This window comes from Agrobacterium sp. CFBP 3001 (assembly GCF_027871605.1).
GTDB classification, from domain to species: domain Bacteria; phylum Pseudomonadota; class Alphaproteobacteria; order Rhizobiales; family Rhizobiaceae; genus Agrobacterium; species Agrobacterium leguminum.
The window spans coordinates 1-44201 of record NZ_JAQAHD010000030.1; the positions used below are offsets into that span (position 1 = coordinate 1).

General features: G+C 60.7%; 36 protein-coding genes and 1 pseudogene. 17 read left to right on the top strand and 20 right to left on the bottom strand.

Annotated features, from left to right (window positions below; genetic code table 11):
• Positions 1-126 precede the first annotated feature (126 nt).
• A pseudogene (locus tag PH605_RS23265) lies at positions 127-1142 on the top strand (IS3 family transposase); the annotation flags it as partial.
• Between the two features lie 23 nt (positions 1143-1165).
• Here PH605_RS23265 and PH605_RS23270 read toward each other — a convergent pair.
• Entirely contained in the window at positions 1166-3229 is a 2064-nt protein-coding gene (locus PH605_RS23270; protein ID WP_142846446.1) for a recombinase family protein, read from the bottom strand.
• Complete coding sequence (locus tag PH605_RS23275) at positions 3219-3416, bottom strand: hypothetical protein (RefSeq protein ID WP_034498060.1); 198 nt, start codon at positions 3414-3416, stop codon at positions 3219-3221. The genes PH605_RS23270 and PH605_RS23275 overlap by 11 nt, the downstream gene beginning before the upstream one ends.
• A 530-nt stretch (positions 3417-3946) precedes the next feature.
• Between PH605_RS23275 and PH605_RS23280 the strand changes: the two genes are divergently transcribed.
• Positions 3947-4393, top strand: a complete 447-nt coding sequence (locus PH605_RS23280; protein ID WP_237680966.1) for a TonB-dependent receptor domain-containing protein — start codon at positions 3947-3949, stop codon at positions 4391-4393.
• A gap of 60 nt (positions 4394-4453) precedes the next feature.
• Here the strand turns inward: PH605_RS23280 and PH605_RS23285 are convergent, their stop codons facing one another.
• The 5 genes from PH605_RS23285 to PH605_RS23305 all read right to left on the bottom strand — a co-directional run bounded on the left by PH605_RS23285 (position 4454) and on the right by PH605_RS23305 (position 10336).
• Positions 4454-6520, bottom strand: a complete 2067-nt coding sequence (locus PH605_RS23285; protein ID WP_142846444.1) for an ATP-dependent helicase — start codon at positions 6518-6520, stop codon at positions 4454-4456.
• A gap of 325 nt (positions 6521-6845) precedes the next feature.
• Positions 6846-7583 carry an ABC transporter ATP-binding protein gene (locus tag PH605_RS23290; RefSeq protein WP_020809290.1) on the bottom strand — a complete coding sequence of 246 codons (738 nt, stop codon included), beginning with the start codon at positions 7581-7583 and terminating at the stop codon, positions 6846-6848.
• Positions 7580-8425 carry an ABC transporter ATP-binding protein gene (locus tag PH605_RS23295; protein WP_003505590.1) on the bottom strand — a complete coding sequence of 282 codons (846 nt, stop codon included), beginning with the start codon at positions 8423-8425 and terminating at the stop codon, positions 7580-7582. Before PH605_RS23295 ends, PH605_RS23290 begins: the two co-directional genes overlap by 4 nt.
• On the bottom strand, positions 8412-9311 hold the full coding sequence (locus PH605_RS23300) for an ABC transporter permease (RefSeq protein WP_080818987.1): 900 nt from the start codon (positions 9309-9311) through the stop codon (positions 8412-8414). The genes PH605_RS23295 and PH605_RS23300 overlap by 14 nt, the downstream gene beginning before the upstream one ends.
• Positions 9308-10336 carry an ABC transporter permease gene (locus PH605_RS23305; RefSeq protein ID WP_003521789.1) on the bottom strand — a complete coding sequence of 343 codons (1029 nt, stop codon included), beginning with the start codon at positions 10334-10336 and terminating at the stop codon, positions 9308-9310. The genes PH605_RS23300 and PH605_RS23305 overlap by 4 nt, the downstream gene beginning before the upstream one ends.
• Positions 10337-10542: 206 nt before the next feature.
• Here PH605_RS23305 and PH605_RS23310 point away from each other — a divergent pair, with 206 nt between their 5' ends.
• The 9 genes from PH605_RS23310 (at position 10543) to ligD (ending at position 22616) form a co-directional block, all read left to right on the top strand.
• Entirely contained in the window at positions 10543-11256 is a 714-nt protein-coding gene (locus PH605_RS23310) for a FadR/GntR family transcriptional regulator (protein ID WP_080858006.1), read from the top strand.
• A gap of 67 nt (positions 11257-11323) precedes the next feature.
• Entirely contained in the window at positions 11324-12304 is a 981-nt protein-coding gene (locus PH605_RS23315) for a mannonate dehydratase (protein ID WP_080858007.1), read from the top strand.
• A gap of 126 nt (positions 12305-12430) precedes the next feature.
• Positions 12431-13969: an ABC transporter substrate-binding protein gene (locus PH605_RS23320; RefSeq protein WP_237680967.1), complete on the top strand. Its 1539-nt coding sequence runs from the start codon at positions 12431-12433 to the stop codon at positions 13967-13969.
• Positions 13970-14248: 279 nt separating this feature from the next.
• Positions 14249-15352, top strand: a complete 1104-nt coding sequence (locus tag PH605_RS23325; protein WP_142846448.1) for a hypothetical protein — start codon at positions 14249-14251, stop codon at positions 15350-15352.
• Positions 15353-15541: 189 nt separating this feature from the next.
• Entirely contained in the window at positions 15542-17881 is a 2340-nt protein-coding gene (locus tag PH605_RS23330; RefSeq protein ID WP_142846440.1) for a bifunctional diguanylate cyclase/phosphodiesterase, read from the top strand.
• A 184-nt stretch (positions 17882-18065) separates the two neighbouring features.
• The gene (locus PH605_RS23335; protein WP_142846438.1) at positions 18066-18959 is read left to right on the top strand and encodes an SDR family oxidoreductase; all 894 of its coding nucleotides are present in this window, start codon (positions 18066-18068) and stop codon (positions 18957-18959) included.
• Positions 18960-19002: 43 nt separating this feature from the next.
• Complete coding sequence (locus tag PH605_RS23340) at positions 19003-19290, top strand: hypothetical protein (protein ID WP_065657763.1); 288 nt, start codon at positions 19003-19005, stop codon at positions 19288-19290.
• Complete coding sequence (gene ku / locus PH605_RS23345; protein ID WP_142846436.1) at positions 19287-20120, top strand: non-homologous end joining protein Ku; 834 nt, start codon at positions 19287-19289, stop codon at positions 20118-20120. The genes PH605_RS23340 and ku (PH605_RS23345) overlap by 4 nt, the downstream gene beginning before the upstream one ends.
• Before the next feature lie 3 nt (positions 20121-20123).
• The gene (ligD, locus tag PH605_RS23350; protein ID WP_142846434.1) at positions 20124-22616 is read left to right on the top strand and encodes a DNA ligase D; all 2493 of its coding nucleotides are present in this window, start codon (positions 20124-20126) and stop codon (positions 22614-22616) included.
• A gap of 12 nt (positions 22617-22628) precedes the next feature.
• On the opposite strand, the gene ku (PH605_RS23355) is transcribed toward ligD, so the two are convergent.
• The 3 genes from ku (PH605_RS23355) to PH605_RS23365 all read right to left on the bottom strand — a co-directional run bounded on the left by ku (PH605_RS23355) (position 22629) and on the right by PH605_RS23365 (position 25159).
• Complete coding sequence (gene ku, locus PH605_RS23355) at positions 22629-23420, bottom strand: non-homologous end joining protein Ku (RefSeq protein WP_162856879.1); 792 nt, start codon at positions 23418-23420, stop codon at positions 22629-22631.
• A 90-nt stretch (positions 23421-23510) separates the two neighbouring features.
• Complete coding sequence (locus PH605_RS23360; protein ID WP_003521775.1) at positions 23511-24515, bottom strand: inorganic phosphate transporter; 1005 nt, start codon at positions 24513-24515, stop codon at positions 23511-23513.
• Entirely contained in the window at positions 24515-25159 is a 645-nt protein-coding gene (locus PH605_RS23365; protein ID WP_080858014.1) for a DUF47 domain-containing protein, read from the bottom strand. The genes PH605_RS23360 and PH605_RS23365 overlap by 1 nt, the downstream gene beginning before the upstream one ends.
• A 113-nt stretch (positions 25160-25272) precedes the next feature.
• Here PH605_RS23365 and PH605_RS23370 point away from each other — a divergent pair, with 113 nt between their 5' ends.
• Positions 25273-25815 (top strand): NUDIX hydrolase, encoded by a 543-nt coding sequence (locus PH605_RS23370; protein WP_059758602.1) that lies wholly within the window; start codon positions 25273-25275, stop codon positions 25813-25815.
• A 237-nt stretch (positions 25816-26052) separates the two neighbouring features.
• Here PH605_RS23370 and PH605_RS23375 read toward each other — a convergent pair whose 3' ends face one another.
• Entirely contained in the window at positions 26053-29205 is a 3153-nt protein-coding gene (locus PH605_RS23375; RefSeq protein ID WP_142846430.1) for an efflux RND transporter permease subunit, read from the bottom strand.
• 1 nt (position 29206) lies between these two features.
• A complete protein-coding gene (locus PH605_RS23380; RefSeq protein WP_142846428.1) occupies positions 29207-30367 on the bottom strand; it encodes an efflux RND transporter periplasmic adaptor subunit in 1161 nt (386 codons plus the stop codon).
• Positions 30368-30643: 276 nt separating this feature from the next.
• Between PH605_RS23380 and PH605_RS23385 the strand changes: the two genes are divergently transcribed.
• The 3 genes from PH605_RS23385 (at position 30644) to PH605_RS23395 (ending at position 33636) form a co-directional block, all read left to right on the top strand.
• On the top strand, positions 30644-31318 hold the full coding sequence (locus PH605_RS23385; protein WP_125146890.1) for a response regulator transcription factor: 675 nt from the start codon (positions 30644-30646) through the stop codon (positions 31316-31318).
• On the top strand, positions 31315-32649 hold the full coding sequence (locus PH605_RS23390) for a sensor histidine kinase (RefSeq protein ID WP_020809307.1): 1335 nt from the start codon (positions 31315-31317) through the stop codon (positions 32647-32649). Before PH605_RS23385 ends, PH605_RS23390 begins: the two co-directional genes overlap by 4 nt.
• A gap of 108 nt (positions 32650-32757) precedes the next feature.
• The gene (locus PH605_RS23395) at positions 32758-33636 is read left to right on the top strand and encodes a DUF3313 domain-containing protein (RefSeq protein ID WP_020809308.1); all 879 of its coding nucleotides are present in this window, start codon (positions 32758-32760) and stop codon (positions 33634-33636) included.
• Between the two features lie 2 nt (positions 33637-33638).
• On the opposite strand, the gene PH605_RS23400 is transcribed toward PH605_RS23395, so the two are convergent.
• The 7 genes from PH605_RS23400 to PH605_RS23430 form a co-directional block, all read right to left on the bottom strand.
• Positions 33639-34511 carry a sugar phosphate isomerase/epimerase family protein gene (locus tag PH605_RS23400; RefSeq protein ID WP_142846426.1) on the bottom strand — a complete coding sequence of 291 codons (873 nt, stop codon included), beginning with the start codon at positions 34509-34511 and terminating at the stop codon, positions 33639-33641.
• Complete coding sequence (locus PH605_RS23405; protein WP_142846424.1) at positions 34511-35716, bottom strand: NAD(P)/FAD-dependent oxidoreductase; 1206 nt, start codon at positions 35714-35716, stop codon at positions 34511-34513. The genes PH605_RS23400 and PH605_RS23405 overlap by 1 nt, the downstream gene beginning before the upstream one ends.
• A gap of 57 nt (positions 35717-35773) precedes the next feature.
• On the bottom strand, positions 35774-36718 hold the full coding sequence (locus PH605_RS23410; RefSeq protein WP_142846422.1) for a substrate-binding domain-containing protein: 945 nt from the start codon (positions 36716-36718) through the stop codon (positions 35774-35776).
• Between the two features lie 75 nt (positions 36719-36793).
• On the bottom strand, positions 36794-37105 hold the full coding sequence (locus PH605_RS23415) for a MocE family 2Fe-2S type ferredoxin (protein WP_020809312.1): 312 nt from the start codon (positions 37103-37105) through the stop codon (positions 36794-36796).
• On the bottom strand, positions 37102-38136 hold the full coding sequence (locus tag PH605_RS23420) for a sterol desaturase family protein (protein WP_142846420.1): 1035 nt from the start codon (positions 38134-38136) through the stop codon (positions 37102-37104). Before PH605_RS23420 ends, PH605_RS23415 begins: the two co-directional genes overlap by 4 nt.
• Positions 38137-38307: 171 nt before the next feature.
• A complete protein-coding gene (locus PH605_RS23425) occupies positions 38308-39309 on the bottom strand; it encodes a LacI family DNA-binding transcriptional regulator (protein ID WP_142846418.1) in 1002 nt (333 codons plus the stop codon).
• 34 nt (positions 39310-39343) lie between these two features.
• Complete coding sequence (locus tag PH605_RS23430) at positions 39344-40249, bottom strand: hydrogen peroxide-inducible genes activator (protein WP_142846416.1); 906 nt, start codon at positions 40247-40249, stop codon at positions 39344-39346.
• Between the two features lie 210 nt (positions 40250-40459).
• On the opposite strand from PH605_RS23430, the gene katG reads away from it, so the two are divergent.
• Complete coding sequence (katG, locus tag PH605_RS23435) at positions 40460-42631, top strand: catalase/peroxidase HPI (RefSeq protein WP_142846414.1); 2172 nt, start codon at positions 40460-40462, stop codon at positions 42629-42631.
• A gap of 103 nt (positions 42632-42734) precedes the next feature.
• Here katG and PH605_RS23440 read toward each other — a convergent pair whose 3' ends face one another.
• A complete protein-coding gene (locus tag PH605_RS23440) occupies positions 42735-42911 on the bottom strand; it encodes a hypothetical protein (protein ID WP_162856876.1) in 177 nt (58 codons plus the stop codon).
• A 219-nt stretch (positions 42912-43130) separates the two neighbouring features.
• Between PH605_RS23440 and PH605_RS23445 the strand changes: the two genes are divergently transcribed.
• Entirely contained in the window at positions 43131-44024 is an 894-nt protein-coding gene (locus PH605_RS23445; RefSeq protein WP_020809316.1) for a helix-turn-helix domain-containing protein, read from the top strand.
• The last annotated feature ends 177 nt before the right edge of the window (positions 44025-44201 follow it).

Sequence of the window (44201 nt, forward strand, 5' to 3'; positions counted from 1 at the left end):
TGTGCGTCCGAAAACTGTGATGCTTTCATCGTCTTCCGTTCCTTTCCCAGCCAGGAAAATGCACCGGAAAACTCTAACCAAAAACGGTCCAGTTTGAAGGGTTCAGATCAATCAGGAGACGGACAAATGAAGCGTTCACGGTTCACAGAAGAACAGATCATCGGGATATTGAAGGAGCAGGAGGCGGGCGCGAAGACGGCGGACGTCTGCCGCAAGCACGGCATCTCGGATGCAACCTTCTACAAATACAAGACGAAGTATGGCGGCATGGATGTGTCCGACGCTCGCAAGCTGAAGGCGTTGGAGGACGAGAACGCCAAGCTGAAGAAGCTCTTGGCCGAGGCCATGCTGGACAATGCGATTCTGAAGGATGTCGCTTCAAAAAAATGGTGACGCCCGATGTGAAGCGGAATGCGGTGGCTCATGTCCGTGCGCAGCACGGGGTGAGCCAGCGTCGGGCGTGCGAGGTTCTGTCGGTGGATAGGTCGAGCATACGATATTGCAGTGTCCGGCCGGACGATGCGTCCATTCGGAAGGCGATGAAGAAGGTGGCATCCGAACGTCGCCGCTTCGGCTATCGGCGCATCCACGTGATGCTCGACCGACAGGGGATCGTCATGAACCTGAAGAAGCTTCGGCGTCTCTACCGCGAGGAGAAGCTGACGGTGCGCAAGCGTGGCGGCCGAAAGCGGGCCTTGGGCACGAGACGTCCTCTGGCTCTGCAGTCGCGTCCGGGCGAGCGCTGGAGCCTGGACTTCGTCAGCGATGCCTTCACCGACGGCCGTCGGTTCCGTATTCTGGCGGTGGTCGACGACTTCACCCGTGAATGCCTGTGCCTGGTCGCAGACACATCCCTGTCGGGCGTTCGGCTTGTCCGGGAACTGGACAGCCTCATCGCCAGACGCGGCAAACCGAGAACGATCGTCTCGGACAACGGGACGGAGATGACCAGCATGGCCATCCTCAAATGGTGCCAGGAGAGCAAGGTCGACTGGCATTACATCGCCCCTGGCAAGCCAATGCAAAACGGCTTCGTCGAAAGCTTCAACGGCAGCTTCCGCGACGAGTGCCTCAACGAGACTCTGTTTTCGTCGCTCGCTCAAGCCCGCGCCGCAATCACGGAATGGAAGGAGGATTACAATCCTGCTTCATAACGCCCATCTTTCTATGTTGTTGAAGGGAATAAGCTTTCCTGATCTGGATGCGATCCTGTGGGGTGCCGGGGGTCCTGCCGGACGCGATCGAGGATCTGACGTGCTTGTGAGGTCGCGAGCTTTGAACGGCTGAAGATCCATGGGCCATCGGGTAGCGGATGAGTCCCCTCAATCTCACCGGCCTCGGCCGCCAGACGCAGTGTCTTCGGCGTTATCCCGAGCAACTTCGCCGCACCGCCCAGATTAAGCCACGGCTCGACCCCGTCGATCTGGGGGCGGAAGACCGGAATCTTACGATATGACCTGAGCGCAGTGACCCGCTCCCGTGTCCAGCGATTGCCATTGCCGGTCGTCAGTCCGTTGCGATTGAGGACACCGGCAATCACATCGTCATTGGCAATAAGGACGAGCTGTCGCACAGCGTCGACAATGTCGTCAGGCGTCGCGTTTCTTTGTCCTCGGCGCCGCTTGGGCAGGCGCAGTTCGGTGTGGACGCCACCAACCCAATGAATGACGAGTACGATCTCAGAGGCTCCATCATCGAGATCGGCGACCACTTCATTGATGAGCGTGCGCACGATGCGCTTCTTTAGCCTTGTATCTGTTGTCGGGGCTGTCCAGACGGTGCGAAGGTTCCCCGCAAGGGCAGTTACCTGTGAGGCGGACATGGGGAATGGCTGCGGCGTAACCGTCCGATGTTTGGCAATCCTGGCCTCGATCTCCCCGACGCGAGTGAGCGCCTTGTTCCAGCGTGCTTCGAGCTCCGAGGTCACCAGCCTGTTCTCCGGATCGGCCGCGTCATATTGCCGGAATGCCCTATCGGCGGCGTAGCGCGCCGCCTCGAGGTCACGCAGAAAGGCATCCTGAACCTGATCGCGTTGGCTGGCCATGGTACGTTCCGCCTCGACGGCGGCGGCAATAGCTCCTGGTTCCACCACGCCGAGCAGTGCCTCTTCGATCGCATCATCGACCCGCAGACCGCCGAAAGCAATGCAGCGAGGCTCACCATTATCGAGCAGACCACGCCAGCAGGAATAGCGCGGAATGTTATGCTTGTTTCCGGTGTACCGGACGGTCAGCTTTCGACCACACCTCTTGCAACGGAAAAGGCCGGCAAGCAGAGCGTCGCCGTGCTTCGGCGCCCCGTGGTGGCGGCTGGCTGGCACATTGTCGCTCAACATCTTGCGGATCTCCTCCGCCCGTTCCCAACTGACGTAACCTTCATGTGCATCCGGGATCAGCGCCAACCATTCATCACGCGCCTTGTGACGAATTCCAGATCGGCCATCGTATCGGGGCACGGAGCGACTCTTACCATAAGCGTACGCTCCGCCGTAGATCGGGTTCGCAATCATCCGGTGGATGGTGGCATAATTTGGCCTGCGCCAGATGACCTCACCATTGGTGTACCTGACCGGCAGGTCCAGCCCCTGCTCGAGGAACCATAGCAGAGCCTGCCGCGCACTGCCGAGTTCGGCAACCTTGTCGAAGACAAGTGCGATGGCTTCCTGGATGCGTCGGTCGGGATCCTTCTCGATCCTGTCACCCGCCTTCACGAAGCCGGCCGGAACAGTGACGACGAGTTCGCCGCGGCGAGCCTTCTCATAGCGGGCGGAAAGGGAACGCTGACGCAAGAGATCGAGCTCATACTCGTTGAGGCTGCCCTTCAAACCCAAAAGCAGACGGTCGTTGCTCTGGCGGGGCGCATAAACCGCTTCCTGATCGACCAGGACGGTATCGACGACACGGCACATCTCGATGAGTTGCTGCCAGTCGCGGCTGTTGCGGGCGAAGCGCGATACCTCACGCGCAGCCACGGCGCCCACCTTGCCAAGGCAGACTTCCGCCACCATCCGGTCAAATCCAGTGCGGGTCACGCCGCCGGCGGCCGAACGACCAAGGTCATCATCCACCGTCTCTATTTGTGACCAACCTAGTGCTGCCAGTCGGTCCCGCATGGCATACTGGAGGGCGCTGCTTTCTCGATTGTGCAGAACCTGATGAGCTGATGACTGCCGAACATACAGGATGGCCTTCCGCTCCAGATGATGCGGCCCGATCTTCTCATGCATCATGGCCGGTCTCCTTCTGTTGGGAGACCGGCTCGCACCTTGCATGATCGACGAACAGTCGCACGATGAGAACCGTCAGTGCCTGGCGGGTTTCCTCCGGCAACTCCGGCCATTGCGGCATCCCTGCCGTCTTTCCCCGCTGCGGGGCCGAGAACAGATCGAACTGGTATGTCATGGGCTGGTGGGGCATGGACATCTCTCCGACTCGTTTCGTGAGAGACCAATGCTGCGCCCATTACCGAAGATTGCGATGAGGCATCAGCGTCCTTCAACAATCTTGCCAAAATATGCAGGCTTGCGAGATCGACGTGCGGAACCGACAGGCTGCGCCAGGTTCCACTCACAGATCGGTCGAACATCCAAGACGGGACTTCAAGAAGTCGATCAGAGGAAGCACCAGAAAGACTGCAGCGGAAAATATGCGTCCCTTTGGATAGCGCCTCATGGACGTGAACGAGCCGCCCGGACCAGGGATGCCACGGATACAAAAGCTCGCGAACCTCGGTCCCGTGGGTGTTCTGTCGTCGTGTTGTACAACAAGAACAGGCCTCACTCGTCGCTGGGCAACATCACACCTAGCGCACTCGCAATGAAAATGGCTATGGAAAAATGGGCCGCATGAGGCCAGATTGAAAACCCAGGACTCTCCCGAAAACTGGAGGGAGATTGGGTCTCAGGTCAGGCGCTTGTGAGTGATCGCGATCTGGATATGTTCAGCGGATGAGAATCGCTTCGTGCCGGGTCTACCTATTTAGAAGCTCAGGTTTCGTCGCGTCCGGCGATACCGTGGATCCACTCGCGCTCGAAGATCCCACCTATGCCGGCAAGCGCCTGCCGAATGTGGCGCGCCACACCGGCTCGCTCTTCCTTGCCTATGATGTCGGCGAGGTCGGTCCGAACGGTAATACGCTGCGCATCGGAGGCGGTGTGCGGGCGGTCGGCCAGCGCGCCGGCATCAACGACAATTCCTATAATCTGCCGGGCTATGCGGTCTTCGACGCCTTCGCCACCTACACGCTTCAGTTCGAAAAGCCGGTGACGCTGCAGCTCAATCTGAAGAACATCTTCGACAAGACCTATTACACCTCGTCCATCGGCTCCACCAGCTATGCCAATGCGGTGGGCGAGCCCTTCAATGTCAGCCTGACGGCCAGCGTGAAGTTCTGACAACGGCGTCGAGCGGAAAACAATCGCCAGTCATGAGAGCGGGGTGAACGCCCCGCTTTTTTATTTCCACATGGCGCGCATCCGCGCACCCACATCGATGCGGATCTGCTGCGCGCTGCGTTCGGAAGCCGCGGCCGACACCAGTGGCCAGGTTGCCGTTTCGAAGAATTGCAGCAATGTCGCCGGGATGAAGCGGGTTCTTGCAGCGTAGACATGCCGGTCGCCCTGCTGGTTCTGCCCGCCGGTGAAGAAACGTTGCGGCGTGATAAGTGACAGGCTGTCCTTGGCGCGCGTCATGGCGACATAGAGCAGCCGGCGTTCTTCCTCCAGCTCCTGGGTGGTGCCGACCCCAAGATCGGAGGGAATGCAGCCATCGACCACATTCAGGATAAAGACGGAACGCCACTCCTGGCCTTTTGCCGAATGGATGGTGGAGAGGCTGAGATAATCCTCGTCGAGCAGCGGCACGCCGGCCTGATCGCTGGTGGCGTCCGGCGGATCGAGCGTCAGCTCGGTCAGAAAGCGCTCGCGTGAGGGGTAGCCGCCGGCGATCTGCTCGAGCTGCAGCAAATCGGCCTTGCGGGTGTCCGCATCCTCATGGATGCGTTCCAGATGCGGTTCGTACCACAGTCGCGCCTGCCCGATCTGGCCCGGCCAGTCATTCGGCGCCTGTCGCAGGCCCACCAGCATTTGCGTGAAGGCTGTCCAGTCGTCGCCGGTCTTCGGTGGCGGCGGAATTTCGGCAAGGGCAAGCAGCGGCTCGGGGTCTGTCGCAATCGCATCGAGAATATTGCCGGCCTTCTTCGGTCCGATGCCGGGCAGCATTTGCAGCAACCGAAAACCGGCGACGCGGTCGCGCGGGTTCTGCGCGAAGCGCAACACGGCCAGCATGTCCTTCACATGGGCACTGTCGAGGAATTTCAGGCCGCCGAATTTGACGAAGGGGATGTTGCGGCGGGTCAGTTCCACCTCGAGCGTGCCGCTATGGCTGGAGGTGCGGAACAGCACGGCCTGCTGTTTCAGCGTCATGCCGGTTTCGCGGTTGGCGAGAATCTGGTCGATGATGAAATTCGCCTGTTCGGTCTCGTCCTTCACCGTCACGAGTTTCGGGCGCTCCAGCGACTGCCGCTCGGTCCAGAGGTTCTTGGTGAACCGCTCGCGCGCCAGATCGATGACGCCGTTGGCAGCCGCAAGGATCGGCTGCGTCGAGCGATAGTTGCGGTCAAGCGTGATGATGTCGGCAGCAGGGCTGAAGGAAGCCGGAAAATCGAGGATGTTTCGCACCGTCGCCGCCCGAAAGGAATAGATCGATTGCGCATCGTCACCCACCACGGTCAACCCGCGGCCACCGGGCTTGAGCGCCATCAGCACCGAAGCCTGAAGCCGGTTGGTATCCTGATATTCGTCGACCATCACATGGTCGAAGCGGTTGCCGATATCGTCTGCAAGAACGGGGTCGCTGACCATCTGGGCCCAGTAGAGCAGAAGATCGTCGTAATCGAGCACGTTCTGGACCTGCTTGGCCTCGACATAGGCTGCAAACAGCTCTTTCAGTTCACTCTCCCAGTTGGCGACCCAGGGATAATGCTGGCGCAATATCTCCTTGAGCGGCGTCTGGGAATTCACCACGCGCGAATAGATCGCAAGACACGTACCCTTCGTTGGAAAGCGGCTTTCGGTTTTGGAAAAGCCCAGCTCATGCCGTGCGAGGTTCATCAGGTCGGCGCTATCCTCGCGGTCGTGGATGGTGAAATCGATGTTAAGCCCGATCTGCTCGGCATAGATGCGCAACAGGCGCGCGCCGATGCCGTGAAACGTACCGGACCAGGCCAGCGCGTCTGTCATGATTGCCGAATTCGCCCCGATAACGTGTTTGCAGATACGCTCGACCCGTCGCGACATTTCCGTGGCGGCACGTCTGGAAAACGTCATCAGCAGGATGCGGCGGGGATCGGCGCCATTCACAATCAGATGCGCAACACGGTGGGCGAGCGTATTGGTCTTGCCCGAACCGGCCCCGGCGATGATCAGCAGCGGCCCAGCCGTGTGCCCGTCTGCCAGCCCAACGCCATGCTCCACCGCCCTGCGCTGCTGTTCGTTGAGCTTTTCCAGATAGGCAACCGCCATGCCAGCAATCCTTAGATAACCTGCCTGTCCTCACCGGTGAGAACCTTCTTGTTCAGAGATGGCAGTCGTCGGAATGTCCGGCCATTGTCTGCCCTGTCGTCGCAATGATTAGCAAAGACTCAAACAGCAATCCAGAACAAATGCTGAACGCATTGTTCCGGTGGTTTGCGCGCAGTCGGTGGTGAGATTTGTCGGCCCAAAAGGTCGCCCGTCCCCTGCCTGCGATTGGCCGCTGCCGGGCAGGCGAAATCCCCGAAATTGCGCCACGGGAGAAGGCGGGGCGGCCGTGGATGGGCCGCCCGGTGTTGCCGTCGGGCGGTGATCGTTACAGGAAACTGCTTTCGAACAGCTCGCCTGAATAGGCCGAATGGGTAACGCCTGCTTCAAGATCGGCCTTGGTCAGCTCATCGACAAAATCGCCGTTCTGCATGACCAGCACCCGGTCGCACATATGGGCGATGACCGCGAGGTCGTGGCTGACGAGAACGAAGGTGAGGTCGCGTTCTTCGCGCTGGTCGGCAAGCAGGTTCAGGATTTCCGCCTGGATGGAGACGTCGAGCGCGGATGTCGGCTCGTCGAGCAGCAGGATCGGCGGTTCGAGGATCAGCGCACGGGCGATTGCCACGCGCTGGCGCTGGCCGCCGGAAAGTTCATGCGGGAAGCGCTCGGCGAAATGTGCGGGCAAGCCCACCTGTTGCAGGGCGGCAGGCACTTTCGACCAGCCATCGCCAAGTCCCATGGCGCGGATCGGTTCGGCGAGAGCCCGGCCGATGCGGTGGCGCGGGTGCAGCGAACCGTAGGGGTCCTGAAACACCATCTGCGCCAGTTTCAGTTCGTCGCGACTGCGGGTCTTGCCGACCGGTTTACCGTTAAAGCTGATGGAGCCGGTCCAGCCGGCCTCCAGCCCCGCCAGCGACCGCAACAAGGTCGACTTGCCGCAGCCGCTTTCGCCGACGATGCCGAGCGTTTCACCCCTGTTGACCGTGAGGCTGACGCCGCGCACGACGTGATTGCGGTTTTCCTTCGCGCCATAGACGACGTCGAGCTTGTCTACCGTGATCATCGCATCACCTCCGCATCGATGGCCTGACGGTCCAGCACCTTGAGACGCCGCACCGGATTGCGGGGATCGGGCATCGCCGCGATCAGGCCCCGCGTATAGGGATGTTGCGCATCCTCCAGCTTCGTCAGCGTTTCCACGACGCGCCCGCCATACATGACCAGCACGCGTTCGCAGAAGGCCGCGACCATGCGGATGTCATGGCTGATGAGGATCAGGCCGGAATTATTCTCCCGCACCATCTCGTCCAGAAGCAAAAGCACATCCTTGCGAACGCTGACATCGAGGGCCGAGGTCGGTTCGTCGGCAATGACCAGCTTGGGCTTTGCGAGCAGCATCATGGCGATCATCACGCGCTGGCCCATGCCGCCCGATATCTGGTGCGGATAAAGCGCCATCACGCGGTCGGGATCGTTGATGCGCACACGCAGCAACATGTCGCGCGCTGCACCTCTCGCCGCCTTTCCGGTCAGCGCCAGATGCAGTTCGGCGGCCTCCGCCACCTGCTTTCCGATGGGCAGCACCGGGTTCAGCGAATAACGCGGGTCCTGCATGATCAGCGCCATCTCGCTGCCGCGGATCGCGCCCATCTGCCGCTCGGATTTTTCGAGCAACGGCTCGGACAGGAAATCCATCCGCTCCGCTGTCACCGTGGCGCTTTTCGGCAGGAGCCGCATGGCAGCCCGGCCGGTGGTGGATTTTCCCGAGCCGGACTCACCGACGATGCCGACCCTTTCGCGCCCGACATCGAAATTGACGTTGGACACGGCTGGAATGGTGTTGCGGCCGAAACGGACATTGAGGTCGCGGACCGAAAGGATGGGGGAGCTATCAGGAACGGGCATGACGCGGATCCAGAAGGTCGCGCAGCGTATCGCCGGCGATGTTGAAGGCAAGGCTCGTCAGCAGGATGGCGATACCGGGCATGACGGCGACCCACCAGTAGTCGAGCATGAACTTGCGGCCGCTGGAGATCATCGCGCCCCATTCCGGCAGCGGCGGCTGGGCTCCGAGACCAAGGAAGCCGAGTGAAGCGGCCGTCAGGATGATGCCGGCCATGTTCAGCGTCAGGCGAACGATGACCGAGGGAATGCACATCGGCGCAATGTACAGAAACAGGATGCGCAGCGGCGAGGCGCCATAGAGACGGGCGGCGGCGACGTAGTCGGTATTGCGCACGACAAGGGCTTCCGCACGGGCAAGACGCGCAATCGGCGGCCATGCCGTCAGCGAGATCGCGATGATCGCCGTGCCGAGGCCGGCGCCCATGGCGGCCGCAAAGGCAAGCGCCAGCACGAGCGAGGGGAAGGAAAGGACGATATCGGTCGCGCGCATCAGGATCGCGTCGGTTCGCCCGCCGAAGAAACCGGCCATCACGCCAATGGCAAGGCCGATAGGACCGACGATGACCGAGACCGACAGTACCGTCTGGATGGTGATGCGGGTGCCGTATACGAGCCGGCTGAAAATATCGCGGCCGAATTCGTCGGTTCCGGCCAGATGCGCCCAGCTGGGAGGCTGAAGCGCGTTTTCCAGAGCCTGGCGCGCAGGATCGTAAGGCGCAATGAGCGGTGCGAAAATGGCGACCAGAACCAGAATGGCCAGAATGGCGAAGCCGAACATTCCAAGCGGTTCGTCCGCGAGCTTTCGAAGTGTCCGCGCGGTGGTGGTCGAGATGCGCGACAGGGCGCTGGGACGATCAACGGTATTGTTGTGCGCGATATCGGTCATCGTGCGGCCTCCCGTGTACGGGGATCGAGCGTGGTGTAGGCCAGATCGGCGAGGAAGTTGAGCAACATGAAAATGAAGCCGATGACGATTGTGGCGGCCAGAATCGCATTCATGTCGCCGATGAGCAGTGCATTCGTCATGTATTGGCCGATGCCGGGCCAGGAGAAGACGATCTCCGTGACCACGGCGCCTTCCAGCAGGTTGCCATAGGAGATCGCCAGAACGGTGATGAGCTGCACGGCGATGTTGGGCAGCACATGGCGGGTTATGGTGCGTGCGGGGCTGACACCCTTGGCCCGTGCCGCGATGACATAATCCTGGCTGAGCTGTTCGAGGGTAAAGGCTCTCGTCATGCGGGTAATATAGGCCATGGCCATATAGGCGAGGATGATCGCCGGCAGGATGATGTGTCCAAGCGCGTTCCAGAAGATTTCCGTCTCGCCCGCAAGGAGGGTGTCGACGAGCATCAATCCCGTCTTCGGCTCAACGAGGCCTTCGTAAAAGACATCGACCCGGCCGGGGCCGGCGACAAGGTTGAGATTCGCGTAGAAAATCACCAGCCCGACGATGCCGAACCAGAAGACCGGTATCGAATGTCCCACCAGCGCAAACACGCGCGCGAACTTGTCGATGAAGGTGTCGCGGAAGAGGGCGGCGGCGAGACCTAGTGGGACGCCGACGACCGTCGAGATGATGATCGCCAGCGTGGCGAGTTCGAAAGTGGCGGGGAAAGCCTGCGCCAGATCGCGGGTCACGGGGTTGCCGGTCAGGATTGCAATGCCGAAATCGCCATGCAGCAGCCCGCGCAGATAGATGAAGAATTGTTGGTATAGCGGCAGGTCGAGCCCCAGCCGCGCTCGCATGGCCTCATAGGCCTTGGGGTCGGCAAGTTCGCCGACGATTGCCCCGACCGGATCGCTCGGCATGACCCGGCCGATGATGAAGGTGATGCAGAGCAGGATGAAGAGGCTGACGATCAGTTGCAGAAAACGATGTCCAAGCCCGCGCAGTGAGATTTCCGTCATTGCTGGCCGCACTTCCATGTGAGAACGCTGTCGGCAGTGGAGCCTTTGCACGCTGCTCGCCGCAGACGCGCAATTCTCCTTTGCAAAAACTCTTGATGGTACTTCATCCCAACTCCTCCCTGAGCTAACATGAAAACATATGACGTGCGGCTATGTCATAATATGAGTAGCGAAGGGATTCGTATTCTGCAAGAGGGAAGAGTGGCATGATGGGCGACAAAACGAGGCCGCGGGAGAGGCGGGCACAACAGATCATCGATAATCTCAGCGCAGAAATTCGCAGTGGAAAACTGAAAAACGGTGATCAACTTCCCACCGAACCGGAGCTTGAGCGCAGTTACGGCGTGAGCCGCACCGTGGTTCGCGAGGCGATCGCGGATTTGCGTTCCGCCGGCTATGTCGTTCCCATCCAGGGCAAGGGGGTTTTCGTCAGCAATGCCAGTGAATGGGCCGGCGTGAAACTGACGCAATCCGAAGTCGGAACCATTGCGGAAACGCTGGAAATGCTGGAGTTCCGGCTTGCGACGGAAGGGGAGGCAGCGGCAATCGCCGCCTATCGCCGCACCGCCCAGCAGGAAGCCGCAATCTCTGCGGCGCACCGGAAAATGGCCCGCGCCATCGATGCGCGTGAAACCACCGTCGATGCCGATTACGAGTTTCACACGGCTATCGCGATCGCCACGAACAACCGCTTTTATCTGGAGGCTCTGCGTCAGTTCGGTTCGCGCTCCATACCGCGCGGGCAGTTCCCGACACTGCCGGAAACCGGTGATGCGAATTATCTTCGCAAAGTGCAGGCCGAGCACGAGGCAATCCTGCGCGCCATCGTCGAACAGGATCCCGAAGCAGCACGAAAAGCCATGCGCGAACATATGCTTGCGAGCCAGCGCCGATACAGGTTGCTGTCAGAAGCGCAATAGCATCTCGACACTCATCTTATTTCATGCGATGTCATATGATGACTTGCATGGAGAGAGGAGAGAATCGATGTATGTCGGCACCCAGGTTGCTGCGCGCGATGACGAGGATTTTAAGGTTTGGGCGCAGCTTGGCGTCAAAAATATCAACGCGGATCCACCCGGAAAGCCCGCGAGCTGGACTTTCGAGGACTTTGAGCGCCACCGTGACAAGGTCGAAAGCTTTGGCCTCGTTCTCGACATGGTGCAATTGCCGCTGCCGTCGCGGCCCATCGAACAGGCTTCGTATCCCGATATCCTGCTTGCCGGCCCTGATCGCGACCGACAGATCGATGCCGTCTGCACGATGATAGAGAATATCGCGAGGGCCGGAATCCCTGCTGCGAAATACAATCTCAACCTCATCGGCATTCCGCGCACCGAAATGGAGCGCGGCCGTGGCGGCTCGCTCAATGAGGCCTGGCGCTGGGACAAGGCGGACCATGATGCGGCACCGGGTCTCGCGGGCGTTCTTTCCGAAGACGAGAACTGGGAACGCATCGACTATTTCCTCGAGCGTGTAGTGCCGGTTGCCGAAAGCAACCGCGTGCGCCTGGCATGCCATCCGCATGATCCCTATACGCCGCCGGGCTACCGGGGCGTTACCCGTGTTCTCGGCACGGTCGACGGGCTGAAGAAATTCGTGCAGATGCGCGAGAGCCCCTATCATGGCCTGAATTTCTGCCAGGGGTCGATCGGCGAGATGCTCGACAATCCGCGCGAGGAAATCGACGACATCATCAGGTGGTTCGGCAGCCGCGACAAGATCTTCAATGTCCACTTCCGCAATATCAGCGGCGGCAAACTCTCCTTCATGGAGACGTTCCCCGATGAGGGCGACATGGACATGGTGCGTTCGCTGAAACTCTATCACGAACTCGGCTATCGCTACATGATCATGCCAGACCATGTGCCGACGATTGCCGGGCGCGATGCCGTCGGTGTCGCTTTCGCCTTCTGCTACGGCTACATCGCCGCGCTGATAGAAGCGCTTGATAACAAACATCTTTGACCGTTCTGGCCCGCGACGCCCCGCTGCGTCGCGGGCTTTTTCACAAACATGAATTACCGATCTGTAGGAGGAGCAGGTATGAGAAAATCATTGATCCGTCTCGCATTCACCACGGCCCTTGGCGCCATGCTGGTGCAGGCAGCGCCGGCCGTGGCCAAAACACCGAATGACCAGCTTGTCATCGGAACCTCACTGGCTCAGGTGCTGTCGCTTGATCCGCATCAGGCCACCGAAGGAAAAGCCAACGAAATCATGTCCAACCTCTATGACCGTCTGATTTCGGTTGATGGTTCGGGCAAGGTTTCACCGCAGCTTGCCGAGCGCTGGGAGATAGATGACAAGGGCATCACCTTCCATCTTCGCGAGGCCAATTTCGCCTCGGGCAATCCGGTAACCTCGGCAGATGTCGTCTATTCGCTCAGCCGGCTGTTGAAGATGAACCAGGCGGCCGCAGCCAACCTCAAGCGCGTTGGTTATAATGCCGATAATGTCGACAAGCTGGTGAGCGCGCCGGATGAAAAAACGGTACGCATCGATCTTTCCGGCGAAACCACGTCCGAGCTGCTTCTTTACCGTCTGGCCATGGTCATCGCCAGCGTCGTCGACAGCAAGGAGCTCAAGACGCATGAAAGCAGTGGCGATTGGGGCAATGGCTGGCTGAGAACCAATTCCGCCGGTTCCGGTCCCTTTACGCTCAATCGCTGGTCACCGAATGAGATCATCATTCTCGAGGCCAACAAGAATTATGTGGCCGGCAGCCCGAAAATGCGCCGCGTCATCGTGCGGCATGTGCCGGAAAGCCAGGTGGAGCGCCTGATGCTGGAGCGCGGCGATATCGACATCGCCAGTGCGCTGACGGCTGCCGACCTTGCAACCTTCAACAACAAGGAAGGCTTCCAGATCCAGCGCGTGCCGACGGGCGGCTTTTACGTCCTGTCCATGAATGCCGGCAAGGAACCTTTGCCCAACCCCAAGGTCCGCGAAGCGATTGCCTATGGCATCGACTACAAGGGCATGGAAAAGACCATCATGGGTCCCTATGGCCGGGCGCGCACGGTGCCGGTGCCGGAAAACTTCGAATACGCCATTCCGAGCCCGGACTGGAAGCTCGATGTGGAGAAGGCGAAGGCGCTCCTCAAGGAGGCCGGTTATGAGAACGGCTTCACGCTTAATCTGAAGACGATTGCGCAAACGCCGCGTATCGATCTCGCCACCGCGATCCAGGCCTCACTCAGCCAGATCGGCATCAAGGTCAATATCCAGCAGGGTAACGGTTCGGACGTGATTGCCGCCCACCGTGCGCGGGATTTCGATCTGCTCATTCCGCAGACCGGCGCCTATATGCCGAATGTGCTGGGCTCGATGGAGCAATTCTCCAGCAACCCCGACAATTCGCTGGCCGCCAACAACGCCGGCAATTTCGTCTGGCGCTCGGCCTGGGACATTCCGGAACTGACGGCGCTCACGGCAAAGGCTTCGCTGGAACCGGACGCCAAGAAGCGTGGGGAAATCTACACCCAGATGCAGGAAATGTTCGTCGCCCAGAAGCCGGCGGTGCTGCCGATGTTCGAGAGGTTCGAGCCGATCGTGCTGAATGCGCGCGTGAAGGATTATGTGGGCCACCCCAGCCAGACGACCCGGCTGGAAAAGGTTACGAAGGATTAAGGGCAAACTATAGTCTTTGGAACCTGCGACGGGCGGTTTTACCGCCCGTTTTTTTATTGGCGGTTAGGTCCGTACCCCTGAAAGCGTCCTCCATGACGCGCCTCCGGCTCTTCGCGGACACGAAACTAGTCGCAGCAGGTGGTTGTCGCACGCCATCCAGTAATTTCAGGGGGTTTTCTCAAGGACTTCATCGGTTTAGACCGACCGATGACTATTCCTTCCATCGGGCGAGAGTCGTGAACTCCGCTCACCCACCTCCCGAAGAATGCGTTGATGACCATGAACCTTGCACAGATAAAACTTCCGTCTCGGCCGCTGAGCCTCAAACGTGGCGTCATTTCAGTGCCGGCAGCCTATTATTTTTCCATTCCGGTGCTTCTGGTCATCACGGCCGTCATGCTCGTCGCCGAAGGTCCGGGCATATTGCGCGACTATCAGATCAGCAAAGATCCGCTGGAGATTGAAAACGGCGATATCAGCGGTAGCTGCAAGACGCGCAAGGCAATCTTCACGACCTGTGAGGCGGATCTTTCCTATGACCATGCGGGCGTGAGCTACAAGAAGGATGTCGAGGTCATGTTCGTCGATTTCCATTCCGGCGATTATGAAACCGGACTGGTCATCTCCGCGAAGAACCCGGAACTCGCTACGATTTCGCTGGGCCTCGACATGCTGTGGAACCGCATCATCACACTTGGGGTGTTCGTTGCCCTGCTCGGCTTCGGCAGTTTGGCGATGTTGTTCACGCTTATCCGTGTCCTCCGGGTTCGCCTGCAGCTGCGCAAGCCCGCACCGTTGACCGTCATTCCGGTGGCGCTGACGGCGGTTGCCGAAAAACGCAGCCGTCTCTTCGTCACCTATGCCGATACGGTCAGAGAAGACAAGACCAAGCGGCAGTCCTTCACCCATCTGGAGAGGGGGCGAATCCCGGTCGTCGTTGGCCATAACGGAAAACACGATGTTGCGTTGGCAGTCTGGCACGGCAAGACCGCGCTGCCGGTTCTGCTCGACGACCGGCTGGAGCGGATCGAGCTATCGGAGCAGGAAAGGGCGGAGGCTCTCGCATCGCTTGCCCCGATGCTTGCGAACCAGACACCGGAGGGCGCCTCGGCTCCGGGTGCGACGAGTGCGAAAGGGCCGAGCCTCCTGCGCAGACTGGGGACTTTCGTTGCCATCGTGGCCGTCATCGTCGTCGCGGTTATCGGTTACTGGCTGTGGTACGTCACCAGCGCCCCGTCGCAGTTCAACTCGCCCGGCATGGACCTCAACAACATGATGCCCGCAGCAATTAACGAGTGGGGATGCGCCCGTCTGCAGGAGCGTTTCGCCGATGGCCCGGCGCCTTTCGGATGCACCGCAGCCGATTATCGAAGCTGGAAATAAACGGCTTTTCCTCTAGTCCCGGCCGGGCCGCGCGCGAAAAAGCTTACGGGCTGCCGCGTGCGGCCCGTTCCTTTCTGTACGTTGCAGGACAGATCGTTCCATTTATCAATAGTTGCATTAGAGATTTATAAATAAACCACTCCCATAGTGCCACCGTGAGCGGTTCTTCAGAGGCTGGGAGAGTGCGTCATGTTCACGGTTCTGGAATGCGTTGTCGTACAACACGACCGGGCGGTCGTGCTTCTTGCGGCTGTTATCTGCCTACTTGGCATGTTTGCTTTTTTTCATCTTTTATTGCGTGCGGAGGAAAGTCCGGCTGGCCGCAAGCCCTATTGGGTGCTGGTTGCCGCCTTTGCCGGAGGGCTCAGCGTCTGGGCCACGCATTTCGTCGCCATGCTCGCCTATAAGGGCGCGGTCCCGATCGGTTATGATTTCGCCTTCACGGCGTTTTCGGCGGTTCTTGCAGTTTTCGGTTTCTGGCTGGCGCTCACCAGCCGTTCGCAGGCCGCTTACAACCCGGCGATCGTCGGCACGCTGGTCACGCTGTCGGTTGCCGTCATGCATTTCGTCGGCATGGCGGGAATGGATGTCGCCGCCACGATCAGCTATCGGTGGGGGCCGGTGCTGGGTGGTTTTGCGGTTGCCTGGGCGTTTTTTCTCCTCGCCTTTTTCCTTTTTCGCCGCCTCGGCTCCTGGCAGCGCATCGCCGCGCCGGCTGGATCGGCGATTTTCGCGATCTGCGCGCTGCATTTCACGGCCATGTCGGCCACGGTGCTTTCGCCGGATCCGTCCGTATCGGGGCCTGATCCCGACAATGTCGCCCGGCTGATCATGATCTGCGCCATTTCCGGCGTCACGTTCCTGATCCTGTCCACCACCGCCGCCGCTGCTCTTGTGGATCGTTACCTTGTCGATCTCAAGGGTCTTGTGGATGCGACGCTCGATGGTCTCGCCGTCGTTCGCGATGGGCGGATCGTGGAGCTTAACACCCGTTTTGCCGGCCTTCTGGGCCGGGAAGAAGCGTCGCTGGTCGGACAAAACCCCGACGATCTCTTCAAGGCCATCGACGGACAACCCGCCTATCTGCCGCGCCATGCACCGGTGGAGGCGGTGCACGAGCGCGCCGGGCAGGCGCAGATATTCGAACTCGGCGTACGAACGATCGAATATCGCGGCCGCCCCTGCGAGGTGATGGCCATTCGCGACCTGACGGAAAAGCGCGAAGCGCAGCGGGAAATCGAATATCTCGCCCGCCACGACGTCCTGACGGGCCTTTCCAACCGCACCATGTTTCAAACCCGTCTTCACCAGCAGATCGAGCATTGCGACGAGGAGGACGAATTCGCGCTGCTGGCGCTCGACCTCGACCGGTTCAAGGCGGTCAACGACATATTCGGCCATGCCGAGGGGGATCGCGTCCTGAAAAAGGTCGCCGCCATTCTCGATGAATGCGCAAGGGCAGGCGATGTGGTCGCCCGTCTCGGCGGCGATGAATTCGTCATCCTGACTACCCGGCATACAAGGGCGGAAGAGGCGCGCCTGCTGGCTGAGACGATACTTGGCATGTTTGCGCTGAAGATGAATGTTGCCAACGATCCGACCTCCGTTGGCGTCAGCATCGGCATCGCCGTCTTCCCGCGGGACGGGAAGGACGATGAAAGCATCATGCACGCCGCCGATCTGGCGCTCTACCGCGCCAAGATGGGCGGGCGCGGCATATTGGCCTTCTACGACCCGGTGATGGATCAGGAGGCGCGCGAACGCCGCCAGCTCGAAACGGATCTGCGGCTTGCCATCAATCGCAACGAGTTGCTGTTGAATTATCAGCCGGTGCTGTCAGTCGAATGCGGCCAGGTCGTGGGTTACGAGGCGCTGGTTCGCTGGCAGCACCCGACACGGGGCGTGGTGCCGCCGGATGTTTTTATTCCGATTGCCGAAGAGAGCGGTATCATCATCTCGCTCGGCGAATGGGTGCTGCGCGAGGCCTGCCGTCAGGCGGCCGGCTGGGCACCGCACCTGAAGATCGCGGTGAACGTTTCGCCATTGCAGTTTTCGCTGGCCAATCTCGGTCATGTCGTCTGCACCGTGCTGATGCAGACCGGACTTTCGCCCAACCGGCTGGAACTGGAAATCACCGAAGCCGCGCTTCTGAAAGACCGAAGGGCGACATTGATCATCCTCAACCAGTTGAAGGCGCTCGGCGTCGCCATCGTCATGGACGATTTCGGCACCGGTTATTCCTCGCTCAGCAACCTGCAGAGCTTCCCCTTCGACAAGATCAAGATCGACCGCAGCTTCATCGCCGCCATGAGCGACGATGACAATGCCCGCGCCATCGTGCGTGCGGTGATCGGCCTCGGCCGCAGCCTCGATCTGCCGGTGACGGCGGAGGGAATTGAAACGGATGCGCAATACCGCATGGTGGTCGACGAGGGTTGCGCGCAGGCGCAGGGGTACCTCTTCGGCAAACCGGATGCCGCGCCCGCCCAGGTCGTCAGCGCAACCACACGGAAGAAACATTCCGTTTGATAAAAGATGCGGCGGCACAATGGTGTCGTCGCCCTCCTTTCCCATGTCCGATGGAACGAGAGCCAAGGCAGATCGTTAGGTTAGCGTGTGGCGCGTCCATGCCGCTGTCAGCCCGACCGGGCGATATGCCTGCTGTGTCAGCGAATGCGCCACGGATGGACATCTATCTATGGGAGAGACCGCGATGACAGACCGCCTCGAGCCACAGGACCCGCGCAGCCAGTATCCGCGCCCGCCTTTTTCGACCCCGACCCAGGAAATGCCGGGTCTCGTGACGAATATGACGCCTTTCCCGGACCATGGTGAAAAGACCTATCGCGGCACCGGCAAGCTTGCAGGGCGCAAGGCGCTCATAACCGGCGGCGATTCAGGCATTGGCCGTGCGGTGGCCATCGCTTTTGCAAGGGAAGGCGCGGATGTGGCGATCTCCTATCTTCCGGAAGAAGAATCCGACGCGGAGGAAGTCGTGGCGCTCGTCGAGGCGGAAGGCCGCGTGGCGGTCGCGCTGCCCGGCGATATTACCGACGAGGCCTGGTGCCGCGAACTGGTCGAGAAAGCGGCCGGTGATCTCGACGGGCTGGATATTCTGGTTATCAACGCGGCAAGGCAGCAATATCGCGACGATATAGAGGAACTGTCGACGGACGATTTCGACCGCACCATGAAAACCAATCTTTATGCCCTGCACTGGATTGCGCAGGCGGCTGTTCCCCTTCTCAAGCCGGGGTCGTCGGTAATCACCACGGCGTCGATACAGGCCTATGAGCCCTCCGCCATCCTGCTGGACTACGCCACGACGAAAGCCGGTATCGTCGCCTATACGAAAGCGCTTGCAAAGCAGCTTATCGAAAAGGGTGTGCGCGCCAATTCCGTCGCTCCCGGCCCGTTCTGGACGGTTCTTCAGCCGAGCGGCGGCCAGCCGGACGAGAAGGTGAAGAATTTCGGCAAGGACAGCGATTTCGGCCGCCCGGGACAGCCGGTGGAACTGGCGCCCGTCTATGTGCTGCTGGCATCGCAGGATGCGAGCTTCATCAATGGCGAGGTTTATGGCGTGACCGGCGGCAGGGGCATTGCCTGAGGCGATGTCCGCCAATGCCGGATGGGCCTTTGAGGATTTCGAGATGAAACGGCAGGCAGAACGTGCAGACAGAAGTTTGAAGAGCTTCGATGTTCGCGACCGGCTGATACTGGCGCTTTATGCGCAGTTGAAAGCGGAGCGTCAGACCCGTGAGGCCATGGAATGGGTTATCCGCAATGGCGGGCTGTCGCCGGAGGTGCTGGAAGCCATGGCGTCCGACCCGGTGCCGGTTCTGGCGGAGGCGGATGTGCCCGCCATCGAGCGCATTCTGGCCAAGGGCCGACGCGGAGACATGTCCTCCCGCAGCGATGACGAGGGACGACGGACATGAACCGGAGAGCGAGCTGGAGGGGCCATCTGAGCTTTGCCGATTTCAACTGCGAAGTCGGTCTTTATTCCGCACTGACCTCGGCGGAGAAAATCTCCTTCAATATCGTCAACCGCAAGACCGGCCACCGCGTCGAGCGGCAATATGTCGATAGCGATACCGGCGAGGCGGTTCTTCGCGAAGATCAGGTCAAGGGATACGAACTCGACAATGGCGACCACATCGTCATCGAGGGAGACGAGATTGCAAAGCTGATGCCGGAAAGCGACAAGGTCATCCGCGTCAGGCACTTCCTGTCCTGTGACGAGATCGACAAGCTTTATTTCGACAAGTCCTATTATCTCGCGCCGAGCGGGGAGGACGGCGAAGAGGCGCTGACGCTTCTTGCCAGGGCAATGGACGACGAGAATGTCGCAGCTCTCGGCGAAGCGGTGCTTTTCCGCCGCAACCGTGTCCTGCTGATCCGTCCGAGCGGTAAGGCTCTCGTCGCTACGACGCTGAATTTCAGCTACGAGGTCCGTTCGCAGACATCCGTCTTCAAGTCGATCCCCGATATCGAGTTCGATGAGGAAATGCTGGAGCTGGCCGGTCACATCATCGAAAAGCGTGCGGGCACATTTGACCCGGCAGACTATAGCGATCGGTATAATGATGCACTCGCAGAACTCGTGAAAGCCAAGATCGAAGGCCGGGAAATCGCCAAGCCGCCGCCGCGCAAGGAAGACAATATCATTGATCTCAAGGAGGCCCTGCGTCGCAGCGCGGGGGCCGAAGCGGGCAGCAGAAAAAGGGCGACGGCAGGGGGCCGGAAGGCCCCGCGGAAAGCGAGCTGATCCATGGGATTGCAGACCTATAACGCCAAGCGCAGTTTCGACAAGACGCCGGAGCCCAAAGGGACGACGGCCGAACAGCAGGGCTCTAGCTTCGTGATACAGAAACACGATGCCCGCCGTCTGCATTATGATTTTCGGCTGGAAATGGACGGTGTGCTGAAAAGCTGGGCGGTGACGCGTGGCCCGAGCCTTGATCCTGAGGACAAGCGGCTTGCCGTGCATGTCGAGGACCATCCGCTTAGCTATGGCGATTTCGAGGGTGTCATCCCGAAAGGACAATATGGCGGCGGCACCGTGATCGTCTGGGATCGCGGCACCTGGCAGCCGATCGGCGACGCCCGGAAAGGTTATCGCAAAGGCCATCTGGAATTCGAACTGGACGGCGAAAAGCTCAAAGGCCGATGGCATCTGGTACGCATGCACGGAAAGCCCGGAGAAAGCCGGGAGAACTGGCTGCTTATCAAGGGCGATGACGAGGAGGCGAGGCATAAGGGCGGCGCGGATATTCTCGAAGAACGGCCGGAATCCGTAAAGACCGGGCGCAGTGTCGAGGAAGTTGCAGCCAAACCGAAGGATACATGGAACTCCAAAACGGTATCGAAAAAGACCGTGGCTTCTGCCTCCGGCAAGAAACAGGCGCATGCGCTGCCAAAAGGCGCACGCAAACTGGCCATGCCATCTTTCGTGCCGCCGGCGCTCGCCACGCTCAAGCCGAAACCGCCCAACGGAGATCGCTGGCTGCATGAAATCAAATTCGACGGCTATCGTCTGCAGGCGCGCGTCGATCGGGGCAAGATTCAATTGCTGACCCGCAGCGGGCTGGACTGGACGGAGAAATTCGGCCGGGCCGTGACAGGAGCGCTCAGGGCGCTGCCGGTGGAAACGGTGTTGATCGATGGCGAAATCGTCGTCGAACGCGATAACGGCGCCTCCGATTTCTCCGCCTTGCAGCAGGATCTGAGCGAAGGGCGCAGCGACCGCTTCGTATTCTATGCCTTCGACCTTCTTTACCTCGATGGCAGCGATCTGCGCGGTGCGGCATTGAGCGAGCGAAAGGCGCTGCTCGAAAAGTTGCTGCCAGCGGGTGACCCCCATCTGCGTTACAGCCAGCATTTTGAGGAAAGCGGCGCGCTTGTTCTGGACCATGCCTGTCGGCTCAGCCTCGAGGGTGTCATTTCCAAAGTCAGGAACAGCAAATATGTTTCGGGCCGCAAGGGCGAATGGGTAAAATCCAAATGCTCGATGCGACAGGAATTCGTCATCGGGGGGTATACCGTCTCTTCCACATCCGACCATGCCATCGGATCGCTGGCGCTTGGCGTTTATGAAAATGGCAAGCTGCGCCATGTCGGCCGTGTCGGGACAGGTTATACGGGTGAAGTGGCGGAGATGCTGCTTGGCCGCCTGAAGCCGCTTGAGCGCAAAGAAAGCCCGTTCGGTGAGAAACTCACCGCGCTTGCCCGCCGCGATCTTCATTTCGTCAAGCCGGAACTGGTGGCGGAAGTGGAGTTTCGTGCATGGTCTGGAGATGGCAATCTGCGTCACGCCTCCTTCCGGGGGTTGCGCGAAGATAAGCCCGCAGCAGAAATCGAACGCGAGGAGAAGGCCGTGTCCGATACCCAGGCGCCGCAATCGAAGATCAAGTTCACCCATCCGGACCGGCTTTATTGGCCGGAGGACGGCGTGACGAAGGAGGGGCTTGCCGACTATTATGCGCAGGTCTGGCGGCAGATGGCGCCCTTTGTCGTTAACAGGCCGCTGGCATTGTTGCGCTGCCCGGAGGGCATAGAGGGGCAGCGATTTTTCCAGAAACACGCCTGGCGCGGCATCAACAAGGCCGTCGAGCAAATCAAGGATCCCAGGGACAAGGGCGGAGAACCGCTGATCCGCATCACCGATTTCGATGGTCTGATGGCGCTCGTGCAATCAGCCGCGCTCGAAGTCCACCCATGGGGCGCGACCACCGCCAATTGGGAAAAGCCGGACATGATCACCATGGATATCGACCCCGGCGAGGATGTGACATGGGAAGAGGTGATCGAAGCGGCGCTGGAGCTGAAGCGGCGTTTCGAAGAAGCCGGGCTTGCCGCTTTCGTCAAGACCTCCGGCGGCAAGGGCCTGCATGTTGTCGCACCCTTGAAGCCACAGGCGGGCTGGGCCCCGGTCAAAGCCTTCGCCAACGCCATGGCTGCGGATATGTCGAAGGCCGAGCCGGAGAAATATCTCTCCGTCGCCACCAAGGCGAAACGGCAGGGCCGCATTTTCATCGACTATCTGCGCAATGGCAGGGGCAATACGGCGGTTGCGGCCTATTCGACACGTGCCCGGCCGGGAGCCGCCATTTCAGCACCGCTCGAATGGTCGGAACTCACCGCCGAGATCGGCCCGGCCCATTTCACCGTCAACAATATCGGCGCGCGTCTTTCCGCGCTGAAAAAAGACCCGTGGGATGGATTTTTTGCCGCTGCCGAGCCGCTTCCGAAAAAGCCCCGCTGAAGGCATCGAGCCTCAGCTTCTCTTTTCGGAAGCAAGGCTTTTCTTCAGGGCGTCCATGATGTTGATGACATTGCCCCCGGCGCGGGCCTTCGTGCCGGTTTTCTTTTTCGAGGAGGAGACCTCGTCGCCCTTGGTCTTCAGCAGGGACTTGATCTTCTTCTGAATGGGGTCCTGCACCAAAGCCGGTTTCCAACCCGTCACCTGTTTGCCGATGCGTTTTTCCATGGCGTCCAGCAGCGGCCGGCCGATTTTCATCTTCGGCTCCAGCGCGTCGATGCTTTCGCGCACCTCTTCGCCATAATGCAGCGTCCACAGGATGATGCCTTTCCCCGACGGTTCGAGGAGCACAGCCCTTTCACGACGGTAGATCACCAGACGCGCGATGCCGAAAACATCGTTCACCTTCATGGCTTCGCGAATGACGCTGAAGGCTTCGGTGCCGATCTTGTCTTCCGGGCGCAGAAAATGCGGACGGTCGTACCAGATCCAGTCGATCGATCCTTTTGGCACGAAGGTCTTGATATCGATCGTGCGGGTGCTTTCCAGCGCTACCGCATCGATCTCGTCATCCTCCAGAATAATGTAATCGTCCTCGGCGCGGGGAAAACCTTTTACCTGGTTTTTGGCGGCGACCGGTCGGTGGGTGATGCTGTCGACATAACGGCTTTCGACGCGATTGCCGGTTTTGCGATTGAGGATGTGGAAGGTGTATTTGTTGCCTTCCGTCGTCGCGGGCGTCAGCGAGACGGAGGCCGTCACCAGCGACAGCTTGAGATAACCCTTCCAGAAAACCTGCCGTGCCATGTCCGCAATCCGCATTGGTCCCCCGGAACAACAGCCACGGGGTGGCTTTTGTTCCGGGAGGAGCGGCAAATCGGGGCAGGGATGGAGCTGTCAGCCGAACAGCGACGTCAGCCCGTAAACCGCGGCGGATATCAGCGCAGCCGCCGGCATGGTCACGATCCAGGCGATGACTATGTTGCCGGCAAGGCCCCAGCGCACCGCCGAGACGCGGCGGGCCGCGCCGACGCCGACGATGGCGCCGGTGATCGTGTGGGTGGTGGAGACCGGAATGCCGAGCCACGTCGCACCGAACAGCGTCAGCGCACCGCCGGTTTCGGCGCAGAAACCCTGCATCGGGTTCAGCCGGGTGATCTTCGATCCCATCGTATGGACGATGCGCCAGCCGCCGAACAGCGTGCCGAGCGCCATGGCCGACTGGCAGGAAATCACCACCCAGAAGGGCACGTAGAAGCTCTCGCCCAGATGTCCCTGGCTGAAGAGCAGAACGGCAATGATGCCCATGGTCTTCTGCGCGTCGTTGCCGCCGTGTCCCAGCGAATAAAGCGAGGCGGAGATGAACTGCATCACTCGGAAGGTGCGGTCCACGGCAAAGGGCGTCTGCCGCACGAACAGCCAGGAGACGGTGAGCACCAGAAGCAGGGCGAGGAAGAAGCCGATGGCCGGCGACATGAAGATGGCGCCCACGGTCTTCAGCAGGCCCGACCAGACGATGGAATTGAAACCCACCTTCGCAAATCCCGCACCGACGAGCCCGCCGATCAGCGCGTGCGACGAGCTGGAGGGAATGCCGAAAATCCAGGTGACGATGTTCCAGACGATGGCGCCGATCAGCGCCGCGAAGATCACCTGCGGCGATACGATGGCCGGATCGATGATGCCGGTGCCGAGCGTTTCGGCCACATGCAGGCCGAAGAACAGGAAGGCGATGAAATTGAAGAAGGCCGCCCAGGCGACCGCATATTGCGGGCGCAGCACACGGGTGGAGACGATGGTGGCGATGGAATTGGCGGCATCGTGCAGGCCGTTCAGAAAATCGAAGAACAGCGCGATGGCGATAAGGCCGATTAGCAGCGGCAGGGCAAGTGCGACATCCATCAGACGTTCTCGATAACGATGCCGCTGATCTCGTTGGCCACATCCTCGAAGCGGTCGACGACCTTTTCGAGTTCGCCGTAGATCTCGCTGCCGATCATATAGGCCATGGCATTGCCGCTTGCGCCGTGGCGGCGGAAGAGGTCCTTGAGACCCAGATCGTGAAGTTCGTCGGAGCGGCCTTCAACGCGGGTCACCTCTTCGGAAATGGATGACAGGCGATGCGCATTCGTGCCGACCTTGTTGAGAAGCGGAATGGCTTCCGCGATGAGGCCGGCTGCGCGCACGATCTCATGCCCCATTTCCTTCATCAGCGGATCGAATTCCGTTTGCTCGAAAAGACGGATGGTCTTGACGGTCTTGTGCATCATGTCGATGGCGTCATCCATCGACTGGATGAGATCCTTGATGTCGCCGCGGTCGAAGGGGGTGATGAAGCTGCGCCTGACGGCGAGCAGCACCTCGCGGGTGATGTCGTCCGCCTGATGTTCGAGGGCGACGATAAGGTCGCAGTTCTTCTCGACGTCGATGCCGCTCAAAAGTTGGTCAAGGGCCTCGGCCGCTTTGATGACGGTTTCGGAATGTTTGCTGAACATGTCGAAGAAACGGTCCTCGCGCGGCATCAGCTTGCGAAAAATACTCATCATGCGAATTGGCCCTCAATGGCGCTTTATTAGTTGTGTGGGGTGATTGTCATAAAACTGTCATAAATGCACGCGGGGCATTGATGCAACCCGGAAAATCAGCACTATCAACGGATATGAAACCCACCAAGAAAAGCCGGAAAACCCGCCCGGCTCGTGCACTGACATTGCTCCAGCAGCTTGCTGCGGTTCCGGAAAAGCTCTTCACCGGCGCTTTCCGGCAGCAATATGCCGCGCTCTGTTTCCGTTATGCCGGCAATGGCGAGGATGTCGAAATCCTCCTCGTCACGTCCCGTACCAGCGGACGCTGGATCATTCCGCGCGGCTGGCCGATGAAACGCAAGAAGCCGCACGAGGCGGCGGCAATCGAGGCGTGGGAGGAGGCGGGCGTGCGCGGCCGGGTGAAAAAGAATGCGGTTGGCCGCTATACCTATCTCAAGATGCTCGACAATGGCGATGTCGTACCCTGCATGGTCGATGTATTCCAGATAGAGGTGACGGAAGCGGAAACCAGTTTCAAGGAACGCGGTGAACGCCTGCTGGAATGGGTGCGCCCGGATGAGGCGGCAAGGCGCGTTCGCGATATCGAACTGAAGTCGCTTCTTGTCGATTTTCGTCCGAAGGGCAAAAAGAAGCGTCAGGGCAGCGAGAGGCCGTAACAGCACCCGTCCGGCATCCGCTGCTGTGCCCAGGACTGTAATGCCGCCGCAATGGGCGATCTCCAACCTTGCCTGATGATTGTCGTCAGGTGCCGTTGCATGAAACCATGTCGTCTCGCTCTCCGCTTTTTATTGCATTATCTCCATCCCATCATCGTCCTCGCCGTGCTTCTGGCGGGGCCAGCCGCCATTCTCCTGCTGAGATGACGGCAGTCCTTTGGATGCAAACCGGCCTTTTCAGGCCGGCTGCTTCTGGGAAGGTTGCGCCTGATGGTTCGAATGCCCCGTTCCGTCCGGCGCTTTCGGCAACAGGCGGGTAAAACGCCTGACGATGCTGTCTATATAGGACAGGATGGTCGGCACCACGATCAGGGTCAGCAGCGTGGAACTGATGAGGCCGCCAACCACCGCATGGGCCATCGGCGCACGCTGCGCGCCACCGCCGCCGACGGCGAGACCGAGCGGGATCATGCCGAAGATCATCGCGAGCGTCGTCATGATGATCGGGCGGAAGCGGATGACGCCAGCATTTTCCAGCGCCTCGTTCAGCGAAAGCCCACGCCGCCGCTCGCGATTGGCGAAATCGACCAGAAGGATGCCGTTCTTGGTCACGAGGCCCATCAGCATGATGAAGCCGATCAGCGAGAACATGTTGATCGTGCTGCCGGCCACCATCAGCCCGATGAGGACGCCGACAAGCGAAAGCGGCAGGGACGCCATGATGGCGAGCGGTTGCATGAAGCTGCCGAATTGCGAGGCGAGCACGATGTAGATGAAGATGACGGCCATGGTAAGCGCCGTGACCATGTGGCCGATGGTCTCCTGCATGGTTTCGGCGTCACCGCCGAAGCGGATGCGATAGCCGTTCGGCAGGTCACGACCGGCGGTCAGGCCCTGCAACGTCTCCGTCACCTCGCCAAGCGTGCGGCCGGCGATATTGGCCGAAACCAGTATCTCGCGGCGATTGTCGATGCGGCGGATTTCGGCGGGGGCCGGCATGACGCCGATATCGGCGACTTGGTCGAGACGCACCATCAGCGGCGCGCCGTTCGCGGCCGTGCGGCCGGTTGCGATCATCAATTCACCGAGACCTGCCGCGTCGGACCGCCGCTCGACGGGCAGGCGGATGACGATATCGTAGCTGTTGCCGTCCGCATCCGTCCATTTCGACACATCCTCGCCGCCGATGAGGGGGGAAAGCGCTGCGGCAAGATCGGAGCGGGCAATGCCGAGATCGCTCGCCGCCGCGGGCTTCAGACGGACCGAAAGAATGGAGGTCACATCTTTGGCGCTGGAGGTCACATCCACGAGGCCGGGGATTTTCTTCATGTCTTCGACCAGACCGGTGGCGATTTTTTCGAGGACCGCCCGATCGTCGCCGAGGATGCTGAGCTGCACCGGGCTTTCGCCGCCGCCAAGGCCATTCTGCAGGATCGTGACCTCTATGCCCGGTATGGCTGACAGGCGTTTGCGAACCGGTTCGGCAAGGGAGAGTGTAGTCCGGCTCCGCATGTCGAGCGGCACCAGCCCCACCATTATGGCGGCCCGATGCTTGCCGGCGGCGCCGCCGGTATTGACGGTGGAATAGAGCGTCTCGACTTCCGGAAATTCCTTCAGCGCCTTTTCGACCTGCCGCACCTTCGTTGTCGTATAGTCCAGCGAGGAGCCGACCGGCGCGGTAATATTGACCTGAAAGCGGCCCTCATCGGCATTCGGAACGAATTCCGTGCCGACCAGCGGCACCATGAACAGGCTGCCGATAAAGATGCCCGACGCGACTAGCAGGGTGACGAGCCGATGCCGCAGGGTCCAGCCGATTGCCCGGCGATATTGCCCGGCCATCCATTCGAAGCCGTGGTCGAAACGGGCGATCAGGCGGCCCACCTGCCCGCGCTTCGCATCGGGCTGGGCGTCCGGATCGTACCAGACGCTGGACAGCATCGGGTCGAGCGTGAAGGCGACGAAGAGCGAGATCAGGACGGCGGCGGAAACGGTGACGCCGAATTCGTAGAAAAACCGGCCGACAATGCCGTCCATGAAGGCGACCGGCAGGAAGACTGCCACGATTGTCGCCGTTGTCGCGATTACCGCAAGCCCGATTTCATTGGTGCCGTCGAGGGCCGCGCGCAGATGCGATTTACCCATGTGAAGATGGCGGGTGATATTTTCGCGCACCACGATGGCGTCATCCACCAGAATGCCGATGGAAAGCGTCAGCGCCAGCAGGCTGAGCGTATTGAGCGTGAAGCCGAGGAAATGGATCACCGCGAGCGTACCGATAATTGCTATCGGCAATGTCAGCCCGGTAATCACCGTGCTGCGCCAGGAATTTAGAAACAGGAAGACGATGGCGACGGCGAGCGCCGCACCTTCGATCAGTGTCGTCTGTACCTGATTGACGGATTCGCGGATCGGTATCGATGAATCCGTGACGATGCGCAATTGCACGTTCTGTGGGGCAAGCTCGGCGTTGAGCGCATCGAGGCGCTTCCTCACATCCGTCGCGACCTGAACCGTATTGGCGTCCTGAACCTTGACGATGTCGATCGCCAGCGCCGTCTGGCCATTATAAAGGGCGCGGTTTTCGGCATCGGCCGCTCCTTCGGAGAGCGTGGCGACATCGCGAAGCGCAACGGCCGCGCCGCCGTGCCTTGCCACGACCATATCCAGCAGCGCCTGCGGCTCCTCGATACGCCCCTGCACCTGGATCGTGCGTTCGGAGACGGGATCGACGACGCTACCGGCTGGGCTGTTGCTGTTGCCGGTGCGCAGCGCATTCACCACCTCGTTGATGCCGATCCCGAGGGCGCGCATGCGCGTCTCGTCGATTGTCACATCGATCTGCCGTTTGCGGGCGCCGACCAGCGTTGCCTGGCCGACGCCGGCAACCGTTGTCAACTGCCGCACCACCTTCTGGTCGGCAAGGCTGGTGAGGGCGGGCACATCGAGCGACGTCGAACTAATCGCCACCGACAGGATCGGCTCGGCGGCGGGGTCGAACCTCGATATGACCGGCTTTTTGGCATCTTCGGGAAAATTCGCCTCGATGGCGGCGATCTTGTCGCGCACCTCCTGCGCGGCGGCCGAACTGCGCACCTCAAGCTTGAATTTCGCGACGACGACGGAGCGCCCCTCATAGGAGGTGGAGGTGACCTCATCGAGACCGCCAATGGCGTTCAGCGCATCCTCGACCGGGCGTGTCACTTCGGTTTCCACCGTCTCCGGCGTGGCACCGGGATAAGAGGTGATGACCACCACCACGGGAACGTCGACATTGGGATATTGGTCCAGCCCAAGCCGTTGCAGCGAGAAAGCGCCCATGACCAGAAGCGCAACCATCATCATGGTGGCGAAAACGGGTTGGGTAACGGATATGCGGGTCAAGAACATGTCAGCCTGCCTTGTCGACGGTGACGGCCATATCGGACCGCAATTGTGGAAGCGGCGCGGTCAGGATGGTCTCGCCATCCTTCAACCCGGCGGCAATCTCGATCAGGTTGCCGCCGTTCCAGCGCGCTCCCACCGTGACTGTCTGGCGGCGAAGATGGCCGTCCTGCACCTTGAGCACATGATAACCGGCCTCATCCTTGCGCAGCGCGATGGCGGGAACGACGAGCGCATCGTTTTTCTCGCGCAGCAGAATCGATCCGCTGGCGAACATTCCGCCCCACAGCCGGCCGTCACGATTGGCAAGCCGCAGATAGACGGCGACGAAGCGGGTGCCGTCTTCGGCAACCGGGCTGATGCGGTCGACCGTGCCTTTGACGATCTGGCCGCCAAGGCCGTCAATCTCCAGTTCCGCCGTCTGGCCGAGGGCGACGCGCGGAACATCGCGCGTGGCGACAAGAACCTTCGCCTCCAGCACGCTGGTATCGACCAGCGTGAGAAGCTCGCCATCCGCACCGACGCGCGATCCCGCCTCGGCAAGCCGCCGGGTGACGGTGCCACCGAAGGGCGCGCGGATTTCGGCATTGCGAAGGGCGAGGCGGGCAATATCCGCCTGCGCCGAGAGGCTCTGGAGCCTTGCCGTCTTCACCGCGACATCGCTTTTCGCCTTGTCGAGCTGTTCTGCCGAAGCGATGTTTTTCAGCGCAAGCTGTTCGGTTCTCGTCAGGGCCTGCATTGCCAGCATCAGCTCGGCCTCGGCCGCATCCCGGTCGCTCTGCCGCAGCAAAAGCGTCGATTGCAGCTCGTCGGTTTCGAAACGCACGAGCAGCTCGCCCGCCTGCACCGTGTCTCCGTCGCGGACATTCATCTCGACGATCTTGCCGGCTTCACGGGCGCGGATCACCACGCGGGTGATCGGCTGAAGCTCGCCGCTGATACCAAGCCGCTCCACCATCGGGCGCGTGCCGATCTTTGCCGTTTCGGTGGCCGTCAGCTCGAAGGGAGTGCCTGCCGGGCTCATCGCGGCAGTCTCGACGAGCCCATTCACGATGCCTTTGACACGCTCATTCGCATCGACGCTGCCGCGCGCCGGATCGAGAGCGGTGACAACGAGAACGCAACCTGCAAGCGCGATCCCCGCCTTGATGGTTCTCTTCACCCACATGCTGAAATCCTTTCCATACCGGTACCGCCGCTCAGGCGGTTACATTGCCTCTCTTGAGGCGTATGGCATCTGGATAGGTGTCCATAATTGCAGCAGCATTACCCTTGCGAACGCAGTTGCTTAAACAGCAGGGTCTGATGTTCCATCGCCCTGATTTCATGCCTTTTTGGAGGGGAAACCGCCATGCACGGGGTTGGAAATGCTCCGGCGTCTTCTTTGCCGCAATACTGCCGCAACCTTTCTGGCAGACAAGGGAATGCGAAGGGACGGTGACGCATGAGACTTCTGTTGATCGAAGACGAAAAGGCAATGGCGGATGCGCTGACGGCGACGCTCGGCAGGCAGGGCATCGTCATCGACCATACGATGTGGCTCGGCGATGCGATGGAGCTGACGCGCCAGCACGTCTATGACGCCATCCTGCTTGATCGCCGCCTGCCGGACGGGGAGGGACTTGCCTTCATTCCGCAGCTGCGCCACGCCGGCATCGACACGCCGATCATTCTATTGACGGCATTGAACGAGCCGGAAGACCGCATCGCCGGACTGGATGGCGGCGCCGACGATTATCTTGGCAAACCGTTTCTCGTCGGTGAGCTGCTGGCACGGGTGCGTGCGGTTCTAAGAAGGCCGGCAAACCTTGCGCCGGCCGAGATCACCGCCGGCCGCATCGTTATCGATCCGCTCCATCTCAGCGTCACGATCAATTCCGCTCCCTTCGATCTGCCAAGGCGCGAGCTTGCGATTCTCGTTGCGCTGGCGAAACGCAAGGGCAAATCCGTGCTGCGTTCCACGCTTGAGGCGGCCGTCTACAATTACGAGGAGGAGATCCAGTCCAATGCGCTCGACGCGCATATATCGCGGCTGCGAAAACGCCTGTTCGATGCCTCCGCAGGCGTTGGCGTCCATAATATTCGCGGCATCGGTTATCTGTTGAAGGAAGAGGCATGAAAGCGCAGGGTACCTCTAACTCGTCCTTGTGGTGGAAACTGAGCTGGCAGCTCAGCGTCGTCGTCTCCGCCATGATTGCCGTGGTCATCATCGGCCTCTGCTTTTACGGCATGACGATGCTTTCGCCCAATATTGCGCTCTGGGACGATCTGTCGGCAACACTCGATGAGTCGCTTTCGCTCGATCCGCAAAAAGGATTGGTCGTTACCAATGGCCCGGCATTGCAGGCCCTGAAGGCGGAGAACTCAACGCTCTGGTTCGTGGCTTCCACGCTGGACGGGCGGGTGGCGAGCTATGGCGCCGTGCCTGCCGTTTATGAGGAATTGTCGCCTTATCTGCATTTGCTGACGGATGCCGATATTCGCGGCGGAAAGGGCGTCTCCGAGGTCGCCCTGGTTGAAAGCATGGAGACGAAGTGGGGTTCCGTCAGGGTCATGTTCGGCGGAACCACGCATATGAGGGGGCAGTTTTTGGCGCTCCTTGCCGGAACCTACAAGATTTACGTTCCCCTCCTGGCTGTCATCTTGCCCGCCGTGTTCTTCTCGGTTCCCCGCATCGTGCGCGAGGCGCTTGCCGGCCTTAATTCCGTCGTCAAAAAGGCTCCCGAGATCGATCCGCGCCGGCCGGGCTCGAAGCTTCCGGTCGAGGATGTGCCGCGGGAGGTGGTGCCCCTGATCCTTGCCTTCAACGGCATCCTCGAACGGCTTGAAGAGCAGTTTCGGGCGCGGCAGCGTTTTCTCATCGATGCGGCGCATGAGCTGAGAACGCCGATTGCGATCATGCAGACCCGAATAGAGGGCCTGCCCGGGCCCGAGCAGCAACGCCTGATGGAGGATGTCGCGCGGCTTGGGGAAACCACGGAACAGCTTCTCGCCTTCGAAAGAAACGATCAGGTGAACGACCGGCGCGAAACGCTGGACCTCGTCGAGACGGCGCGCACTGTCGTTGCCGATCTGGCCCCGCTCGCGCTTGCGGCGGGCTACGATATCTCCTTCGAAACGCAGGTCGCGCGATATGAAATACTGGGCAACCCGTTCACCTTGCCGCGCGCCATCAGCAACATCGTGCGCAACGCCATCGACCATGGCGGAAACAGGGGGATGATCCACGTCTCGATTCTCGCCAGTGGCGAGATCGCGGTTTCCGATGAGGGACAGGGGATAGCCGAAGATCAGCGGGAGCGGATTTTCGAGCCCTTTTATCGCGTTACACCGCGCAGCACCGGGGCCGGCCTTGGCCTCAGCCTCGTCAAGCAGATCGTCGCCAACCATAACGGGCGAATCTTTCTGGACAGCAGCGCCTTCGGGAGCACCTTCCGGTTACGTTTCTGATCCTGCGTTGCGCGCGCTTTCAGGGGCGGGCAATTGTAATGTTGCCGCAATTTTCGCTGTCGTACCGTGTGGGGCACAGGATCAACCATGCCAACTGGAGTACGTGCAGTGAAACAACAGTGCAGTCTGTTTGCCAGGGCTTCCGGCGACAGGGCCTCCCGCGGTCGCGGCGTCGCCTTCGCCACCTTGCCCTTTGCCATCATCATGTCCGGCTGCACGTCCGTGCCGCTCAAGGAAGGCGGTACGCTGACCTCTTATGCGCAACTCAGCCCGGTCAAGGGCAAGTTCACCAAATCGCGCACCTTCGTGGACGCCAACGGACTGGCCGGCGTCAAGACCGTCGCCATCGTGCCGACCACCTTCTCCTTTGCGGCCTCGTCGCGGGTCACATCGGAAAAGGACCGTGTCCTTGTTTCGAATGCGCTGGATCGCGCCATCTGCGTGGCGCTCAGCGATAAATACCGGATTGCCGCGCTGGGCCAGCCGGCGGACATGACGGTGCGCACGGTCATCACCGATCTGGTGCCGACCGATAAGACCATGGCCGGGGTATCGACGGCCGTGACGCTCGGCAGCGGCTTCGTCCTGCCGGTCAGCGTGCCGCGTCTTCCATTCGGGCTTGGCGGCCTCGCCGTCGAGGCGGAGGCGGTGGACAGCACCGGCGTCCAGCGCGCTGCGGCCGTCTGGTCCAAGGGAGCGAATTCCATCACGGGCAACGCCCGCGTCTCGGAAATCGGAGATGCCTACGAGCTAGCCGCCGATTTCTCCAACTACTTCTCGCGCATTCTGGTGACAGGCAAGGTCTCCGACGGGCTGAACCTCTCTATCCCCTCCGGCCATCGAATCCGGTCCGCCCTGGGTGGAAAACCGAAATATGTCGAATGCGATGCCTATGGCCGGTCGCGCGGCCTGCAGGGCATGGTGGCCGACAAGTTCGGTGCGCCACCCGAATGGACCGACAGATCCGCAAAGGCCGCGTCGCGATAACATCAGCGGTTGATATGGGAGACGGTCGCGATCCCGCTCGCAGAATGAGCGGTTTGCGCCCATAGCGTCTGCGCCATCGTCTTGAGTTGCAGCGATTCCACCCATCTATCGGTGGAATCGCTGCCGTCCCGGCCGGTGATGGCATAGGGGCTGGGGCCGAGTTCACAGGTGAAGACCAGCTCACCATTATCGGGCGCAAGCGATCGCCAGTGGCGGAATCCATAGTCCCACCAGTTCAGAAACAGATCGACCCATGGGCGGTGATGGGCGAAGGAAATCTCGATCTGGATTTGCTCGCAGGAGCCGACACGTCCGTGAAAGGCCTGCGCATTGCGAAGGATGCGGCGGATCTGCCGCTGGCTTTCATCTTCGACTGGAAAGGCGAATTCGCGGGCAACGAGATAGTGGGACAGATCGGCCAGCAGCGGCAGTTCAGGCCGCCGTTCCAGAAGGTCGAGCGTGAACAGGAGATCGCTGGTCATCCGGTTGCGATGGGTTTCGATGAAGACGGGAACGCCCGCCTCTTCGGCAAGCCGCATCCAGCCGTCAAGAAGCGGCAGACAATCTTCCACCCGGCGCGGACGGATATCCGCCTGAAGATCGATATGGCTGACGGGAAACTCCTGCGCCAGCGCCAACGTCTGGCGCAGATCCTCGATACTGCGCGGAAAGCAGACACCTTCGATCCGAAGGCCCGTGCCACGGATCGCCCTGTTGAGACGCAATACATCCGCACGGTCGGTATAATGCGCGCTGACGCCATCGAAACCCGCTGCGGCGATCCGGGCTATGTTTTCCTCAAGGCTGGGTTCATGGCTGTCGCCGGAGAGCCTTTCCATGGCCCACAACGATTGAAAGACGAGCAATTTCTGCATCAGGCCGCCCGCGCGGTTTTCAGCAATGATTTGAGATTGACGCCGGGGTCGGCAAGAGCCGACGGATCGGGATTGATGCCGGCGACGATCAGCATCTCGGCCAGTTTGATGTCTCTGGCGACGCTGTTGCCGACGCCCAGCCCGGCGGCGGCGACAAGGCGGCCGTCCTGAAGGTAGAATTCCAGTTCGCCATCGCCCAGCGGTCGGGTGACGCTCTGATGCTCCGGCTGCGGCAGGCCCGCGACCTGAAGGCCGAGATCATATTGATCCGACCAGAACCAAGGTAGGGCGGCGAAGGCCTCGTTTGCGCCAAGAATGTTATGCGCTGCGACCTCCGCCTGGCTGCGGGCATTGCGCCAGCTTTCAAACCGGATATGTCCGCCGGCGGCTTGCGAGACGGCCGCGCAATCGCCCGCCGCGAAGATATGGGGATCGCTGGTGCGCAGGAAAGCATCGGTCAGAATGCCGTTTCCGGTCGCAAGCCCAGCCGTTTGCGCCAATGCGACATTGGGCAGGACGCCGATGGCGGAGACGACTATATCGGCCGGTACGCGCGCGCCTTCGGTAAGCAAAACTGCTTCCGGCGTGATTTCCGAAACGCCCTGTCCCAGATGGAAATTCACGCCCTCTTCGAGATGGCGCTTGTGTATCCTTTCGGCAAAACGCGGGGGAACCGCGCGGCCGAGCGGCCGTGTTGCGGCCTCGATAATGTTGACCGCAACCCCCTTGCCACGCAGAACCGCTGCAAGTTCCATTCCGACAAGCCCGCCGCCGATGATCGCGATCCGGGCGCCGCTATTTTTGCGGGAGAAAATCGCCTGCGCATCCGCGTGGGTGCGGAAATCCAGCGCCAGCCCCGCGCCGGGGCATGTTAATTTTCGCGGCTGTGCCCCGGTTGCAAGCAGCAGCCTGTCATAGCCGAGCGTCCACCCGTCATCAAGTGTCACAAGACGGTCTTTCACATCGATCCGGGTCGCCGATACGCCCTGACGATAGGAGATGCGGGCAGTCTCCAGTGCTCCGTCGCCGCAGATGGGTTTCATCCGCACCGCACCTTCGAGCGGTTTGGAGAGCGGGGGCCGTTCATAGGGTGGGTGCGGCTCCGTGCCGACCAGCGTGACGTTGCCTGCAAAGCCCGCTTCGCGCAGCGCAAAGGCGGCACGTGTGCCCGCCTCGCCGGCGCCGATGATGACAATTGCGTCCATGGTATCTCCGTAAGAAGGGACCGGCGCGCTTTTCAGGGTGCACCGGCTGGGGGAGGATCAGTTTCGGCTGGCGTAGTCGGTCATGTTCTTCCGCGTCACCAGTTCGAACGGAACCATGACCTGTTTGTCGACCGGCGTGCCGCGTATCAGGGCGACGGCGGCATCGAGCGCGCTTGTCGATTGCCCCTTGGCGTTCTGGAAAACCGTGGCGTCGAGATCGTCAGCGGCCATGGAGGCGAGACCGTCCGGCGTGGCGTCGATGCCGATGACGATCACATCGTCCATCGAAACGCTGGCCGCCTTCAGCGCCTGAACCGCGCCGATCGCCATCTCGTCATTATTGGCGAAGACGACGTCGATGGGCCGGCCGGCGGTGATCCAGTTGGTCGTCATGTCCATGGCGGTTGTCCGTGTCCAGGCGGCCGATTGCTCGTCGGCGATGGTGACGGCCCTGCAGTCGCCGGATGTGAGCGCCTGCTTGAAGGACGAGGTGCGGTTGCGCGAGGCCTGATGGGCCAGATCGCCCATCAATATATAGGCCTGCGCGTCGGCGGCCTTTCCCTTCTCCTTGAGCAACGAACAGGCCGCTTCGCCGGCCAGCCGCCCCGCATCGGTTTCCCGTGAGCCGACATAGGCCTGCTTTTCCGGCAGTTTGGCGACATTGTCCGGTTCGAGGTTGAGGTAGACCAGCGGAATGCCCGCCTTGGCGGCGGCATCGCTGATGCCGGGTGCGGCCGAGGTGTCTGCCAGCGTCACGATGATCGCGTCGACGTTTGCGGCGATGAAATTATTGACCTGGTTGAGCTGCTTGGAAATATCGGCCTGCGCGTCCTCGACCTGGATCTTGACGCCGTCGACCTCAGACGCCCGGGCGCCAAGCCCTTCGCGCAGCAGGGTCTGGAAATTATTGTCGAAGCTCTGCATCGAAACGCCGATGGTCTCGGCCGATGCCGTGCCCGCGAAAAGGACCGCCACAGCGGCGATGGTACAGATGGATTTCATGTTTGTCCTCCCTTGGGGCGCCGGGCCGCCCGGGTGCATTCCGGAGGCCCTTTCGGGCCTGCTCGAAAGCCCGGCCTAGCCGATGGTGATGCGTACTTCGCCGTCCACCACCTGCGCCGGATAGGTCTTCAGGTTTTCGCAGGCGGGCAGCCGCAGCGCCTCGCCGGTGCGATAATCGAAGGCGCCGGAATGCTTGGGACATTCCACCTCGAAATCCATCACCAGCCCTTCGGCGAGATGGATGGCCTCATGGGTGCAGAGGCCGGCTGTGCAATAAACGCTGTCATCCGGACCGCGGTAGATCGCATAGGTGCGTCCGGCGTGGTCGAAGCGGATCGCGCCTTCCTGTTCGATGTCTTCCAGTTTGCAGGCTGAAACCCAGTTCATTCGGCTGCCTCCCCGATGGTGTTGCGCGCCTTGCGGGCCGCGAGTTTTTCTTTGCGTTTGCGATAGCGTTCCTGCATGCGGGCTTCTCCCTCGGCCGAGCCGTCGTGCCAGGTGCCGAACCACCTATCGAGCGGGATGAGGGCGTCGCCGTAATTCACCTCGAAATATTTGTGGTGGAGGTAATGCGCATAGGCATGGCTATCGACCAGCTTGTCCTCGCCGATCTCGACCTTGTCGAAGCCGACATGGCCGGGGATCGCGCCGAAACCCGCATAATGCAGCTGGTAAAGCATGAGGACCGGGTTGGACGGCAGGACCAGGTGATAAAAGGCGGTGCCGAAATAAAGCAGATGCTCGACCGGATGCATGGATAGCGACGACCAGGGCGACGGGTTCACCGAATTGTGGTGGACGGAATGCACCCATTTATAAAGCAGCGGCGTGTGGATGAGCCGGTGAATGCAGAAGAAGTGAAATTCGTGGATGATCGGCACAACGAGCCCCACGGCTGCGAGCGTCCATGGATTTTCGGCAAAGCTGAGCCATGGCGCATAACCATTGGCATAGGCCCACAACATCGCCACTTCGATGGCGGTCCAGATCGTCACGCCGGAAAGGAAGGTGCGCAGGATGTTGTCGAGGTTCTGGCTCTCGAACCAGAAGGCCTTGCTCTTCTGTTCGGCGGGAAATTTGCCGTTATATTTGAAGCGGTTTTCCTGCCGCTTCAGAATATAGAGATGGAGTTCGAAACCGCCGTAGAAGAGAAAGACGCAGACCGCATTGACCGCATAAAGCCAGGCGATCCAGCCGAAGCCAAGCGTGGCCATGGTTTCGACGGGCGGAATGACAAAGGCCCAGTAGCCGACTGCAGAAAGCGCGAAGATCGCATTCCACGGAAAAAAATAATGCGGGAGCCACTTCAGCACCGCCACGAGGCGCGGCGGAAAGGCAAAGAGCGGTGCTGTTTCCACCGGCTGGTGGGGCGCCCAGTCGCCGCGCTTGTTACGCGTTCCATATTTCAGATCGTCCATAGCGCTCTCCTTCGGACGATCGCTCTCGATGCGCCCGCGCAAGTTTTCATGATGAAGAAGGGCGTCTGAACGCCATGGCCGCCGGCACTCTCGCGCTCTGCGGCTTTCCTCCCTGAAGAGAAATTAGCAGGGCGGGCGGTGAACGCCGAAGCCTTCCTTGATCAAATCAGATCAAAGGCTTTCGGCGGTGATGGTGACGAAGCGAATGGGCGCGTTATCGGGTTCGATATCGGTGAGACCGATCCGGCGAAGGACGAGATCCAGCGCCCGGCGGGCCTGCGCCTCGGGGGCCTGATCGAGCACGATATCCATGATGCCGTCATTCAGCGCCTTGCGGGTATAATCGGTCAATTCATGGCCGACGAAGAATATCTCGCTGCCGCGCGGATGCCGGCGAAGAACGTCGATCAGGGCGGCATTCGCGCCGCCGGCATTATAGAGTCCGGCCATGTCTGGATAGAGATCGAGCGCCATGCGCAGGGCCTCGGCGCCGTAATATTCGTCGTCGCGGGTAAAGCCCAGCCATTCGAAGCGATGTTCACCAGGATGATCGCGGAAGTAATCGGAAAAGCCACCGATACGGTCGCGGTGGACCTGATAGATCGGATGGCAGAGCGCGATGACCGGGCCGGGCTGGCGTGCCATGCGGGTGATGAAGTGCGCCGCCGTCCGTCCCGCCGCGCCGTTGTCGATGCCGATGAATTCGCCCTTTTCCGCCGAAGCGCGCGTGACGACATGCACGACCGGCACGCCGCGCGCCACCGCCGCCTCGACGGCGGCGCTAACCGCCGGGCTGCTCGGACTGGCGAGGATAAGGCCCGCGCGCGCCTTTGCGGCGGCGGTGATGCGGCTCGCCAGCTCGTCCGGCTTCATCTCTTCTGCGAAGCTGCGGTGGACAACGACGAGAGGGTCGAGCGTTGCCGCAATTCTTTCGAAGGCCTTGGAAAGCCGCCGGTAAAAGGTGGTGTCCGGGCGTACCATCAGCACTTCTATGCGCAAGAGGCCTCGGTGGGTCTCCGGCAGGGTGCGCGGATAATCCAGTGTGCGTGCGGCAAGAACGACCTTTTCCACGAGTTCGGCACGAACGCCGCCGCGCCCGTTTAGCACCCGCTCGACCGTGGCGGTTCCAACGCCTGCGAGGCGGGCGATATCGCGGTAATTCGGCCTGCTCACATTCGCTTTCCTGATATTGATGTGTCTGTCGTCTTCAAGACAGACCGAGTTTCTGAAGGCCGCATTCGCGGACGATTTCGGCGATATGGCTGAACTGCGCCGAGAGCGGATTGCTCTTGCGCCACACGATGCCGATGGTGCGCGACGGGCGCGGTTCCGCTAGCCGGAACACCGAGACCGTGGATTGCCGTGTCTCCATATCGACGGCCATCTGCGGAATGAGCGTGACGCCGATGCCGGCGCCGACCATCTGCACGAGGGTGGAGAGCGAGGAGCCTTCCATCAGCACGCGGGGCGGCGCATTGGTCGTGCTGCAGAAGGAAAGCGCCTGGTTGCGGAAGCAATGGCCTTCTTCCAGCAGCAGTAGGCGCATTTCGCCCAGCTTGTCGGCGCTTGGCACCGGCATGCCCGCATCCTCCATCGGCCGCACCAGAATGAATTCTTCCGAAAACAGCGGAACCTCCTCCAGCGCGGGTTCCGAAACGGGCAGCGCGACGATTGCCATGTCGAGCCGGGCTTCCAGAAGGTCCTCGATGAGTTTCTGCGTCACCGCCTCGCGCGGGCGTGCTTCCAGTCCGGGATAATGCCGCGTGAGCGTCTTGATCACCTGCGGCAAAAGATAGGGCGCGACGGTGGGAATGACACCGATGCGCAGGCGACCGCTGAGAGGGCCGTGCCCCGCACGCGCCAGATCCTGCAACTCGTCCACCGAACGCAATATCGAGCGGGTGCGTTCGGCGAATTCCTCGCCAAGCGCGGTCAGCCTGATCTGGCGGCTGCCGCGTTCGACGAGCGGCGCACCGATCAATTCCTCCAGTTCCCGGATCTGCAAAGATAGTGCAGGTTGGGAAATCGCGCACACCTCCGCCGCCCGACCGAAATGACCGATCTTGGCCAGAGCGTCGAAATAACGGAGATGTTTCATGGAGAGCGCAATCATAAGCTCAGCATATCGCAGCCTTTAGAATATACAATTGGAAATTATGGAACCCGGCTGTTAGTCATCTTCATGACAGAAAGAAGCTGTAGCTGTGAGAGGTTACCAGCGTCGCTGCACGGTTTTCCCATGACCTGCCGCTGGCTCTGGCTCTAACGCTGCACATGTCGAATTGATTATTTCGTTTAATTGTTAAACCCATCGGAGGGCGAAATGGACGCAACTTCAAAACCGGCTGGCAAGTGTCCTGTCATGCATGGAGGCAATACGGCCTCGGGTAAATCGGTAACCGAATGGTGGCCGAATGCGCTGAACCTCGACATCCTGCACCAGCACGACACCAAGACCAATCCGCTCGGCACCTCCTTCAACTATCGTGAAGCCCTGAAGACGCTCGATGTCGAAGCGTTGAAAGCCGATCTGCGCGCGCTGATGACCGACAGCCAGGACTGGTGGCCGGCCGACTGGGGCAGCTATGTGGGCATGATGGCGCGCGTTACCTGGCATGCGGCGGGTTCTTACCGCGTGACTGACGGCCGCGGCGGCGCCAACACCGGCAACCAGCGTTTTGCCCCGCTCAATTCCTGGCCGGACAACGTGAACACCGACAAGGGCCGCCGTCTCCTGTGGCCGATCAAGAAGAAATACGGCAACAAGATTTCCTGGGCAGACCTGATCGCGCTCGCCGGCACCATTGCCTATGACGTTGCCGGTCTGAAGACCTTCGGCTTTGCTTTCGGCCGCGAAGATATCTGGGCTCCGGAAAAGGACACCTATTGGGGTGACGAAAAGGAATGGCTGGCGCCGAGCGACGGCCGTTACGGCGACGTGACCAAGCCCGCGACGCTGGAAAACCCGCTCGCTGCCGTGCAGATGGGCCTCATCTACGTCAACCCGGAAGGCGTGAACGGCAAGTCCGATCCGCTGGCGACGGCGGCGCAGATGCGCGAAACCTTTGCCCGCATGGGCATGGATGACGAGGAAACCGTGGCGCTTACCGCCGGCGGCCACACCATCGGCAAGTCGCACGGCAATGGCAGCGCCGCCAACCTCAGCCCCGATCCGGAAGCCGCAGGCCCGGAATTTCAGGGTCTCGGCTGGATCAACACCAAGGGCCGCGGCATCGGTCGCGACACCGTGGTATCCGGCATCGAGGGCGCGTGGACGAGCGAGCCGACCAAGTGGGACAATGGGTTCTTCGATATGCTGTTCAAGCATGAGTGGACGTTGACGCACAGCCCCGCCGGTGCATCGCAATGGGCGCCGATCACCATCGCCGAGGAAGACAAGCCTGTCGACGTCGAGGATGCCTCGATCCGCACCATTCCGATGATGACCGATGCCGACATGGCCCTGAAGGTCGACCCGATCTACCGCGAGATTTCGCTGAAGTTCAAGGACGATCAGGACCATTTCTCCGAGGTCTTTGCCCGCGCCTGGTTCAAGCTGACCCACCGCGACATGGGGCCGAAGTCCCGTTATTTCGGCCCGGACGTTCCGGCGGAAGACCTGATCTGGCAGGATCCCATCCCCGCAGGCTCCACCAGCTACGATGTCGCCGCCGTCAAGGCGAAGATCGCGGCTTCCGGTCTTTCCGTTGCCGATCTGGTCTCGACCGCCTGGGACAGCGCCCGCACTTTCCGCGGTTCTGACAAGCGCGGCGGCGCCAATGGCGCACGCATCCGACTCGCGCCGCAGAAGGACTGGGAAGGCAATGAGCCCGCCCGTCTGTCCCGTGTGCTCTCGGTACTGGAACCGATTGCCCGTGAAACCGGCGCAAGCATTGCGGATGTGATCGTTCTGGCCGGCAATTACGGTGTGGAGCAGGCGGCGAAAGCGGCCGGCTTCGACATTGCCGTGCCTTTCGCGGCCGGCCGCGGCGATGCTTCCGCCGAGCAGACGGATGCTGACAGCTTTGCGCCGCTTGAGCCGCTGGCGGATGGTTTCCGCAACTGGGTCAAGAAGGACTATGTCGTCAGCCCCGAAGAACTGCTTCTGGACCGCGCCCAGCTTCTCGCTCTCACCGCGCCGGAACTGACAGTGCTGATCGGCGGCCTGCGCGTTATCGGCGCAAATTATGCCGGTACGGCGCATGGCGTGTTTACCGACAAGCCCGGCGCGCTGACGACGGACTTCTTCACGACGCTGACGGACATGGCCTATTCCTGGGTTCCGACCGGCAACAATCTCTATGAGATTCGTGACCGCAAGACCGGGGTAGCCAAGTACACGGCGACCCGCGTGGATCTCGTCATCGGTTCGAACTCCATCTTGCGCGCCTATGCGGAAGTTTATGCGCAGGACGACAGCAGGGAGAAATTCGTGCGTGATTTCATCGCCGCCTGGGCGAAGGTGATGAACGCCGACCGTTTCGACCTTCTGTAAGCAAAGGCCGACTGTTTAATGATGATGCACCTCCCTGAGCGATCGGGGAGGTGTTTTTCTATCTGTAGCTTGGCGAAGACGCATCAGCGCTCGCTCCGGCATGCTATCGCCGGTCAGAAGCCGCAACCGGTTCGCCGGATGAAGATTTTTCCGCCTTTGCGGAGGGAGCTTTGCCGCTCTTTTCGTTTTCGTGCGCATCCGGCCCGGCCACGATGACGCCGCGGCCCTTTTCTTCGCGTTTCTTGTCGGCGAAGTTGCCCGGTTCCTTTTTGCTGTCCATTGATGAATCTCCCGTGTTGCGTTCCTGTCAGGAGTTCAACGGACGTTTCGCCCAGAGGTTCCAGAGCTGTCGCGTCAGCGGATGTTTCTCTTTATAATGATCTTTGCTATTAACATGAATTGATAAGTCATGTTATTGGGGCTGAAGCGCGCTGACTGGCGCGGTGCGCCCGTCTTTCCATACGCTCACCCCAGACCCGACAACCGGACGGTACCCGCATTGAGTTTCTGGCATTCCATGACCTGGCACACGGAAGGGATCAGCGTCACTGCGCCGGTGAAATGGCGCCAGTTCGACGGGCTGGTCAGTGCGTTCTGGGAAGCGGAAAGCCAGATGGGAGCGAAGGGTTACTATCTGGCCGCCGATCCGCGCATCATGATCTTTTTCAACGATGTCTCCTCGCGCATCAGCATGTCCAACCGCAATGGCGAGTTCACCAACCATTCGCGGCCGATGACACGGGCGGTTTATGTGCCGGCCGGCGTGCCGATGTGGACGAGCAGCAGCGCCACGCATCGGTTCTCGCACCTTAACCTGCATATTCACAAGGACCGCCTTTTGCGTTTCCTGTCACCTTCGGTGGGCAGTTCGGCGGCGATGACGGCGCTGCGCCGTCCGGTCGAGATACAGGATATCGGCTCGGTGGAAACCCTTGCCGGCCTGCTGGTCGATGAGCTGGCTGAACCCTCGAAACATGCGGTCTATGCGGAAAGCCTCGTCGGCAGCATCGTTGCCGGCCTGCTGGATATTCCCGGCCCTTCGCCCGAGCAGGTCAATGGCAGGCTGACGCAGGCGCAGTTGAACAAGCTTCTTGCCCAGGTCGAAAAGCGTGGCGACGACCGCATGACGGTTGCCGAAATGGCCGATATTGTCGGGCTTTCGGAAAGCTGGTTCGCCACCGTATTTCGCCAGACCACCGGCAAGACACCGCTGCAATGGCAATTGGAACGGCGCATCAATGCCGCCCAGAAACTTCTGCTGGAAGGCGATCTGACGGTGGCCGATATCGCCGCCCAGCTCGGCTTTTCCGATCAGGCCCATCTGACCAAGGCTTTCCGCCAGTCCGTGGGAAACACACCCGCCGCCTGGCGACGGTTGCACAGGCTGCTTTGAAGCTGGGTGAGGTCGATGCGCAGTGTTTTGGTGAGGCCGCAAACCTCACCTTTCGTCATCCTCGGGCTTGTCCCACTGCTGTCCGGTTTAAATTTGGTGGACATGGCGCACGGTGTTGATTCTACTCGTATTCGAGCGTTTGGCGACGATCTCGGACACGAAAGAGGAGCAACACCG

Bases quoted from the DNA above. Each gene is read 5' to 3' on its own strand.
- ligD (WP_142846434.1), top strand. From the start codon at position 20,124: ATGGGATTGCAGACCTATAACGCCAAGCGCAGTTTCGACAAGACGCCG.
- ku (WP_142846436.1), top strand. From the start codon at position 19,287: ATGAACCGGAGAGCGAGCTGGAGGGGCCATCTGAGCTTTGCCGATTTC.
- PH605_RS23420 (WP_142846420.1), bottom strand. From the start codon at position 38,136: ATGGACGATCTGAAATATGGAACGCGTAACAAGCGCGGCGACTGGGCG.
- PH605_RS23360 (WP_003521775.1), bottom strand. From the start codon at position 24,515: ATGGATGTCGCACTTGCCCTGCCGCTGCTAATCGGCCTTATCGCCATC.
- PH605_RS23410 (WP_142846422.1), bottom strand. From the start codon at position 36,718: ATGAAATCCATCTGTACCATCGCCGCTGTGGCGGTCCTTTTCGCGGGC.
- PH605_RS23295 (WP_003505590.1), bottom strand. From the start codon at position 8,425: ATGCCCGTTCCTGATAGCTCCCCCATCCTTTCGGTCCGCGACCTCAAT.
- PH605_RS23305 (WP_003521789.1), bottom strand. From the start codon at position 10,336: ATGACGGAAATCTCACTGCGCGGGCTTGGACATCGTTTTCTGCAACTG.
- PH605_RS23275 (WP_034498060.1), bottom strand. From the start codon at position 3,416: ATGCCCCACCAGCCCATGACATACCAGTTCGATCTGTTCTCGGCCCCG.
- PH605_RS23385 (WP_125146890.1), top strand. From the start codon at position 30,644: ATGAGACTTCTGTTGATCGAAGACGAAAAGGCAATGGCGGATGCGCTG.
- ku (WP_162856879.1), bottom strand. From the start codon at position 23,420: ATGGCACGGCAGGTTTTCTGGAAGGGTTATCTCAAGCTGTCGCTGGTG.
- PH605_RS23290 (WP_020809290.1), bottom strand. From the start codon at position 7,583: ATGATCACGGTAGACAAGCTCGACGTCGTCTATGGCGCGAAGGAAAAC.
- katG (WP_142846414.1), top strand. From the start codon at position 40,460: ATGGACGCAACTTCAAAACCGGCTGGCAAGTGTCCTGTCATGCATGGA.
- PH605_RS23440 (WP_162856876.1), bottom strand. From the start codon at position 42,911: ATGGACAGCAAAAAGGAACCGGGCAACTTCGCCGACAAGAAACGCGAA.
- PH605_RS23370 (WP_059758602.1), top strand. From the start codon at position 25,273: ATGAAACCCACCAAGAAAAGCCGGAAAACCCGCCCGGCTCGTGCACTG.
- PH605_RS23325 (WP_142846448.1), top strand. From the start codon at position 14,249: ATGAACCTTGCACAGATAAAACTTCCGTCTCGGCCGCTGAGCCTCAAA.
- PH605_RS23270 (WP_142846446.1), bottom strand. From the start codon at position 3,229: ATGATGCATGAGAAGATCGGGCCGCATCATCTGGAGCGGAAGGCCATC.
- PH605_RS23320 (WP_237680967.1), top strand. From the start codon at position 12,431: ATGCTGGTGCAGGCAGCGCCGGCCGTGGCCAAAACACCGAATGACCAG.
- PH605_RS23430 (WP_142846416.1), bottom strand. From the start codon at position 40,249: ATGATTGCGCTCTCCATGAAACATCTCCGTTATTTCGACGCTCTGGCC.
- PH605_RS23380 (WP_142846428.1), bottom strand. From the start codon at position 30,367: ATGTGGGTGAAGAGAACCATCAAGGCGGGGATCGCGCTTGCAGGTTGC.
- PH605_RS23405 (WP_142846424.1), bottom strand. From the start codon at position 35,716: ATGGACGCAATTGTCATCATCGGCGCCGGCGAGGCGGGCACACGTGCC.
- PH605_RS23400 (WP_142846426.1), bottom strand. From the start codon at position 34,511: ATGCAGAAATTGCTCGTCTTTCAATCGTTGTGGGCCATGGAAAGGCTC.
- PH605_RS23315 (WP_080858007.1), top strand. From the start codon at position 11,324: ATGTATGTCGGCACCCAGGTTGCTGCGCGCGATGACGAGGATTTTAAG.
- PH605_RS23375 (WP_142846430.1), bottom strand. From the start codon at position 29,205: ATGTTCTTGACCCGCATATCCGTTACCCAACCCGTTTTCGCCACCATG.
- PH605_RS23285 (WP_142846444.1), bottom strand. From the start codon at position 6,520: ATGGCGGTTGCCTATCTGGAAAAGCTCAACGAACAGCAGCGCAGGGCG.
- PH605_RS23390 (WP_020809307.1), top strand. From the start codon at position 31,315: ATGAAAGCGCAGGGTACCTCTAACTCGTCCTTGTGGTGGAAACTGAGC.
- PH605_RS23340 (WP_065657763.1), top strand. From the start codon at position 19,003: ATGAAACGGCAGGCAGAACGTGCAGACAGAAGTTTGAAGAGCTTCGAT.
- PH605_RS23330 (WP_142846440.1), top strand. From the start codon at position 15,542: ATGTTCACGGTTCTGGAATGCGTTGTCGTACAACACGACCGGGCGGTC.
- PH605_RS23310 (WP_080858006.1), top strand. From the start codon at position 10,543: ATGATGGGCGACAAAACGAGGCCGCGGGAGAGGCGGGCACAACAGATC.
- PH605_RS23335 (WP_142846438.1), top strand. From the start codon at position 18,066: ATGACAGACCGCCTCGAGCCACAGGACCCGCGCAGCCAGTATCCGCGC.
- PH605_RS23365 (WP_080858014.1), bottom strand. From the start codon at position 25,159: ATGATGAGTATTTTTCGCAAGCTGATGCCGCGCGAGGACCGTTTCTTC.
- PH605_RS23280 (WP_237680966.1), top strand. From the start codon at position 3,947: ATGAGAATCGCTTCGTGCCGGGTCTACCTATTTAGAAGCTCAGGTTTC.
- PH605_RS23300 (WP_080818987.1), bottom strand. From the start codon at position 9,311: ATGACCGATATCGCGCACAACAATACCGTTGATCGTCCCAGCGCCCTG.
- PH605_RS23415 (WP_020809312.1), bottom strand. From the start codon at position 37,105: ATGAACTGGGTTTCAGCCTGCAAACTGGAAGACATCGAACAGGAAGGC.